Consider the following 56514-nt stretch of genomic DNA (forward strand, 5'->3'; position numbering starts at 1 on the left):
ACCGGATGCTGGGACCGCGAGGACGGCGCCGCGGCCGCCGACGTCCGTGCGGACCTCGGCGCATCCGCCGCCCCCCGTGAGGCGGGCACCGCCGACCGCGACGCGGTCGCCCGCGCCGCCGCCGAGGCCGTCGCCGAGGGGAAGTCGGGCAAGAAGGCGGCCCAGGACGTGGTCAGCCGCAGCGGCGACCGCTGGGGCACCGTCTACGACCAGGGCGAGTACGCCGCCTTCGCCGAGGGCCTCGACGGCCACTGGACCGGCGTCGGGGTCTGGGCCGGGCGCGCCCACGACGGCGTGATCAAGGTCGACAAGGTCCAGCCCGGCAGCCCCGCCGCCCGGGCCGGACTGCGCGCCGGGGACCGGCTGCTGAGCGTCGACGGGCACGCCGTGACCGGCCTGGCCGTCACCGACGTGGTCGCCCTGCTGCGCGGCACCGCCGGCACCCCCGTCGTGCTCGGCCTGAGCCGGGACGGCGCCGGCCTCACCGAGACCGTCCGCCGCGAGCAGCTGCGCACCGAGCCGGTGACCGTACGGCAGCGCCCGGACGGCGTCACCGTCATCAAGGTGACCTCCTTCACCCGCGGTTCCGGCGAGCGGGTCCAGGCCGCCGTCCGCGCGGCCCCGCCGGGCGCGGGGGTCGTGCTCGACCTGCGTGGCAATCCGGGCGGGCTGGTCGCCGAGGCGGTCACGGCCGCCTCCGCCTTCCTGGACGGCGGCCTCGTGGCGACGTACGACGTACGGGGCGATCAGCGCGTCCTGCACGCGACCCCGGGCGGGGACACGGCCCGGCCGCTGGTGGCCCTCGTGGACGGCGGCACGATGAGTGCGGCCGAGCTGGTGACGGGCGCCCTCCAGGACCGCGGACGGGCGGTGGCGGTCGGCAGCCGGACCTTCGGCAAGGGTTCGGTGCAGATGCCGACCGAGCTCCCGGACGGCTCGGTGGCCGAGCTGACGGTCGGCACGTACCGCACGCCGGCGGGCCGCAGCCTGGACGGCAGCGGCATCACGCCGGATGTGGCGGCGGGCGACCGGGTCGAGGAGCGGGCCGTCACGGTATTGGGTGGCCTCGGGGTGGGTCCATAGTGCGAAAATGACCGCACTATGGCTAAGGAAAAAGGGCGCAAGCTGATCGCCCAGAACAAGAAGGCGCGGCACGACTACACGATCCTCGACACCTACGAGTGCGGTCTCGTGCTCACGGGGACCGAGGTCAAGTCCATGCGCCAGGGCCGGGCCTCGCTGGTCGACGGCTTCGTGTCGGTGGAGGGCCGGGAAGCCTGGCTCTACAACGTGCACGTGCCGGAGTACAGCCAGGGCACCTGGACCAACCACAGCGCCCGGCGCAAGCGCAAGCTCCTCATGCACCGGGAGGAGATCGACAAGCTGGAGCGCAAGGCGGACGAGTCGGGTCACACGATCGTGCCCCTCTCGCTGTACTTCAAGGACGGCCGCGCGAAGGTCGAGATCGCGCTGGCCAAGGGCAAGAAGGAGTACGACAAGCGCCAGACGCTGCGGGAGAAGCAGGACACCCGCGAGACGAACCGGGCGATCTCGGCGGTCCGCCGCAAGCAGCGGGGTACGGTTTAATCTCCTGGCACGCAGTGGTCCACTTCGCGTACCATGGCGTCAGCACCCCCGGTCACGGGGACGCTGTTTGTTAAAAAAACATGGGGATGATCGGTTTCGACAGCGGATGTCGATGCAGGGGAAGCGAGCCGAGGAAGCGGCAATGATCTCGCTAACCACATGTCGCAAACAATAATCGCCAACTCCAAGAGCGATAACTCCCGCTTCACCCTCGCTGCCTAATAACAGTGAGCTGAAGCCTCTGTGAGGAGCGTCAGCCCGGAAGTGGTCCCGGTCCGGATCCTGGCGTCAACTAGGGATCTAAACCTCTAGCCCCGGTCACGGGGGTTGGAGGGAAATCAAACAGTGACTGAGCCCGTCGGAGACTTGTCCGTGTGATCTCCGGGGCTGAGAAAAGCGCAGCGGACTGCGCTCGGAGAAGCCCTGCTTCTGCACCGTTGGACGCGGGTTCGATTCCCGCCATCTCCACTCATCCCATGTGGGCAAAGGCCCCGCAGCCTCTCGGCTGCGGGGCCTTTGTCATGTGTCAGTAGTGGTAGCGGGCCTTGAGGACCTTCACTTCCTTGTCGTCCGCCCGGTACACGAGCCGGTGCTCGTCGTCGATCCGGCGCGACCAGTAGCCCGACAGCACGCCCTTCAGCGGCTCGGGCTTGCCGATGCCGGTGAACGGATCGCGCTGGATCTCGCCGATCAGGCGGGTGATCCGGCGGGCCATCTTCCGGTCCGCGGTGAGCCAGAACAGGAAGTCTTCCCATGCGGCGGGGTCGAAGTGAACGCTCTTCACTCCTCGCCCCCGGCCAACTCCCTCAGCTCATCCTGCGTCCTGGTGACCGTGGGGGCGCCCTCGCGGTCGCGTGCGACGGCTTCCATCAGTCGCCGGGCGTTGGCGGGGGAGCGCAGCAGGTAGACGGTCTCCTGCCAGGAGTCGTAGTCGTCGGCGGACATGAGGACGGCGTCGCCGTTCTTGGAGGTGATGCGCACCGGGGCATGGTCGGTGTTGACCCGTTCGATCAGGGGGAACAGAGTCGCCCTGGCCTCGCTGGCGCTTATGGACATGGGCTCACTCCTTCGCTGAGTCGTACGAGTTTATGGTACATGGCTGGTACCGAAACCTGGTACAGGTTTCGCGGGTCCTGCTGTCGGATGGTTGCTGCGGACCTTTGTCATGCGGACGGGCCGCCGTCGGCGGAGCGGCGCCGGGCCGTGGTCGCCAGGGCGAGCAGCGCGGCTGCGGCCGGGAGTGCGTAGGCGGCGGTGGGGCCCATGTTCTCCACCACCCAGCCGGCGGAGGCCGAGCCGGCCGCGATGCCCGCGAAGATGGCGGTGACCGCCAGCGTCATGCCCTCGTTGAGGCGGCCCTCCGGGGTGAGGGCGTGGACGCGGGACATCGCCGTCACCATCGTCGGTGCCGTGGCCATGCCGGCCAGGAGGAGGGCGCAGGCGAGGGCGGGCAGGGAGCCGGCGGCCGCCGCGGCCCAGGGGAGGGTCATGAGGGCTGCCAGGGCGAACACGCAGGCCTTGAGCGAGCGGGCGCGCAGGGTGCCGTAGAGCAGGCCGGCCGCGCAGGAGCCCGCCGCCTGGAGGGCCAGGACCAGGCCGGAGGCGGCACCCAGGCCCTGTGCGTCGAGGTGGGCGATCGAGGCGATCTCCATCGAGCCGAAGATCACGCCCGTGACGAGGAAGAGGGGCAGCAGCGGGCCGAGGGCGCGCAGCGGTGAGCCGCGGCGGGGCGCCGCCGTGACCGGGGGCTGGGTGGCGCGGCAGGAGGTGAAGACCAGCATGCCGGTGAGCAGCAGACCGGCGCCGGCGAGGGTGCCCGCCTCGGGGAAGACGGCGCTGCACAGGAAGGCCGCCAGGACCGGTCCGAGCATGAAGCACATTTCGTCGGCGGCCTGTTCGAAGGACATCGCCGTGTGGTGCGAGGCCGGGGAGTCGCGCAGCAGATGGGTCCAGCGGGCCCGGGACATGCCGCCGATGTTGGGGGTGGTGGCGGTCGCGGCGTAGGCGGCGAAGAGGGTCCACGCGGGCGCCCCGGTACGGACGCACACGATCAGGGCCAGCGAGCCGAGGACCGCGATCAGGGTGGCCGGGACGGCGATCCGGGCCTGGCCGTGGCGGTCGATCAGCCGGGCGGTCCAGGGGGCGACCAGCGCCGTGGCGGCCAGGCCGGTCGCCGTGACCGCGCCGGCGAGGGCGTACGAGCCGCGCTGGCCGGCGATCATCATCACCGCGCTGACCCCGAACATGCCCATGGGGAGCCGCGCGAGCAGATTGCCGGCGGTGAATCCGCGGGCGCCGGGCAGGGCGAACAGGCGGCGGTACGGGCCCTGGGGCGTGCGGGCCGCCCGGGAGGGACGGGAGGGACGGGAGGGACGGGCGGGCGCGGCGGCGAGGACGAGGGTGTTGCCGGTGACGGTCATGCGCGGCGTACGGGCGGCGGTCGTGGTGGTGGCGGGCATGGGAGAAGCCTCGGGCCCCGCCCCCACCCCGGTCCAACACCTGTTCGGAGGTCATTCACCTGGATCTGTTGTTAGTCTCCGGGGATGATGCCCCGCGACGTGGACCCCCGGCTGCTGCGCGGGTTCGTCGCGGCCGCCGAAGAACTGCACTTCACGCGTGCCGCCGCCCGCCTCTACGTCGCCCAGCAGGCGCTCAGTCGCGATGTCCGGCGGCTCGAACTCGCCCTGGACACCTCGCTGTTCGTACGTACGACCCGGCAGGTGGAGCTGACCGCCGACGGCCGGCGGCTGCTGCCGCTGGCCCGGCGCGTGCTGCGCGCGCACGAGGAGCTGGCAGCCGCCTTCGGCCAGAACGCCGAGCCCCGCCCGCTCCTCGTCGACCTGAACACCGACGGGCCCGGAACCGGCCGCACGGTCCTGGAGCGGGCACGCGAACTCGCTCCGGACTGCGAGCTGATGGCCCGCTTCGAGAGCGGGCTCACCTACGCCGCCGCCGAGATCGCGGCCGGGCGCCTCGACGTCTCCTTCGGGTACGCCGACGGACTGGACCCGGCGCTGCGGGCGCCGCTCGCGCGCAGCCCCGTACGGTACGAGCCGCTCGCCGTGCTGCTGCCCGAGGGGCACGCGCTGGCCGCGCGGGAGTCCGTACCGCTGGACGCACTGGCCGGGGAGACCGTGTACGTGGGCGCCGGGAACCCGCGGACGCTGGAGTGGACCGGGATGGCGCGCGAGCTGTTCGCCGGGCGGGGGATCCTCATGGCGCCTCCCGCGCCGGTCGCCGTGGGCAAGGAGGAGTTCCGCCGGGTCATGGTCAAGACCGGCAATCCGGTACTGGCGACCGTCGACTTCCTGGACATGCCGGGATGCGTGAAGCTGCCGCTGACCGACCCCGTGCCGCTGTCACCGCTGTCGATGGTGTGGCGGAAGGGTCTGCGCCACCCCGGGCTGGACGCCCTGCTCGCCGCGGCCGCCGAGCTGGCGGCCGAGCGGGGATGGCTCGAACCGCCACCCGGCAGCCGTCTCCCGGCACGGCTCACACAGGGCCCGGCCGGTGGGTGAGACCAAGGTTTCCCGGCGGTCATCCGGCGGGGACCGAGGCCGAAACGCGTCCTTCCTAAGGTCGTCACCACGGACGCGACAGCTGTGGAGGCGTGTGATGACCGGTACGACCGCACCGCGCAGGGGAGGCCGCTGGATCGAGCAGTGGGATCCCGAGGACGAGACTTTCTGGAAGGAGACGGGGGAGCGGACCGCCCGCCGCAACCTCGTCTACTCCGTGCTCTCCGAGCACATCGGCTTCTCGATCTGGACGCTCTGGTCCGTGATGGTCCTCTTCATGGGGCCCGAGTACGGCATCGACCCGGCCGGCAAGTTCGCCCTGATCGCGACGGCGACCGTCGTCGGCGCGCTGGTGCGGGTGCCGTACACCTTCGCCGTCGCCCGCTTCGGCGGCCGGAACTGGACCGTCTTCAGCGCGCTGATGCTGCTCGCACCGACGGTGGCCGCACTGGTGGTGATGGAGCCCGGGACCTCGTACGGGACGTTCCTGCTCGTCGCTGCCCTCACCGGCGTCGGCGGCGGCAACTTCGCCTCCTCGATGACCAACATCAACGCCTTCTTCCCGCTGCGCAAGAAGGGCTGGGCGCTCGGCCTGAACGCCGGCGGCGGCAACATCGGCGTGCCCGTGGTGCAGTTGGCCGGACTCCTGGTCATCGCCACCGCCGGGGCCACGCACCCGCGGCTCCTGCTCGCCGCCTACATCCCGCTGATCGTGATCGCGGCGATCCTGGCGGCCGCGCGGATGGACAACCTGGCGCCCGTGCGCAACGACACCGGCGCCGTCCGCGAGGCGCTGAAGGACGCACACACCTGGATCATGGCGTTCCTCTACATCGGGACGTTCGGCTCCTTCATCGGCTACAGCTTCGCCTTCGGGCTGGTGCTCCAGACCCAGTTCGGCCGGACCCCGTTGCAGGCCGCCTCGCTGACCTTCGTCGGACCGCTGCTCGGTTCGCTGATCCGGCCGGTGGGCGGCGCGCTCGCGGACCGGTTCGGCGGGGCGCGGATCACCCTGGGCACCTTCGTGGCGATGGCGGCGGCGACCGGAGTGGTGGTGTACGCCTCGGGGCGGTCGTCGCTGCCGGTCTTCCTCGTCGGGTTCGTGGCCCTGTTCGTCCTCAGCGGGCTCGGCAACGGGTCGACGTACAAGATGATCCCGGGCATCTTCCAGGCGAAGGCGCTGGCGCGCGGGATGAGCGGCGAGACCGCGGCGGCGTACGGGCGGCGGCTCTCCGGGGCCTCGATGGGTCTGATCGGTGCGGTCGGCGCGCTCGGCGGGCTGGGCATCAACCTGGTCTTCCGGGAGGCGTTCCTCACCTCAGGTTCGGGCACGGCGGCCTTCGTCACCTTCCTCGCCTTCTACGCCGTGTGCTGCGCGGTGACGTGGGCGGTATACCTTCGCCGGCCGGCGGCCGCGGTGATCCAGACCACAGGGGCCGAGGCGAAACCGCAGCTCACGTCGGTGTAACCGGGGCGAAATACAGGTGAACCGAGTCCGACATGCCGCCTTGGCACTCTCGGTTCACCCGTACCGCCCCCCCATGCGTCACTAGGCAGGTCACGATGGACGACACGAACACCGGCCCCCTCGCGGGCTTCACCGTCGGGGTCACCGCCGCCCGGCGGGCGGACGAGCTGATCGCGCTGCTGCGGCGGCGCGGAGCGGCGGTGCTGCACGCGCCGGCGCTGCGGATCGTGCCGCTCGCCGACGACAGCGAACTGCTGGCCGCCACCAGGGAACTGATCGACTGCGCACCGGACGTGGTCGTGGCCACCACCGCCATCGGCTTCCGGGGGTGGATCGAGGCCGCCGACGGGTGGGGGGTCGGCGTGGAACTGCTGGAGCGGCTGCGGGCCACCGAACTGCTCGCGCGCGGACCGAAGGTGAAGGGGGCCATCCGGGCCGCCGGGCTCGTCGAGACCTGGTCCCCGGAGTCGGAATCGCTCGCCGAGGTACTGGAGCGGCTCCTGTCGGCCGGGGTGGCCGGACGGCGGATCGCACTCCAGCTGCACGGGGAGCCGCTGCCCGGCTTCGTCGAGGCGCTGCGGGCCGGCGGGGCAGACGTGGTGGTCGTCCCGGTGTACCGGTGGATGGCGCCCGAAGACCTCGGGCCGCTGGACCGGCTGCTGGACGCGATGGTCGGGGGCGGCGTGGACGCCGTCAGCTTCACCTCGGCCCCGGCGGCGGCCTCGCTGCTGTCCCGGGCCGAGGAGCGGGGCGTGCTGGAGGCCGTGCTGGACGCGCTGCGCGGCACGCTGCTGACCGCGTGCGTCGGGCCGGTGACCGCACTGCCGCTGCAGGCGCACGGGGTGGGCACGGTGCAGCCGGAGCGGTTCCGGCTGGGCCCGCTGGTGCAGCTGCTCTGCCAGGAGCTGCCCGGCCGGGCCCGGGTGCTGCCGGTGGCCGGGCACCGCGTGGAGCTGCGGGGGCACGCGGTCCTGGTGGACGAGGAGCTGAGGCCGGTGCCGCCGGCCGGGATGGCCCTGCTTCGGGCGCTGGCGCGACGGCCGGGCTGGGTGGTGTCCCGCGCGGAGCTGCTGCGGACGCTGCCGGGGGCGGGGCGCGACGAGCACGCCGTGGAGACGGCGATGGCCCGGCTGAGGGCGGCGCTCGGGGCGCCGAACCTGATCCAGACGGTGGTCAAGCGGGGCTACCGGCTGTCGCTGGACGCGGGCGGCGACGCCAAGTACGGGGAGCTTCCCGTGGACGCGGTGACGGCCCGGGGTGTCCTCGGCTAACGTGCCGGGATGATCATTGACGGCGTGGAGATGAGGGGCGTCACGCTCGGCGACGCCGCCGGGCTGGCCGAGGTGTTCGCACGCAACCGGGCGTTCATGGCGCCCTTCGAGCCGGTCCGCCCGGACGCCTTCTACACGGAGCAGGGGCAACGGACCCGCCTCGAGGGCGTGCTCGCCGACCGGGACGCGGGGCGGCTCCGCTCGTACGTGTTCGTCGAGACCGCCACCGGCTCGCCCGTCGGCGCGATCAACCTCGGCTCCATCGTGCTCGGGCCGCTGTGCAGCGGCGGCTTGGGCTACTGGGTCGACCGGGCCTGGCACGGCAAGGGGCTGGCCACCGCGGCCGTGGAGGAGGTCTGCCGGATCGCCCGCGACGAGGTGGGACTGCACCGCGTGGAGGCCGGGACCCTGGTCGACAACCTGGCCTCGCAGCGGGTGCTGGCCAAGGCGGGCTTCGAGCAGTACGGGCTCGCGCCGCGCTACCTCCACATCAACGGCGCCTGGCGGGACCACCGCCTCTTCCAGCGGCTGCTGCACGACGACCCGCCGGCGCTGTAGCCGATCCGGCCCGGTCGGCGTTTGAGGCGCGGGGCCTGGGGCGGAGCCCCGGCAGCGGCGCAGTCGCCGAACACTTCGTCACCGGGTGCGGCGCCGTCGCCGGGGGCCGGCCCGCGGACCCCCGCGCCCCGAAACGCCGACGGGGCTGGATTCGGCGGCGGCCCCGCCACCGGAGGTACCGGTTCGGGGGCTTCCGCTGCGACCCGCCCGAGGGCAATCTGGTACGGCACCCCACGACGGGAGGCTGACGGCATGCGGTTCGATTCCGGGCGGATCTGCCTGGACCTGGTGGCCACCTTCACCCCCCACGAGGGGATCCGGGACGGCGACGAGCTGCGGCTGTGGCTCGCCGGGGCCGGGCTGGTGCCCGACCGGACACCGCTCGCCCGGGTGGGGCCCGACTGGGTCGCGGCCTTCCGAGCCCTGCGCGGCGACGTGGACGTCCTCGTACGGGCGGAGCTGCTCGGGAGCGATCCCGACGAGAACGCCCTCGCCCGCGTCAACGCGCTGGCCGCCGGACCACCCCCGGGCGTGTGCGCCGTACGGGACCAAGAAGGGCACCTCGTGCGGGAGTTGTGCGGCGGTGTGGAATGCGGCGCCCTGCTCGCGGCCGTGGCCCGCGACGCCGTCGAGCTGCTGACCGACCCCGGCGACCTCGCCCTGCTGCGGGCCTGCGCGGGTGACGGCTGCACCCGGGTCTACCTGGACACCTCCCGCGGACACCGGCGCCGGTGGTGCTCGAGTGAGCTGTGCGGCAACCGCGAGCGCGTCGCCCGGCATCGCCGCCGGGTCCTGGCGTCCGGATCCCGGTAGCCGGCGTATCACTGAGCGAGACCGGTTCCGGAACGGGCGTGCGGACAGGGGGCCGGTTCGCGTACGGTTGACGGTCGCCCATGCACGTCAGAAGGGGGCCTTGGTGGCCGCGCAGAATGCCGCTGTCGACAGCACGGCGGATTCCGTCCGCGATCGGGAGATCGCGGTCGAGCAGACGCATCTCGACCGGGTGTACCGACGCCTCGAGGAGAAGATCCACGAGGCGGAATTCCTCATGAACGACGCCGCCAAGCGCGGCCAGGTGGGGACGCCCGGCGCACTCGCCGAGCGCGACGCGCAGGTCTTCCGGGCGGGTATCCACCTGAACCGGCTGAACAACGAGTTCGAGGACTTCCTCTTCGGCCGCATCGACCTGGTGCTCGGCAAGGACGGCGAGCGCGGGGCGGACGGCGCGTACACCTCCGTCGAGCCCGCCGACGACGCGATCCGCGAGGACCTCACGGCCGACGTCGCGGAGACGCTGCACATCGGCCGCATCGGGGTCCTGGACTCCGACTACGCGCCGCTGGTCATCGACTGGCGCGCGCCGGCCGCCGCGCCGTTCTACCGCTCCACGCCCAAGGAGCCCGGCCGCGTCGTGCGCCGCCGCGTCATCCGGTCCAAGGGCCGCAAGGTGCTGGGCGTCGAGGATGACCTGATGCGCCCCGAGGTCACCGCCTTCCTGGACGGCCGGGAGCTGCCCGCCATCGGCGACGGCGCCCTGATGGCCGCCCTCGGGCGGGCCCGTACGCACTCCATGCGGGACATCGTCTCCTCCATCCAGGCCGAGCAGGACCTGGTCATCCGGGCCCCCGCCGCCTCCGTGGCCGAGGTCGCCGGCGGGCCGGGCACCGGCAAGACGGCCGTCGCCCTGCACCGCGCCGCCTACCTGCTCTATCAGGACCGGCGCCGCTACTCCGGCGGCATCCTGATCGTCTCCCCGACCCCGCTGCTCGTCGCGTACACCGAGGGCGTGCTGCCCTCCCTCGGCGAGGAGGGCCAGGTGGCCATCCGGGCACTCGGGTCGCTCGTCGACGGCGCGGAGGCCACCACCTACGACTCCCCGGCCGTGGCCCGCATCAAGGGCTCCTCCCGGATGCTCAAGGTGCTTCGCAAGGCCGTACGGGGCGCACTGGAGCTCGGCGGCGCCCCCGACCGGCTGCGCGTGGTGGCCTTCGGCCGCCGTCATGAGCTGGAGGCCGACGAGCTGAACCGGATCCGGCAGAACGTGCTCGGCGGCACCGCCCCCGTCAACCTGCTGCGCCCGCGCGCCCGCAAGCTGCTCCTCGACGCCCTGTACGCCAAGTCCGGAAGCGCCGGCCGGCACAGCGACCCGGAGCTGGCCGCCGAGCTGCGCTCCGCCTTCGACGAGGACATCTCCACCGAGGACGCCTTCATCGGCTTCCTGAACGCCTGGTGGCCCGAGCTGACCCCGCGCGCGGTGCTCGCCGCGCTGGCCGACGAGCGTCACCTCGGCCGCTGGTCGCGCCGGGATCTGAACCCGCGCGAGACCCGCCAGCTGGCCCGCTCGCTGCGCCGGGTGGGCCCGGACGGCAAGGGCCCGCTGTCCGTGCACGACGTGGCACTGCTCGATGAGCTCCAGCAGCTGCTCGGCGCCCCCGCGCGGCCCAGGCGGAGGCGCGAGATGGACCCGCTCGACCAGCTCAGCGGGCTGGAGGAGCTGATGCCGGCCCGCGAGGAGACCCAGTGGGAGCGGGCCGAGCGGCTCGCGGCGGAACGCACCGAGTACGCGCACGTCATCGTGGACGAGGCCCAGGACCTGACGCCGATGCAGTGGCGGATGGTGGGCCGCCGGGGCCGGCACGGCACCTGGACGGTGGTGGGCGACCCGGCGCAGTCCTCCTGGACGGACCCGGAGGAGGCGGCCGCTGCCCGCGACGAGGCCCTGGGCAGCCGGCCACGCCGGCGGTTCACGCTGACGGTCAACTACCGCAACCCGGCGGAGGTCGCCGAGGTCGCCTCCCGGGTGCTGCGCCTGGCGATGCCCGGCATGGAGCCGCCGTCGGCGGTGCGTTCCACGGGCCTGGAGCCACGCTTCACGGCTGCGCGGGGCGATCTGGGCACGGCGGTCCGCGAGGAGACCCGGCGGCTGCTGGAGCAGGTGGACGGCACCGTCGGCGTGGTCGTGGCCATGGACCGGCGCGCGGAGGCCGCGGGCTGGCTCGCCGACCTGGGCGGGCGGGCGGTGGCGCTGGGCAGCCTGGAGGCCAAGGGCCTGGAGTACGACGCCACGGTGGTCGTCTCCCCGGCGGAGATCGCGGACGAGTCCCCGGCGGGCCTGCGGGTGCTGTACGTCGCGCTGACGCGTGCGACGCAGCAGCTGACGGTGGTCTCCGCCGAGCGGGACAGGCCCGACGCGGACGGGGTGCCGGAGCTGTTGCTTCCGTAGCGGGGACGGCCCGCGCCGGCGGTTCGAGACCCGGGTTCCGCCCTGCTCAGGGCCCCGTACCGCCGTATGGTCCGCGGCCAGGAGCGTGGTGTGGCGAACCGAGTGCGAGCAGGGGGATCACATTCCGGGATCCTTTGTTAGCCTGGGTACGGCACCGACTCGATCCAAGCCCCCGGGCCCAACCTTCGTCGCTTCGAGCGACCACTTGCCGCGAGGCGAGCATGGCGGGTCGGTGTCATAGACATGTGAAGCATCAGGTCCGCGCCCTCCACCAGTGGAGGGCGCGGACCTGTTTTGTTGGGACCCCCCATTCCGCACGCCCTTGCTATCTCGTATGGTGGAAGAGTCTTTCCGAAATTTGTAGCTGGTTACCTTGTACCGGCCGGTAGGTGGGACGATCGGACAACAGGTCCTGCCACACCTGCTGTGCAGCGGGGCCCTGTGTGTTAAGCGAACCAGGGACAGAAGAGGAAACACGGCCATGGCAACGGCGCCCAGCGTCTCGTATTCGATGACGGTCCGCCTGGAAGTGCCCGCGAGCGGAACCGCGGTCTCCCAGCTCACCACGGCCGTGGAGTCCTCCGGCGGCTCGGTCACCGGCCTCGACGTGACGGCCTCCGGTCACGAGAAGCTCCGGATCGACGTCACCATCGCCGCCACCTCCACCGCCCACGCGGACGAGATCGTCGAGAAGCTGCGCGGGATCGAGGGCGTCAGCCTGGGCAAGGTCTCCGACCGCACCTTCCTGATGCACCTCGGCGGCAAGATCGAGATGGCGTCCAAGCACCCCATCCGCAACCGTGACGACCTCTCGATGATCTACACCCCGGGCGTGGCCCGCGTGTGCATGGCCATCGCCGAGAACCCCGAGGACGCGCGCCGCCTCACCATCAAGCGCAACTCCGTCGCAGTCGTGACGGACGGCTCCGCCGTGCTGGGCCTGGGCAACATCGGCCCCATGGCCGCACTGCCCGTCATGGAGGGCAAGGCCGCCCTCTTCAAGCGCTTCGCCGGCATCGACGCCTGGCCGATCTGCCTCGACACCCAGGATTCCGACGAGATCGTCGCCATCGTCAAGGCCATCGCCCCGGGCTTCGCCGGCATCAACCTCGAGGACATCTCCGCGCCGCGCTGCTTCGAGATCGAGGCCCGACTGCGCGAGGCCCTCGACATCCCCGTCTTCCACGACGACCAGCACGGCACCGCGATCGTGGTGCTCGCGGCCCTCACCAACGCACTTCGCGTGGTGGGCAAGGCAGTTGGCGACGTCAAGGTCGTCATGTCGGGCGCCGGCGCCGCCGGTACCGCCATCCTGAAGCTGCTCCTCGCGGCGGGCGTCAAGAACGCCGTCAGCGCCGACATCCACGGTGTGGTGCACGCGGACCGCCCCGACCTCGTCGACGCGGCCGCGGACTCCCCGCTGCGCTGGATCGCCGACAACACCAACCCCGAGGGGTACACGGGCACTCTGAAGGAGGCCGTGGTCGGCGCCGACGTCTTCATCGGCGTCTCGGCGCCGAACGTGCTGTCCGGCGACGACGTCGCCGCCATGGCGGAGGGCGCCATCGTGTTCGCGCTCGCGAACCCGGACCCCGAGGTGGACCCGGCCGTCGCCCGTCAGACCGCCGCCGTCGTCGCCACCGGCCGCTCCGACTTCCCGAACCAGATCAACAACGTGCTGGTCTTCCCGGGTGTCTTCCGCGGTCTGCTGGACGCACAGTCCCGCACGGTGAACACCGGCATGATGCTGGCCGCCGCGAGCGCGCTGGCGGACGTCGTCGGCGAGGACGAGCTGAACGCGAACTACATCATCCCGTCGGTGTTCAACGACAAGGTCGCGGGCGCCGTCGCCGGCGCCGTCCGCAAGGCCGCCTCCGCAGGCTGAGGGGCCCGGGGGCCGTCTGTGACGGCCCTCACGGCCTCCTCGTCCCGGCGCGTCGCGAGATGCGGCCCCGGCGGGGCGCCTCTAGGGTTGCGGGGATGCCCGCGTGGTCCGCGGTCCGCATCGGCGTGCGAGCGATGGTGCGGACGGAGTGTCACCGCGGCGTGACTGTGGCGCTTTTCGTGTGACCCCGGCGGGTGCCGGATTGGCTTTCCCGCCGCTGGTGGGGGCAGGATGCGTAACCGGGCGAGAGGGTCTGACGTTCAGACCCGGGTCCGGGGACTGTCCTAGGGCCCTGGCAGCATCGGCTTCGATCTCACGCCTCTAAGGCAAGTTGAACACGGGAGTACAACATGAACCGCAGTGAGCTGGTGGCCGCTCTGTCCGAGCGCGCCGAGGTGACCCGCAAGGACGCCGACGCCGTTCTGGCCGCGCTCGCCGAGACCGTCGGCGAGATTGTCGCCAAGGGCGACGAGAAGGTCACCATCCCCGGCTTCCTGACCTTCGAGCGCACCCACCGTGCCGCTCGCACCGCGCGCAACCCGCAGACCGGCGACCCCATCCAGATCCCGGCCGGCTACAGCGTGAAGGTCTCCGCGGGCTCCAAGCTCAAGGAAGCCGCCAAGGGCAAGTAGTCCTGCCCCCGGAGCCGAAGGCCGCAGAGGCCTTTGGAACGGCGAGTACGGCAGAAGTGCAGCAGTGATACGTAGAACGGCGAAGGGCGGCCACCCCGGGCGGGGCGGCCGCCCTTCGGCCTGTCCGGGCCCGCACGACCGGGGTGACCGGGCGTGACCCGTGCGCCCTGCAAGGCGCCGTGAGGCCCCGTCAGGGCGCGCCGACCCCGCGCAAGCCCCCGCCCGCCGCCGGGCCACGAGAAAGCCCCCCGGGCCCCTTGCGGGGCCCGGGGGGCTGTTTTCGTCCGTGCGTACGGACTCAGACGAGGTCGCCGCCCGGGAGCTCGACCTTCGCGCCGAGCTCGACGAGCTTCTCCATGAAGTTCTCGTAGCCGCGGTTGATCAGGTCGATGCCGTGGACGCGCGAGGTGCCCTCGGCGGCCAGCGCCGCGATCAGGTACGAGAACCCGCCGCGCAGGTCGGGGATGACCAGGTCGGCGCCCTGCAGCTTGGTGGGGCCGGAGACGACCGCCGAGTGCAGGAAGTTGCGCTGGCCGAAGCGGCAGGCCGAACCGCCCAGGCACTCGCGGTACAGCTGGATGTGAGCACCCATCTGGTTGAGCGCCGAGGTGAAGCCGAGCCGGGACTCGTAGACCGTCTCGTGGACGATCGAGAGGCCGGAGGCCTGCGTCAGGGCCACGACGAGCGGCTGCTGCCAGTCGGTCTGGAAACCGGGGTGGACGTCGGTCTCCAGCGCGATGGCGTTGAGCGGGCCGCCCGGGTGCCAGAAGCGGATGCCGTCGTCGTCGATCTCGAACGCCCCGCCGACCCGGCGGAAGGTGTTCAGGAAGGTCATCATCGAGCGCTGCTGGGCGCCGCGCACGTAGACGTTGCCGCCGGTGGCCAGCGCCGCGGAAGCCCAGGAGGCGGCCTCCAAGCGGTCCGGAAGGGCCTTGTGGTTGTAGCCGCCGAGGCGGTCGACACCCGTGATCCGGATGGTCCGGTCGGTGTCGACGGAGATGATCGCGCCCATCTTCTGCAGGACGCAGATGAGGTCCTCGATCTCCGGCTCCACCGCTGCGTTGCTGAGCTCGGTGACGCCCTCGGCCAGGACGGCCGTCAGCAGCACCTGCTCGGTCGAGCCGACCGACGGGTAGGGCAGGCGGATCTTGCAGCCGCGCAGGCGCTGGGGGGCCTCGAGGTACTGGCCGCCTTCGCGCTTCTCGATGGTCGCGCCGAACTGGCGGAGCACGTCGAAGTGGAAGTCGATCGGCCGGCCGCCGATGTCGCAGCCGCCGAGGCCGGGGATGAAGGCGTGGCCGAGGCGGTGCAGCAGGGGGCCGCAGAACAGGATCGGGATGCGCGACGAGCCCGCGTGGGCGTCGATGTCGGCGACGTTCGCGCTCTCGACGTGGGTGGGGTCGAGCACGAGCTCGCCCGGCTCCTCGCCGGGACGGACCGTCACCCCGTGGAGCTGGAGCAGCCCGCGCACGACACGCACGTCACGGATGTCGGGAACGTTGCGCAGCCGGCTGGGTTCGCTGCCGAGCAGAGCGGCGACCATGGCCTTGGGCACGAGGTTCTTCGCACCGCGGACACGGATCTCGCCCTCAAGCGGGGTACCGCCGTGGACAAGCAGGACATCGTCTGTGCCGGTCATGAATCTCGCGTTCCGGAGAGGGGTGGGCAGGGGGCCAGGGAAAAGGGTAAGGGCCACCACCCCCTTGTTCGTAAGGCCGACGTGGCCGTAGGACTGTCATGAATTCGGCACAACACCCTCCGTACCCACCACATGGCGGAGCGTTGCGTTCCGGCTAGGCCGTCCGTGCGCGCTCCTCGCCGCCTCCGTGCGCCCTGAGCTGCGGGCGATCCGATCTCTCCGCCCGCTCCCCGCAAAAGGCGAATGTGGGGGATCATGGCGGCATGACCGAGGTGTCCTCCCTCACAGGGCGGCTGCTCGTGGCCACCCCCGCCCTCGCGGACCCGAACTTCGACCGCGCCGTGGTGCTGCTGCTCGACCACGACGAGCAGGGCTCCCTCGGCGTGGTCCTCAACAGGCCGACCCCCGTGGGCGTCGGTGACGTCCTGCTGCCCTGGGCGCCCCTGGCCGGTGCGCCGGGCGTGGTCTTCCAGGGCGGGCCCGTGGCCCTGGACTCGGCGCTGGGGCTGGCCGTCATCCCGGGCGAGGAGGGTCCGCTCGGCTGGCGGCGGGTCCACGGGGCGATCGGTCTGGTCGACCTGGAGGCGCCGCCGGAGCTGCTGGCCGCGGCCCTGGGGGGCCTGCGCATCTTCGCCGGCTACTCGGGCTGGGGCCCGGGGCAGCTGGAGGCGGAGCTGGGTGAGGGGGCCTGGTACGTCGTGGAGTCGGAGCCCGGAGACGTGTCCTTCCCGGACCCGGAACGGCTGTGGCGGGCGGTCCTGCGCCGCCAGCGCAGCGAACTCGCGATGGTCGCCACCTATCCGGACGACCCGTCGCTCAACTGACGGGCGCGGGGTTAAGTACCCTGGTGCCATGAGCACTCTTGAGCCCGAGCGCGGGACTGGCACGGGGACCCTCGTAGAGCCGACGCCGCAGGTGTCGCACGGTGACGGCGACCACGAGCGCTTCGCCCACTACGTCCAGAAGGACAAGATCATGGCGAGCGCGCTCGACGGGACCCCCGTCGTCGCGCTCTGCGGCAAGGTCTGGGTACCGGGCAGGGACCCGAAGAAGTACCCGGTCTGCCCCATGTGCAAGGAGATCTACGAGTCCATGGGCCCCGGCGGGGACAAGGACAAGGGCGGCAAGGACAAGTAGTCCGCCCCTGGGTCTTCCCCTTCGCGGGACCGAGGCCCCCGGAGCGCTCCGGCGCGTCCGGGGGCCTTTGCCGTGCCCGGGGGCGTCGCCGTGCTCGGAGGCCTTTGCCGTGCCCGGGGGTCGTCGCCGTGCCGGGGGCATTGCCGTCCCCAGGGGCCTTTGCCGTGCCCGGAGGGCGCGTTAGGGTCGGCGGCGACGAGCACTCTGCGCAGCGGCCGTTGCGCAGAGCGCAACGCGCTGTCGCGAAGGGCTGACGCATGGACCTGATCCCCGCACCCCGGGTCGCCGCCCTCGACCAGGACGGACGCCGCTACGCGTTCGGGCCCCGGCCCCGCCTCGTCGCCGGACCGGGAACCGGGGCGGTGGCGCGCTGGCTGCGCCGGGAGCTGGGGGCGGCCACCGGCTGGGACCTGCCCGCCGCCGAGGACGGCCGGGCCGCCGATCTGCGGCTGTGCGTCGACCCCGACCGTGGCTGGGACCAGGGGCCGGAGTCGTACCGCATCGACATCGGCCCGGACGGCGTCGAGCTGACGGGGGCGAGCGAGGCCGGGCTGTTCTGGGGCGCCCAGACACTGCGTCAGCTGCTCGGGCCCGACGCCCACCGCAAGGCGCCGGCGCCGGGCCGACTGCAGCGTCTCGGAGCGTGGAGCCTGCCGCACGGCACGATCGTGGACGGCCCGCGCTTCGGCTGGCGCGGCATGATGCTCGACGTCGCCCGGCACTTCATGCCCAAGGACGGGGTGCTGCGGTACATCGACCTGCTCGCCGCGCACAAGCTCAACGTCCTGCACCTGCACCTGACGGACGACCAGGGCTGGCGGGTCGAGATCACACGCTACCCGCGCCTCACCGAGGTCGGCGCGTGGCGGGCGCGCAGCCGACGGGGGCACCGGGCCTCGCCGCTGTGGAACGAGACCCCCCACGGCGGCTACTACACGCAGGACGACCTCCGCGAGATCGTCGCGTACGCCGCCGAGCGGCACGTCCGGGTGGTCCCGGAGATCGACATACCGGGGCATTCGCAGGCCGCGATCGCCGCGTACCCGGAACTGGGCAACACGGACGTGGTCGACACCGCGGCGCTGAAGGTGTGGGACGACTGGGGGATCAGTGAGAACGTGCTCGCGCCGACCGAGGCCGTGCTGCGGTTCTTCGAGGGGGTCTTCGAGGAGCTGCTGGAACTGTTCCCGGTGGAGGTCTCACCCTTCGTGCACGTGGGCGGGGACGAATGCCCCAAGACGCAGTGGCGGGCCTCGGCCGCCGCGCAGGAGCGGATCCACGCGCTGGGGGTGGACGGGGAGGACGGGCTCCAGTCCTGGTTCATCCGCCACTTCGACGGCTGGCTCGCCGAGCGCGGGCGACGCCTGATCGGGTGGGACGAGATCCTGGAGGGCGGGCTCGCGCCGGGTGCGGCCGTGTCCTCGTGGCGTGGCTACGCGGGCGGGATCGCGGCCGCCGAGGCCGGTCACGACGTGGTCATGTGCCCCGAGCAGCAGGTGTACCTGGACCACCGTCAGGCGGGCGGCGGGGACGAGCCGATGCCCATCGGGTACGTGCGCTCCCTGGAGGACGTCTACCGGTTCGAGCCGGTGCCGCCGAAGCTGTCGCCGGAGGCGGCCGCCCACGTGCTGGGCGCGCAGGCCAACGTGTGGACCGAGGTGATGGAGAGCCAGGACAGGGTCGACTACCAGGTGTTCCCGCGGCTGGCGGCCTTCGCGGAGGTGGTCTGGTCGTGGCAGCCCGCCCCGGAGGAGCGCGACTTCGCCTGGTTCGAGGGGCGGATGGCCGCGGCGCACTATGCGCGGCTGGACGCGCTCGGGGTGGGCTACCGGCCACCGGGCGGGCCGTTGCCGTGGCAGCGGCGCCCCGGGGTGCTCGGCCGCCCGATCGAGGGCACGCCCCCGATCATGTGACGCGTGGGTGGGGGCGGGGGTGGATGCGGGTGCGTGGACCGGAGGCGAAAGGCGACGGCGGCGGAACTCTGTCTCGATTTCCTCTTATACAGGGAAAAACGGACGATCAGGGAGGAGCTGCGGCGAAGGCCGCACCGCGGGCCGTACGGGCCTTACGGGGCGCCCGCTGGAGGACGGGGGCGCCGGGCGGACCCTCGCGCCGGGCGGCCCGGAAGATGTGCCAGAGTTGCCACGTCCCGGCGGTGAGCACGTACCGTACGGCGGACAGGCGTGAGCGCCGGGACCGGGACATCGGGAAGGGGCAGCTGGGTTGACCACGCACGCACCGCACGCACTGGACTCGCCTCAGGGGCCTCCGGGCCCGCAGGCGGCGCAGTCCGTGACGCTGCCGGCCTCGCTCGACGAGGCCGTGGCGGCGCTCACCGCCATGCCCGCCGCCGTGCCCGTCGCGGGCGGCACCGACCTCATGGCCGCCGTCAACGCCGGGCTGCTGCGGCCCGCCGCGCTGGTGGGCCTGGGCCGGATCAACGAGATCCGCGGCTGGCAGTACCAGGACGGCCACGCGCTGCTCGGTGCCGGCCTCACCCATGCGCGGATGGGACGGCCGGATTTCGCCGCCCTGATCCCCGCGCTGGCGGCCGCCGCGCGCGCCGCCGGGCCCCCGCAGATCCGCAACGCCGGCACCCTCGGCGGGAACATCGCCACCGCCGCCCCCACGGGCGACGCGCTGCCCGTGCTGGCCGCGCTGGAGGCCGTACTCGTCATCGTCGGCCCGGGCGGGCAGCGGGAGATCCCGGTGTCGCACCTGCTGGCCGGCCGGGAGATGCTGCGACCCGGTGAGCTGATCGGCTTCGTGCGGGTGCCGCTGCTGCACGCGCCGCAGGTGTTCCTGAAGGCCACGGGACGTACGGGGCCGGGGCGCGCGGTGGCGTCCGTGGGGCTCGTACTGGATCCCGCGCGCCGGGGTGTGCGCTGTGCGATCGGTGCGGTGGCCCCGATGCCGCTGCGGCCGCTGGAGGCCGAGCAGTGGGTGGCCTCGCTGATCGACTGGGACGGCGGGCGGAGCCTGGCCCCCGAGGCGCTGGAGGCCTTCGGCGAGTACGTCGCGGCCGCCTGTGTGCCCGACCAGGGGGAACCGGTGGCTCCCGGTGTACTGCATCTGCGGCGGACGGTGGCCGTGCTGGCGCGCAGGGCCCTCGGAAGGGCGCTGACCTCATGAGCGAGAACGAGAACGAGAACGTGACCCAGGGGAACGGCACGGCGGGCTGGGGCTGGGAACCGGTCCCGCAGGGCGGCGAGTACGACTCGGACGCCACGGCCTTCGTGAAACTGCCGCAGGACATGCTGGACGCGCTCGGCACCGGGGAGCCGCTCGCGGCGCCCGGGCACGGCTACGTGCCGCCGCCGATGATCGTGCCGCTCGGCTCGGCCAGTGCGGATCCGGCGGCCACGGGCACCTGGACGATGCCGGTGCAGTGGCCGGAGGCGGCGGGTTCGGTTCCGGCCGAACCGGCGTCCGGGGCCGGTGCCGGGTCCGTCTCCGGAGCCGGGTCGGTGGGCGGGCCGATTCCGGCGTCGATCCCGATCCCGGCGTCGGTCGCGGCGGCGTTCGCCCAGGCGGATCCGGAGCCGGCGGCCGATCCGGGCGCGACGGCGGAGTGGCGCTTCCCCGAGGCGGGGCACGAGGCCGACGCCGCGGCTTCGACGACCGGCCAGTGGACCGTCCCGGGCTTCGCCGAGTACCCCGAACAGCAGGGTGACTACCGGACGGGCACGCTGGACGCCGACTGGAGCCAGGCCCCGGCGACGCTGCCGGGCGGCGCCCCGGCCCCGTGGGCCTACCTGACGCAGCAGCCTGCCGGGGACCAGAACCAGACCCCGGACCACAGCCAGAACCCGGACCACAGCCACCATCCGGACCACACGCAGAACCCGGACCACACGCAGAACCGCAACCAGAACCTGCACGCGGACGCGGGTGTGCTGCCGGGCACGGACGAGGCCGCGGCGGCTTCGGCCGCCGCTGCCGCCGCCACGGCCCACAGCGCCGGCCGGCTGGTCGGCGGGCCCGGAGTGGGCGCAGCCGGGCGGGGGCCGCGGGTGCTGGGCGGCCCCGGTGTGGGCACCCCGCTCCCCGACGGCGCCGAGGGCGTCGAGGGCGAGCCGGTGCATGCGGCCCCGCACGACATCGAGGCCGCGCACGGTCCGGCGGCGGAACAGGCCGACGGCGCCCGGGGCGGCGACCAGGCGGAGTTCGCCGGGCACGTGGGGCACGCCGAGCGCTTGCAGCCGGACGGCCGTGCGGGCTACGCGGAGTCGGCCGGGCACCCGGGGCACGGTGAGCACGCCGCGCACGCGCAGCACGCCCAGCACGGGGGGACCGACGGACACGGTTTCACGGTCTTCCCCGCGGCGGGGGAACCGGGCGGGGCTGCCGAGCCCGCCGCCACCGGGCAGCCGGCGGCTCCCGGCGGCCTGGATCTCTTCGGCTCCGTGCGGGCCGGGGCGGCGACCGCCGAGCCCGCGCAGCCCGGGGGCACCGACGGCCACGGCTTCTCGGCCTTCGGCCACACGTCGCAGCCCGCGCCCGTTCCCCCTGCGGTCCCCGTCTCCGTCGAGGCGCACGACGCCGCGCCCGAGGCGGAGCCGGCCGCGCCGGAGCCCGCCGACGCGGACGGGCACGGACCCGCCGAGGCCGGGCCGGCCGCGGCGCAGACGCCGACCGACCACACGCCGGGTGCGGACACCGCCGACAGCGCTTCGGAGCTCCCGGACGAGGGAACCGGCGAAGGGCTCCCGGCCGCGGTGCCGACGTACGAAGACGAAACGGACACCGGGGCCGTCGCCCATCACGAGCACCCGCAGGCGTCCTACGTCCTGCGCGTCAACGGCGCCGACCGTCCGGTCACCGGGGCCTGGATCGGCGAGTCCCTCCTGTACGTGCTGCGCGAGCGCCTCGGCCTGGCCGGCGCCAAGGACGGCTGCTCGCAGGGTGAATGCGGCGCCTGCGCCGTGCAGGTCGACGGCCGGCTCGTGGCCTCCTGCCTGGTCCCGGCCGCGACGGCCGCCGGCAGCGAGGTCCGCACGGTCGAGGGTCTCGCGACGAACGGGGAACTCTCGGACGTACAGCAGGCGTTGTGCAGGTCGGGAGCGGTGCAGTGCGGGTTCTGCGTGCCCGGCATGGCGATGACCATCCATGACCTGCTGGAGGGCAACCACGCCCCGAGCGAGCTGGAGACCCGTCAGGCGCTGTGCGGCAATCTGTGCCGCTGCTCCGGGTACGCGGGGGTCATCGACGCCGTGCGCGAGGTCGTGTCCGGGCGCGAGGCGGCTTCCGCGGAGCCCACGGCTCAGGCCCCGGCCATGACGGAGCCGCGCATTCCGCATCAGGCAGCGCCCGGCGAGGGCGGCATCCACCACGGAGGCACGGCGTGAGCGGGCAGGACGCGGCGACCGCGACGACGGCGCTGAACACGACGGTGACGGCACTGGCCGCGACGGAGGACGAGAGCGCGGAGCCGCAGGTGCCCCGCGGAATCGGCGCGTCCGTCCCCTCCGACGACACCCGTGCCAAGACCGAGGGCACCTTCCCCTACGCCGCCGACCTGTGGGCCGAAGGCCTCCTCTGGGCCGCCGTGCTGCGCTCCCCGCACGCCCACGCCCGAATCCTCTCCATCGACACCGCGGCCGCCGCCGAGATGCCCGGCGTGCGCGCCGTCGTCACCCACGCCGACGTCCCCGGCGCCACCACGCACGGCCGCCGGATCGCCGACCGGCCGGTGTTCGCGCACGACGTCGTACGCCACCACGGCGAGCCCATCGCCGCCGTCGCCGCCGACCACCCGGACACGGCGCGGCTCGCCGCGGCCGCGATCGCCGTCGAATACGAACTCCTCGACCCGGTGACGGACCCCGAGCAGTCCTTCGGCGCACCCGCCCTGCACCCCGACGGCAACCTGATCCGGCACATCCCGCTCCGCTACGGCGACCCGGAGGCGACCGGCGACGTGGTCGTCGAGGGCCTGTACCGGATCGGCCGCCAGGACCCGGCCCCCATCGGCGCCGAGGCCGGGCTGGCCGTGCCGCGCCCCGACGGCGGCGTGGAGCTCTACACCGCTTCCACCGACCCGCACACCGACCGCGACCTGGCCGCCGCCTCCTTCGGCCTGGAACCGGACCGCGTGCGCGTGGTCGTCACCGGCGTGCCGGGCGCCACGGCCGACCGCGAGGACGCCGCCTTCCAGCTGCCCCTCGGCCTCCTCGCCCTGCGCACGGGCTGCCCGGTCAAGCTGGCCGCCACCCGCGAGGAGTCCTTCCTCGGCCACACCCACCGCCACCCGACCCTGCTGCGCTACCGCCACCATGCGGACGCGGAGGGCCGGCTGGTCAAGGTCGAGGCGCAGATCCTGATGGACGCGGGTGCGTACGCCGACGCCTCCGCGGAGTCCCTGGCGGCGGCGGTGGCCTTCGCCTGCGGCCCGTACGTCGTCCCGCACGCCTTCGTCGAGGGCTGGGCGGTACGCACCAACAACCCGCCGTCGGGCCACGTCCGCGGCGAGGGCGCGATGCAGGTGTGCGCCGCGTACGAGGGCCAGATGGACAAGCTCGCGGCCGCCATCGGCATCGACGGCGCGGAACTGCGCATGCGCAACGTCCTGGCGACGGGGGACCTGCTCCCCACGGGCCAGACGGTGACCTGCCCGGCTCCGGTGGCGGAACTCCTGCGCGCGGTCCGCGACTTCGAGCTGCCCGCCCTTCCGAAGGACACCTCCGAGGACGAATGGCTGCTGCCGGGCGGCCCGGAGGGCGCGGGTGAACCGGGCGCCGTGCGGCGCGGCGTCGGCTATGGCGTCGGCATGGTGCACATGCTCGGCGCCGAGGGGACCGACGAGGTCTCCACCGCCACGGTGAAGGTGGTCAACGGCGCGGCCACGGTCATCTGCGCGGCCGTCGACACCGGCCAGGGCTTCGCCACGCTGGCCCGCCAGATCGTCCAGGAGGTCCTGGGCGTCGACGTGGTCTCGGTGGCCCCGGTGGACACCGACCAGCCGCCGGCCGGGCCGGCGGCGCACGGCCGCCACACGTGGGTGTCGGGCGGCGCGGTGGAGCGCGCGGCGAAGATGGTCCGCACCCAGCTGCTGCAGCCGATGGCCCACAAGCTGGGCATGTCCACGGAGCTCCTCCAGATCGCGGACGGCCGGATCACGTCGTACGACGGTGCGTTCTCGATGACGGTCATGGAGGCCATGGAGGGCAAGGAGCTCTGGGCGACCGCCCAGTGCCGCCCCCACCCGACGGAACCCCTGGACGCGGACGGCCAGGGTGACGCCTTCGTGGGCCTCGCCTTCTGCGCGATCCGCGCGGTGGTGGACGTGGACATCGAGCTGGGCTCGGTGCGGGTGGTGGAGCTGGCGGTGGCCCAGGACGTGGGCCGCATCCTCAACCCACGCCAGCTGGAGGCCCGTATCGAAGCGGGCGTCACCCAGGGCGTGGGCGCGGCCCTGACGGAGAACCTCCGCACGGTCTCCGGCCTGGTCCGCCACCCGGACCTGACCGGCTACGCCCTGCCGACCTCGCTGGACGCCCCGGTCGTCCGCATCGTCAAACTGGTGGAGGAACGCGACGTGGTGGCCCCGTTCGGCGCGAAGGCGGCGAGCGCGATCCCCGTGGTGACGACCCCGGCGGCGGTGGCCTCGGCGGTCCGCGCGGCGACGGGCCGCCCGGTCAACAGGCTCCCGATCAGGCCTTCGGCGGCGGTGGCGGCGCCCAACTCATGACCGTGTGACCCGCATTGCACGTGCAACCCCGGACTTGGGGCTGTCGGTGCCGGTCGCTAGAGTGATCCGTACGAGTGTGCACGCGTGCGTGGACACGGGTGCGAACGGGGACGGGGAGCGGCGCTGGCGCTGCGACCACGGGGAGTCGGGGAGTCGGGGAGGCCATCGTGGCAGAGGACAACGGGTCGGGTCTGGCCGGAATCGGCACCGCCATGGGCGCGACGAGCGCGGCGATCGCAGCGCAGGCGACCGCGCAGGCGGCCGCGGCGCTGCGGGTCCAGTACGAGGATCTGAAGGGCTACAAGAACCTGGTGGACGGCCTCCTGACGACGCTTCAGGAGTCCCCCGCGCATCACGGGAAGATCGCCGACGGCACCCTGCCGACGGGTGTACTGGGCAAGGGCTTCGCCGAGGCCGACAACCTCTACAAGGCGTACAACACCGTCCACTCGGAGCTGCAGAAGCTGTCGAAGGGTCTGGCGGCGCAGATCGAGGGCCTGGGCATCGCCATCCAGTCGGCGGACGGTGGGTACACAGCGGTGGACGAGGAAGCGAAGCGGCGCATGCTCGCCATCTCCAAGCAGGCCCATGAAGAGTACGTCCCGAAGCGCGACCCGTACGCGGAGAAGACGGCTGACGGGTCGCAGCCGACCGTGACGAAGAAGGGCGGCGGCTTCTGATGACGGATTTTGAGGGATACACACACGCCCAACTTCACGCGATGGTCGCGTCGCTCGACCCGGGCAAGGTCGAAGAGTTGGGCACGCAGCTCACCGAAGCCGCCAAGGCGATCGAGACGATCGGGAACAAGCTCAAGGATCACAAGGTCAAGGGCTGGGAGGGCGAAGCGGCCACGGCGTTCCAGAACTGGGTGAACCAGGCGGGCAGCGCCACGCTCGTGCTGTCCAAGTACAGCGCCGACGGCGGCAAGTACATGACCGACGCGGCCCAGGTCATGCGCGAGGTCAAGCCCACCGCGGACGACAAGGGGGGCATGCCCCCTTACAACGCGGGCGAGGACGCCGCGCGCAAGCAAGCACTCGAGATCGCACGCGAGCACCGCAACGAACCGGATGCGATCGCGCTCGGCCAGACGGCGTGGCATGAGCTGAACGACAACCACAATCGCGCCGTGATCGCGCTGAACAAGCTGGCCGGGGCGTACGAGCAGTCGACCTTGCAGATGAACAAGGCGGAGATCCCGACGTTCCCGCCGCCGCCAGATGTGCTTGTACCGCCGAACGTGGGCGGTTCGCAAGACGTGGCAAGGTCTGGCGGGGGTGACAGTGGAGGGGCAGGCTCGACCGGGTCCTCCTACACCACTTCGGGCTCGTCCACCAGTGTGCCTTCGAGTGATCCTGGATGGGTGCCTGGGCGCCAGCCGCAGCTGGACAGCATGGTCCCGTCGGTGTCCGTGCCGTCGATCCCGGACCGCGACGTGGACGTGGATCTCGACTCGGTTGCCACGCTCCCGGAGCGGACCGCGCCTCCGGTGACGACCGCGCCGGGCGGCCCGCTGCCCACAGGCCCCGGCGGCCCCAACCCCGGTCCCGTTCCCCCGCCTCTCACCTTCCCTGGGGTCGGCGGTGCGAAGCCGCCCAGTCTCGTCACCGGCCCGGGCGGAATCGGCCCGTTCCCGGGTCCCAGCGGTCCCGGCGTTCCTGGAGGCCGGTTCGGCGGCATGCCCCCGGGCGGGCCAGCGCGTGACTCCGGCATCATGGGCGGCCGACCCGTGACGTCCACCGGACCCAGTGCCGGCATCCCGCGCGGCACCGTCATCGGCGAAAACCCTCCAGTCGGCCGTGGCGTGGGCGGTGGCATGGGTCCTGGTGTCGGCGGTGGACACGTCGGCCAGGGTGGCTTTCCGGCGGGCCGTCGACTGGCCTCGGAGCCGGGCGGCGTCGTCGGAGGGCGTCAGCCTAGTGTGGTCGGCCGCCCGATCGCAGGCGGTCAGCCGTTCACCCAGGGCGGTTCAGGCCTCGTGCGCAACGGCGCAGGTGGTACGGGCGTCGGCGCGATGGGGCAGGCGGGAGCAGGTGCACAGACTCCGGGCAGGCGACAGGACGACCAGCGGGGCGAACGCCCCGACTACCTGGCCGAAGACGAAGAGACCTGGCAGGGCAACCGTCGTGTTGTTCCGCCGGTGATCGACTGAGCAGAACGGACATCGCACGGGATGCACATGCGTAAGGCGACCGCGGCGCTGATGGGTCTCCTGCTGGCTGGGGTCGCCGCGACCCCGGCTCATGCGGAGACCATTCGATCGCAGCAATGGCATCTCGACGCCATGAAGGCCGACGAAATTTGGAAGGTCACCACCGGTAAGGGAATCACCGTCGCGGTGATCGATACGGGCGTCAACCGAATCCCCGAACTCGAGGGGCAGGTCGTACCCGGTGCGGTCTTTCCCGTCGGTGATGCCCCTGGTGACAAAGACAACGACTACGAGGGGCACGGCACCAGCATTTCCGCGATTATCGCTGCTAGCGGGAAGCACCCAAGTGGTGACGGCGCATTCGGGCTGGCACCTGGCGTCAAGATCCTACCGATCCGGGTGCCCGACATGCTGGAAGGGGCGAGTACCCCATCGATCGTCGCGGCTATTCGATACGCGGCAGACTCGGACGCCAAGGTCATCAATATTTCCCTGGCTACTGGCGGGAAGCCAGAGGATGATCGGGATCGCGCTGAAGCGGTGAAGTATGCACTCTCCAAGGGGAAGTTGCTTTTTGCCGGCGTCGGCAATAACGGGAACTCAACGAACAGGCTTCTCTACCCGGCCGGGACTCCCGGCGTGGTGGGTGTCGGAGCAGTGGACTCCACAGGCGAGCCGACCAAAGAATCGCAGCATGGCCCTCAAGTCGACCTGGCTGCACCCGGCATGAACATCGTGACGGCTTGTAAAGGGAAGACGGGTCTCTGCACGGCCCACGGCACCAGTGACGCGACCGCCCTTGCCTCCGCCTCCGCCGCCCTTCTCTGGTCAGCCCACCCCGACTGGACGAACAACCAGGTGCTGCGCGTCCTCCTGAACACCGCAGGCAAGCCCACCGACGGCTCGCAGCGCAACGACTACATCGGGTACGGCATCGCCCGCCCCCGGGTCGCGCTGCAGACCCCCGGCGACCCCGGCCCCGCCGATGTCTACCCGCTGCCCGACCTGGCGGCGGCGGACGCGAGCAAGAAGCCCTCCAGCTCACCCGACGGCAAGGCCCCCGATGCCTCGGCCACCAAGCCCGCGCCGCAGGCCGAGAAGAAGACGAGCGGCAGCGTGCTTCCCTGGATCGGCCTCGGTCTGGGAGCCTGCGTGCTGATCGGTGGGGCCGTGACCGTGGTCGTCGTACGCCGTAACCGCTGATCCACCTGAACCCGCACAACCTGAACGTGCACGACCTGACCTGATCCGACCGGCCCTGACTGGGGAGTTCACGCGATGTCGTTCGACGAGGAATGGTCGGCGGCTCGCGCCACGGCGAAGCAGCAGAACCGGTGCGCCGGCTAGAGCCGGTGCAGGCGAAGGCCGCCCAGGGGTGCGCCTTCCCCCGGGCGGCTCGCCGCGAAGCCGTGACCGGAATCGAACCGGCGTAACTCGCTTTGCAGGCGAGTCCCTCAACCACTCGGGCACACGGCTGTGAGGTGGTGATGTCCATGACCGTACGGGGGGCTTCGGGCCCGGGGAAGGGATCCGGGGCCGCCGCAATGTGACTGCCATGCCGCGTTCACACGGGCCGGAGGACTAGGTCTCCGGGACCATGCCGGGATCCGTCGAATTGACAGGGTCGCGACAGGGGTACGCACCTTACTCTGGGGCGATGAGCGCCCTAGAGCCCCGTGTGCCCCAGAGAACCGCGCCGGTCCCGCCCCTGCCACAGGGCGGGATCCTGGGGCCCGCGTACCGGACGATCAGCATCGGGATCATCTCCGTCGTCTTCCTGATCGCCTTCGAGGCCACCGCCGTGGGCACGGCCATGCCCGTCGCCGCGCGGGAGCTGGACGGGATCGGGCTCTACGCGTTCGCCTTCTCCGCCTACTTCACGACCAGCCTCTTCGGCATGGTCCTGGCCGGGCAGTGGGCCGACCGGCAGGGGCCGCTGCGGCCGCTGACCGTCGGCATCGCGTCGTTCGCCGCGGGGCTCGTCGTCTCCGGGACCGCCGGGGCCATGTGGCTGTTCGTCCTGGGCCGGGCCGTGCAGGGCTTCGGCGGCGGGCTGGTCATCGTCGCCCTGTACGTGGTGGTCAGCCGGGCCTACGAGGAGCGCGTGCGCCCCGCCATCATGGCGGCCTTCGCCGCGTGCTGGGTGGTCCCCTCGATCGTCGGCCCGCTGGCCTCGGGCACGGTCACCGAGCACCTCGGCTGGCGGTGGGTGTTCCTCGGGACACCGGCCCTCGTCGTCGTACCGCTGATGGTGGCCCTGCCCGCGATACGGCGGACCGCGTCCGGGCCCGTCGACCCCGAGGCGCCGCCCGTGGCCTTCGACCGGCGGCGGATCCGGCTGGCCCTCGGGATCTCGCTGGGCGCGGGCCTGCTCCAGTACGCCGCCCAGGACCTGCGGTGGCTGTCGCTGGGGCCGGGCATCGCCGGCGCGGCCCTGCTGGTCCCCGCCGTGCTCGGGCTGCTGCCGCGCGGTACCTACCTGGCGCGGCGCGGACTGCCGTCCGTCGTGCTGCTGCGCGGGGTGGCCGCCGGGTCGTTCATCGCGGCGGAGAGCTTCGTACCGCTGATGCTGGTGACGCAGCGGGGGCTGAGCCCGACGATGGCCGGGTTCTCCCTCGCGCTGGGCGGGGTGACGTGGGCGGGCGGCTCGTGGGTGCAGTCGCAGGGGCGGACGGCTCCGTACCGGGAACGGCTCATGGTGATCGGGATGGTGCTGGTGGCGCTGGCCATCGCCGCGGCGCCCGCCGTGCTGATCGAGTCCGTGCCGGTGTGGACGCTGGCGCTGGCCTGGGCGGTCGGCTGCCTGGGCATGGGGCTGGTGATCGGCTCGACGAGCGTGCTGTTGCTGAAGCTGTCGGCGCCGGAGGAGGCGGGGTCGAATTCCGCCTCTCTGCAGATCTCGGACGCGCTGGCGAACGTGGTGCTGCTGGCCGGCGGGGGCGCCGCCTTCGCCGCGCTGGGGGGCGGCGCCGTGGGGGCCGCGCATGCCGTCACCGCCGGGGGGACGGTCTCGCACCCCGGCGCGTTCGTGGTGGTGTTCCTCCCTATGGCGTGCGTGGCGCTGGTCGGGGCCTGGGTCGCGACCCGGCTCGAGCCCCTCCCCACGCCTGCCGCAAAGTAGTACCACGGTGGCCCCACTGCGGTGGTACCGTTTTGGTATGGCGATGAACCTGCGTCTCCGTGACGACCAGCAAGAGGCCCTCAAGATCCGTGCTGAGCAAGAGGGCCGCAGCATGCACGCCGTAGTGCTCCAGGCGATCGACCGCTATCTCGAACAGGAAGCGGACCGCGAGACGGTCCGCCGACTGGGCGAGAAGTACGCCAAGGGTCACGCCGACCTGCTGCGCCGCCTGGGGGAGTGAGTGAAGTACCTGACCGTCCAGGAAGCCCTGGACCTGGCTGAGCTCGCGATGGCGGGACAGCAGGTCGCGGTCCGCGACCTGGGCCTGCTCAGCTCCGCCGTGCACCGGCCGCGATCCCAGATGTTCGGGGTCGAGGCGTACACGGACCTGTTCGAGAAGGCCGGCGCACTGCTCCAGTCCCTCGCCGTCAACCACCCCTTGGTGGACGGGAACAAGCGCATGGCGTGGATGTGCACCGTCGTGTTCCTTGACTTCAACGGGACCGAAATGATCGACGTCGATCAGGACGAGTCGTACAAGCTGGTGATCGAGGTGGCGACCGGCGGCCTCGAAGACGTGGCGCAGCTCGCGCGCCGGCTGCGGGCGCTGCACGAGGCGATGTGACGCTCGCCGCACCGCCCGAGGTCACGGGCCTGTCCCTCCGCGAGGGGCGGGCCCGTCCCGGTAGGGTGGCCCGGTTGTCCTACGTACGACTGCCTGCCACCCGTACCAGATACACCGAGAGCACGAACCGGAGACCGTGACTACTACCGCCTCCCACCACCTCTCACCCGCCTTCCCCGGCCGTGCTCCCTGGGGCACCGCCAGCGCGCTGCGCGCCTGGCAGCAGGGGGCGCTGGACCGCTACATCCAGACCCAGCCGCGGGACTTCCTCGCGGTCGCGACGCCCGGCGCAGGCAAGACCACCTTCGCGCTGACCCTCGCCTCCTGGCTGCTGCACCACCACGTCGTCCAGCAGGTGACCGTGGTCGCGCCGACCGAGCACCTCAAGAAGCAGTGGGCGGAGGCGGCGGCGAGGATAGGCATCCGTCTCGACCCCGAGTACTCCGCCGGACCGCTCAGCAAGGACTACCACGGGGTCGCCGTCACCTATGCCGGTGTCGGCGTGCGGCCGATGCTGCACCGCAACCGCTGCGAGCAGCGCAAGACCCTGGTGATCCTCGACGAGATCCACCACGCCGGCGACTCGAAGTCCTGGGGCGAGGCCTGCCTGGAGGCCTTCGACCCGGCGACCCGGCGCCTGGCCCTGACCGGTACGCCCTTCCGGTCCGACACCAACCCCATCCCCTTCGTGACCTATGAAGAGGGGAACGACGGGATCCGGCGGTCGTCCGCCGACTACACCTACGGCTACGGCAACGCGCTCGGCGACGGCGTCGTCCGGCCGGTCATCTTCCTCTCCTACAGCGGCAACATGCGCTGGCGGACCAAGGCAGGCGACGAGATCGCCGCCCGGCTCGGCGAGCCGATGACCAAGGACGCCATCTCGCAGGCCTGGCGCACGGCGCTGGACCCGCGCGGCGACTGGATGCCGAACGTCCTGCGCGCCGCCGACCAGCGCCTGACGGAGGTCAGGAAGGGCATCCCGGACGCGGGCGGCCTCGTCATCGCCTCCGACCAGGACTCGGCGCGCGCCTACGCCAAGCTGCTGCGGGAGATCACCGGCAGCAAGGCGACCGTGGTGCTCTCCGACGACACCGGCGCCTCGAAGCGGATCGACGAGTTCAGCGCGGACGGCAGCCGCTGGATGGTGGCGGTCCGGATGGTGTCCGAGGGCGTCGACGTACCCCGCCTCGCGGTGGGCGTGTACGCGACGACCATTTCCACCCCGCTGTTCTTCGCCCAGGCCGTCGGGCGCTTCGTGCGCTCGCGCCGGCGCGGCGAGACGGCCTCCGTGTTCCTTCCGACCATTCCCTACCTCCTCGGCTTCGCCAACGAGATGGAGGTCGAGCGTGACCACGTCCTCGACAAGCCGAAGAAGCAGGGCGAGGAGGATCCGTACGCCGAGTCCGAGAAGGAGATGGACGAGGCGAACAAGCAGGAGGACGAGGACACCGGCGAGGACGAGCAGATGTCCTTCGAGGCGCTGGAGTCCGACGCGGTCTTCGACCGGGTGCTGTACGACGGCGCCGAGTTCGGCATGCAGGCGCACCCGGGCAGCGAGGAGGAGCAGGACTACCTCGGCATTCCCGGGCTGCTGGAGCCGGACCAGGTGCAGATGCTGCTGCAGAAGCGGCAGTCGCGGCAGATCGCGCACAGCCGGCGCAAGCCCGACGCGGAGGCGGACCTGCTGGAGCTGCCGGCCGACCGGCGTCCGGTGGTCTCGCACAAGGAACTGCTGGAGCTGCGGAAGTCGCTGAACACGATGGTGGGCGCGTACGTCCACCAGAGCGGGAAGCCGCACGGGGTGATCCACACGGAGCTGCGCCGGGTGTGCGGCGGGCCGCCGAGCGCGGAGGCGACCGCGGGGCAGCTGCGCGAGCGGATCAAGAAGGTGCAGGAGTGGGCCACCCGCATGCGGTGAGTGGAGGCTGCGGCCGTGGTCGGGGCTGATGTCGTCCCCGCCGTGGTCGCCCGCGAGGGAGAAGCGGGTGGGCGGGGTGTCCTTGCCGAACTTCATCCGAAGCCTGAAGTCGAAGACCTCGTTCTTTTGAACATGCTCAGAGTCATGGGGCCGTAAAGACGTCCTGTGGCAATGGTGGTCACGAATCGACACCAGCAGCGGTCAGGAACCGGCATAAACAGGTAGCACGCGCCCGGATTCTGGACGAGCCCTTCCGCTGAGCGGACCTGCTCGCTACTGTCCCCGCATCGAACGCACCGTGGCAGCGCCGCCGCGGGAGCGCAGCCGGTGCCATGGCCGCTACCGGCGGCCTCTCCGTGCGCCGCCGCGGGACCGGCGGCGCGCCACCGCGAGAGTCACCGCCGCTCACCGAAAGAGGGAGAGGCGTCGTGACCGCGGAAACCTCCCAGACTCTCGACAGAGGGCTCAGAGTCCTCAAACTGCTCGCCGACACCGACCACGGTCTGACCGTCACCGAGCTCTCCAACCGCCTCGGTGTGAACCGCACCGTGGTCTACCGGCTCCTCGCCACCCTGGAACAGCACGCCCTGGTCCGCCGCGACCTCGGCGGCCGGGCCCGCGTCGGGCTCGGCGTGCTGCGGCTGGGCCGACAGGTGCACCCGCTCGTACGGGAGGCAGCGCTGCCCGCGCTGCGGTCGCTCGCCGAGGACATAGGTGCCACCGCGCACCTGACACTCGTCGACGGCACCGAGGCGCTCGCCGTCGCCGTCGTGGAGCCGACCTGGACGGACTACCACGTGGCCTACCGGGCCGGCTTCCGCCACCCGCTGGACCGCGGGGCCGCCGGGCGGGCCATTCTGGCCGCCCGTCAGGGCTCCCTCATCGAGCCGGGGTACACGCTGACCCACGGGGAGCTGGAAGCGGGCGCGAGCGGCGCCGCCGCGCCGCTCGTGGGGATCACCGGGCTGGAGGGCAGCGTCGGCGTCGTCATGCTGGCCGACGCGGTGCCGGAGCGGGTCGGGCCGCGGGTGGTCGACGCGGCGCGCGAGGTCGCGGACGCGTTGCGCTGAGCCGCGGGCTCGGCGGATCCCTCCCGGTACCCGTTCTCTGCCGGGTGCGGCGCCGTCGCCGGGGGCGCCGCCCCCGGACCCCCGCGCCTTACACGCCCGCGGGGCTGGAGGGGCGACTCGAGCGCCGAGAGGGCTGGACGGGCCCGGGGCTGGAGTCGCCCGGCGGGGCCGGATGGGCGCCGGGGGAGGATGGTGGCGGCGGCGGATAGATTGGGCGGGTGCTCACTCGCCTCACACGTCTGCCGCGTCCCGCCGCCCTGGCCGTCTGCGCCGCGCCCATGCTCGGGCTGTTCGCCGCCGCGGCCTTCGCGCCCCTGCCCTTCGTGGTCGCCATTCCGGGTCTGACGGCCGACGTGCTGGGCTCCGACAAGGGCAGGCAGGTCATCACCGTCACCGGAGCCCCCGTCCGGGAGACCAAGGGCCAGCTGCGCATGACCACCATCCAGGCCACCGGTCCGTCCTCGACCATGAAGCTGCACGAGCTCGTCGGGCACTGGTTCAGGACCGATCAGGCGGTCCTGCCGCGGGAGGCCGTCTACTCCTCGGGCGGAACCGACGAGGAGATCGAGAAGCACAACCTGGAAGAAATGACCAAGTCGCAGTCGGCCGCCGCCGACGCCGCCCTCGGCTATCTCCGCAAGGACCCCAAGGACGTGAAGGTCGAGCTCAACCTCGCCGACGTCGGCGGCCCGAGCGCCGGGCTCCTCTTCTCCCTCGGCATCGTCGACAAGCTCGACGGCGACGGCAGTGGCGGCGACCTCACCGGCGGGCGCAACATCGCCGGTACGGGCACCATCACCGCCGACGGCACGGTCGGCGCGGTCGGCGGGGTGGCCCTGAAGACCCAGGCCGCGCGCCGCGACGGGGCGAGCGTGTTCCTCGTACCGAAGGCCGAGTGCGCGGACGCCCAGGCGGAACTCCCCGAGGGGCTGCGGCTGGTCCCCGTCACCTCGCTGACGGATGCGGTGAACGCTCTGCGTGCGCTGAACCGGGGAGAGGCCGCCCCGTCCTGCTGACGCCCGGCTTGCGGTCCAGACCGCGCCAGGCCGGGAAGACCAGCGGGGCGAGTGTCGTCGGCAGTAGTCGGTCGGAGCTCAGGGCGGGCCGTCGTCCTCCGCCGCCTGTTCGACCAGCGGGATGATCCGCAGAGGCACCGGGTTCTCCATGACGATCGCCGTCGAAGCCCTGACGATCCCCTCGAACCCGACGACGCGGTCGATCACCCGCTGGAGGTCGGCGTTCGACCGGGCCACGAGCCGGCACAGCATGTCCCCGTGCCCGGTGGTGGTGTGCAGCTCCAGCACCTCCGGCACTCCGTCCAGGTGGGCCCGTACGTCGGCCCCCTGCCCCTGCTTGATCTCCAGGGTGGCGAAGGCGGTCACCGGATAGCCGAGGGCCGTCGGGTCCACCTGCGGGCCGAAGCCGCGGATCACCCCGTTCGACTGGAGGCGGTCCAGGCGGGCCTGGACGGTGCCGCGGGCCACTCCGAGACGGCGCGAGGCCTCCAGGACGCCGATCCGCGGTTCGCGGGCGAGCAGGACGATGAGCCGGCCGTCGAGATCGTCGATGCCCATGGGAGGCCTCCGGGTGCCCACGCATGCTCGCGGGTGGTCATAGTGCACAGATGTTTCAGCCATCCTGCGCTCATGCTGGGCAGTCTGTACAGCCAAACAGGAAACTATTGCGCAGCTTGTGGATCGGCGGGACTCTGCCCTCATGACTGAGACCCTCGACACCACCCCGCACACCGCGCGTGAGGCAGACCCCTTCCCGGTGAAGGGCATGGACGCGGTCGTCTTCGCCGTCGGCAACGCCAAGCAGGCCGCGCACTACTACTCGACCGCCTTCGGCATGAAGCTCGCGGCCTACTCCGGACCGGAGAACGGCAGCCGCGAGACGGCCAGCTACGTCCTGACCAACGGATCCGCCCGCTTCGTGCTGACCTCGGTCATCAAGCCGGCGACCGACCACGGCCGCTTCCTCGCCGAGCACGTCGCCGAGCACGGCGACGGCGTCATCGACCTCGCGATCGAGGTCCCGGACGTCCGTGCGGCGTACGCCTACGCCGTCGAGCAGGGCGCGCGCGGCCTGGAAGAGCCGTACGAGGTCAAGGACGAGCACGGCACGGTCGTGCTGGCCGCGATCGCGACGTACGGCCAGACCCGCCACACGCTGGTCGAGCGCGGCGACTACACCGGCCCGTACCTGCCCGGCTACGTGGCAGTCGAGCCGATGGTCGCGCCGCCGGCCAAGCGGACCTTCCAGGCCATCGACCACTGCGTCGGCAACGTGGAACTCGGCCGGATGAACGAGTGGGTCGCGTTCTACAACAAGGTCATGGGCTTCACGAACATGAAGGAGTTCGTGGGCGACGACATCGCGACCGAGTACTCGGCGCTGATGTCCAAGGTGGTCGCGGACGGCACCAAGAAGGTCAAGTTCCCGATCAACGAGCCGGCGATCGCGAAGAAGAAGTCGCAGATCGACGAGTACCTGGAGTTCTACAACGGCCCCGGCGTCCAGCACATCGCGCTGGCCTCGAACGACATCGTCTCGACGGTGCGCTCGATGCGCGCGGCGGGCGTCCAGTTCCTCTCCGTCCCGGACACCTACTACGACACGCTCGGCGAGTGGGTCGGCGACACCCGGGTGCCGATCGACGAGCTGCGCGAGCTGAAGATCCTGGCCGACCGCGACGAGGACGGCTACCTGCTGCAGATCTTCACCAAGCCGGTGCAGGACCGCCCGACGGTCTTCTTCGAGATCATCGAGCGCCACGGCTCGATGGGCTTCGGCAAGGGCAACTTCAAGGCGCTGTTCGAGGCGATCGAGCGGGAGCAGGAGAAGCGCGGCAACCTCTAGCCTGCGACTCCCGGACCCCCTGGCCGCCGCCGGGGGGTCCGTCCGTGCCCGGGTGCGGTGCGGCGCCGTGACCGGGGGCGCCGCCTCGAACGCCGACGGGGCTGGACACGTCCGCGGCCCCGCGAGGGGAGGGCCGCGGCCAGGTCAGCCTGTCGGCCTGTCGGCCTGTCGGCCTGCCGGGCCGTCGGTCAGTCGGTCAGCCGGTGGACGAGGACGGCGACGGCTTCGGTTCCGGTGACGGCTTCGGCGCCGCCGACGCCGCCGCGGGCGTCGGCGTCGGGCTGGGCTTCGGAAGCACCGGCTCCACCCACGGAGTGACCGGCCGCAGGTTTTCCGGTCCGCCCGCCGGCGGCTGGCCGATCGACGCCAGGGCCTGCTTGGCCCGCGGCCCGCGCAACGGCGAGAAGTGCGGGTTCGTCCGCAAAGCCTCCTGGAAGTGGCGCCGGGCCGACGCCTCGTCGCCGAGGCCGCGCTCGATCATCGCCCGGTGGTACGCGAAGTCGGCGCTGCGCAGCCCCGGCTCCGTGGCCTTCTTCGCGTACTCCAGCGCCGCAGCGTCCTCGCCCGCCTTGTGCAGCGCCCACCCCAGCGCGTCCGCGACCTGCATGCTCTTGTGCCGCGACCATTCCTCCGACAGCCGCCGCACCGCCGCCGCCGGATCGCCGTGATCCGCCTCGTACAGACCCAGGAGCACGTCGTCGTCGACGCCGTTCCTGCCGTCCCGGGTCGCCATCGCGCCCAGCATGTCGTACGGCGTGCGCGCCTCCTCCTCCCGCCCGAGCGACTCCAGCAGCTCGCCCAGTTCCCTCGCCAGCTGCGGGACCGGGGTCCGGCCCAGCGCCATCCGGTAGTCCCGTACCGCCTCCCCGTGGCGCCCCAGTGCGGCCAGCGCCCGGGCCCGGCCGCCCAGCGCCTCCGCCTGCGCCGGATCCGTCCGTAGCGCCCCCTCGTACTGCCGCAGTGCCTCCACCGCGTCGCCCCGCTCCCAGGACAGCTCGCCGAGCCGGAACAGCGCGTACGCCTTCTCCGCCGGCGCCTTCGCCGCGCCCGCCGCGTGTTCCATCGCCACCACCGCGTCCTCGCGCCAGCCGCGGTCCCGGTAGACCTGCGAGGCCCTGACGTACGCGACCAGGCCCGGCCGCAGCTCCATCAGCAGCTCCATCGCCTTCTGGGCGCCCTTGTAGTCGCCGAGCCCGGTGTACGCGTCCACCAGGACCGGGTACGCCGACCACCGCTTCGGCGCCTGCGCCCGTACGAGCTCGCCCCACTTCTTGCCGGTCCCGAAGTCCCGCCGGGCGTTGGCCAGCGCGCCCATGCCCGTCATCGCGTCGAAGTTGCCCTTCTCGGCCGGGCGGACCTCCAGCGACCGCTTCAGCGCCTTCTCCGCCTTCGGGTACCAGCCCGAGTCCGCGGTGCGCCGCGCCTGTTCGAGGTAGGCCCCGCCCAGGACCGCCCAGGAGGCGTCGTCGTCCGCGTGGGTCGCGAGCCACTTCTCCCGGTCCGCCACCAGCGCCGTCACGTCCACGGCGGCCGCGGGCGCGCCCATGCCCACCGCCGAGGCGGCACGCTCGCTCGGCCCCGGCGGGCGGGCGTCGTCACCGGTCCGGGCCGGCCGGATCAGCAGGGCCCCGGCGATCAGGACCACGGCGATTGCGGCGGCCACGAGCGTCTTGCGGCCGGTGAAGGTCACGGGCGGCGCCGGCGTCTGCGATTCCTCGTCGAAACGGTCCATGGGGTCACTGTGCGTCAATATGAAGAACATGCCGGGGTCTCCGAAGAGGGGCGCGGGCGTGTTCACACCGATGGCCCCGGGTGCCACGCTGGTCCCATGGATGACGATCTCTTCGCACGTCTGCGCAAGAGTCTGCTGGCCGGGCTCCCCGCCGAGGCGCTGCTCACCGATCCCCAGGTCACCACCTCCTACGCCACTGACATGGCCGGCTTCTGCGCCGCGGGCACCCCGGCCGCCGTCGTCCTGCCCCGCACCGTCGAACAGGTCCAGCACGTCCTGCGCACCGCCACCGATCTACGGATCCCGGTCGTCCCGCAGGGCGCCCGAACGGGCCTGTCGGGCGGAGCCAACGCCTCCGAGGGCTGCATCGTGCTGTCCCTGGTGAAGATGGACCGGATCCTGGAGATCAGCGCCGTCGACCGGATCGCCGTCGTCGAGCCGGGCGTGGTGAACGCCGTCCTCTCGCGGGCCGTCGCCGAACAGGGCCTGTACTACCCGCCCGACCCTTCCAGCTGGGAGCAGTGCACCATCGGCGGCAACATCGGCACCGCCTCGGGGGGTCTGTGCTGCGTCAAGTACGGGGTCACGGCCGAGTACGTCCTCGGCCTCGACGTGGTCCTGGCCGACGGGCGGCTGCTGCGCACGGGCCGGCGCACCGCCAAGGGCGTCGCCGGATATGACCTCACCCGGCTCTTCGTGGGCTCCGAGGGCAGTCTCGGCGTCGTCGTCCAGGCCGTGCTCGCCCTGCGGCCCGCGCCGCCCCGGCAGCTGGCGCTGGCCGCCGAGTTCCCCTCCGTCGCGGCCGCCTGCGACGCCGTCTGCGCCGTCATGGAGGCGGGCCTGACCCCCTCGCTGCTGGAACTGATGGACCGTACGACCGTCAGGGCCGTCAACGCGCTCGGCAGGATGGGCCTGCCGGAGGCCACCGAGGCCCTGCTCCTGGCCGCCTTCGACACCCCGCACGCCCCCGAGGACCTCGCGGCCGTGGGGGAGCTGTGCACGGCCGCCGGAGCCACCGCCGTCGTGCCCGCCGAGGACGAGGCGGAGTCGGAACTGCTGCTCCAGGCACGCCGGATGTCCTTCCCCGCGCTGGAGGCGCTGAGGCCCGCGACGATGATCGACGACGTGTGCGTACCGCGCTCGCGGCTCGCCGAGATGCTGGACGGGACGGCCGCCATCGCCCGCGCGCACGACCTGCTCATCGGGGTCTGCGCGCACGCGGGCGACGGCAACACCCACCCGATCGTCTGCTTCGACCCCGCCGACGAGGACGAGACGCTGCGGGCCCAGCGGTCCTTCGGCGAGATCATGGCGCTGGGTCTCTCCCTCGGCGGGACCATCACCGGCGAGCACGGGGTCGGCGTCCTGAAGAAGGAGTGGCTGGCCCGCGAACTCGGCCCGGTGGGGCTGGAGATGCAGCGCGCCGTCAAGCGGGCCTTCGACCCGCTGGGACTGCTCAACCCGGGCAAGCTCTTCTGAGACGTGCGCGGTGGGGCCGTCCGGCGTCACAGGTCACCGTCCGGCGTCACGGTTCGCCGCCCGCCATCACAGGTCCCCGTCCGCCGACTCGTCCGACGGCCACGGATCGCGCAGCCACAGGTCGTCGGCCGGGGTCGGGGTGAGCAGCTCGGCCAGCGCCGCGTCCAGGCCGAGCCGCTCGGACTCGCTGCCGGGCGGGACGACGTGCAGGGTGCGCTCCAGCCAGGCCGACACGGCGACGGCGGGGGCCTCCAGGAGGGCGTCGCCGTCGGGGGAGCTGAGCGCCATGCAGAGCACGGCCTTGTCGTCGACCTTCGTCGGCCAGATCCGGACGTCGCCGTGGCCGCACGGGCGGAACACCCCCTCGACGAGCAGCTCGCGGGCGAAGGTCCAGTTGACGGGGGTGTGGGAGCCCGTGTGGAAGGTGATGTGAACGGCGTACGGGTCGTCCGTCAGGTAGAGGAGCCGGGCGGGGACGGGGATGCTGCGCTCGGGGGACAGGACCAGCTTCAGTTCCAGCTCGCGCTCGATGACGGGGTGGTGCATGACGGCCTCACTTCGGTCGGTGCGATGGGGCCGGATGGCACCCCACACCCGCAGAGAGCGGCAGTGTGCCCGGGTATGACGCGACTTCGGGCGAGGAACCGAAGGTTGGCCTGATCCTGTCGAGTGGCCGGAAACAGTCGCAGGCTCGAGTTTCGCTCGAAGGTTGACAATCTCCCGTTACCGCACCTGTCGGGGGGCGGTTCTTGGCTATGGTCCTCCCCTGCACATGCCTCAAGCCACGATCGGAGTTGGGGACATTGACGGCTTCCCCTGGTGACGGCGAGCAAGCGGCCCGCGAGGGCTACTACCCCGATCCGTCCATCCCCGGGTACATCCGGTACTGGAACGGCGCACGCTGGGTTCCGGGTACGAGCCGCCCTGCCGCGGCAGCTCCGGCCCCTGCCGCGCAGGCGGCCCCGGCGCCGGCCCCTGTGCCCGCCCCGGTTCCGGTCGCCGCGCCCGTGTCCCCGGTCTCCCCCGTGTCCCCGGTCTCCCCGGTCTCCCCCGTCACCCCGGGCTTTCCCGCCTCCCGCGCCTCCCGCCCCGACGAGACGGGGCCCGTGTTCCTGGACGAGACCTCCATGACCGAGGCGCTGCCGGAGCCCGAATCCGCCCCGAGCCACGTTGCTTCTGCTTCTGCCGCTGCCGCTGCAAGTGCCGCTTCCGGTGCCGCCGTCGAGCCGGTCGCCGAGCCCGCGGTGTGGCAGGCCGACCCCGTGCACCAGGCCGGTTTCGGCGGGCCCCGCGACCACCGGGTGTCGTGGGGCAGCCCGCCGGAGCCCGAGGCCGACCCCGGCTCCGCTCGGCCGACCGGGATCTCCCTGGCCCGTACGGCGGCTGCCGCGGCGGCGCCCGCGAGACTCCCCGCACAGGCCCCGGCGGGGATCCTGTCGGCGCGCTCCCCGGCCGCCCAGAGCCGAGCCCAGGCCGCACAGGCCCACGCCGCACAGGCCCCGGCTTCCCAGGCCCCGGCTTCCCAGGCCGCGGCGGCCCCGGTCTCCCAGGCCCCGGCCGCCGGGGCGCCCGCCGCCCCGCCCCCGGGTCCGCAGTGGCCCGACGCCCCCGGAGCCGGCGGGTCCGGGCTCACGTCCTCCTGGCCCGAGGCGGCCGCCGCCCCCGCGCCGTCCCGGCCCGAAGCGCCGGCCGCACCGGTGAGCCGGGCGCCCCGTAGGCCCGAGGCCCTGCGGCCCGCCCCCGCCGCGACCCCCCGCCCGGCCCCCGCCGCGACTCCCCGCTCCGCCCCGGCCGCGACTACCCGCCCGGCTGCTGCCGCGACCCCCGAGCCCGCCGCGGCCCCGCGCCCCGCCGCCGTCGACGCCGCCGCCGCTTCCCGCCCCGAGGTGTGGGCACCCCGGCCCGCGGGACTCCGCCCGAAGGTGACGCAGCCCGCCGAGGCCGCCCCGGCGGAGCCCCGGACCCGGACCTGGGAGCCGCGCGGAGCCGAGGGGACCGGCCCCGGCGGCTCTGCCTCCCGCCCGGCAGGCGGCAGTACGCCGCGTGCCGTGTTCGAGCGGATGGCCGAACGAGCCGCGCGCCCCGCCGGGCTGCCCCGCCGGGCCGTGGCCCGCGCCCTGGACTCCCTCGTCTACGCCGCCGTCGCGGCGGGCGTCGCCCGGCCCCTCCTCCCCGAGGTCACCGCGCACGTACAGGCCAAGGTGGACGCCGCCCGGGCGAGCGGCCGCACCACCACCGTCTGGCTGTTCGACGGGACCATCGCGGGCTACCTGGGCATGGTCCTCGGCGCGGTCCTCGTCTTCGGGATCCTGTACGAGGCGCTGCCCACGGCCCGTTGGGGCCGCACTGTGGGCAAGAAGCTGCTCGGCGTCCGGGTGCTGTCCGCCTCCACCCAGCGCCCGCCCTCCTTCGGTGCGGCACTGGGCCGCTGGCTGGTGTACGCCTTCCTGGGCCTCCCCGGCAGCCTCTGGTGCCTCGTGGACCGCCCGCGGCGCCAGGCCTGGCACGACAAGGCGGCCAAGACGTACGTGGCCCGCTAGAGCGTCTGCGGGGGCCGCGGGCGCGCCCGCGGCCCCCGAATGGACGCGGTCCCGTTGCGGGGTTGACGGAGCCGGGTTCGACTCGGGCCATGAGTACCGACCAGCCGCCGCCGGGCCAGCCGCCCGAGGACGACCCGTTCCTCAAGAAGCCCCAGGAACCGACGCCTCCGTCGGGCGGTTCGCCGTACGGCCCGCCGCCCCCCGGAAGCGGTGGTCCGCCGCCTCCGCCTCCCGGAGGCGGAGGTGCGGGCGGAGGCGGGGGATATCCGCCCCCGCCGCCCCCGTACGGTGGCGGTGACCCGTACGGCGGAGGCGGCGGCTACGGCATGCCCGATCCGCTCGCCGGGATGCCCCCGCTCGCGGACTTCGGCAAGCGGCTGGCCGCGCGCATCATCGACGTGCTGATCGTCGCGGTCCCCCTGGCCCTCATCCAGCTGGCGTTCGGCACGAACCGGTACCGGTTCGAGACGGATCGGGGTGAGGACGTCAGCGAGCTCATCGCCAAGTCCTACAGCGGCACCGGTCTGGTGATGACTCTGATCTCGATCGTCGCGTACCTCGGCTACGACTGGTGGTTCACCCGCAAGAGCGGCCAGACGGTCGGCAAGAGGGCACTGGGCCTGCGTGTGGCGATGCTCAACGACGGCAGCGTGCCGGACTCCGGCGCCTCCCTGGGCCGCGCCGCGGTGCTCTGGCTGCCGACCCTGATCTGCTGCCCCTGCCTGTGGCCGATCGCCCTGATCGTCTCGATCCTCGTCGACAAGCCGTACAAGCAGGGTCTGCACGACAAGGTGGGCAAGACGGTGGTGGTGCAGGCCACCCGGTAGCACGTACGCAGAGCAGCGCGGGCGGCCGTCCCTCGGGACGGCCGCCCGCGCCGCGTCGCGCACCGGCTGCGCGGCGGCGGAAAGCTCAGTGGTGGACGGGGTGTTCGGCCGTGGCCGTCCGGGAGGCGGGCGCCTGGGCGGCCTGGGTCGCGTCCTCGTGGGAAGCGGAGGCCGCGGGGGCCGCCGAGGTCGCGGAGGTGCCCGCACGCGCCGCGTGGCGGCCCCGGCGCCTCGGATGGGGCACGGTCAGGGCGACGAGCAGACCCAGGGCGAGCGCGGCGGCGGAGACGACCGCGACGCCGAGTGCGGTGCTCGTCTGGGAAAGCAGCAGCATGGCGATCGTCGACACGATGACCGTGGCGGTCCCGTAGGCGAGCTGTGCGGCAGTCGGACGCGGCATGGCGATATCCGTCCTCGGGAGGGGAGGGGGAGTCGGCTCAACAGGTCGCGCGTCAAGTGACTCTATGACGGGAGATGCCCGAGAGGAACCGCCGGTAAGCGTGACCTAACACACGGTGCCGGAGCACGGGGGGCGCACGGGGTCATTTCCCGCGCCCTCGGCAGGGGGCGAAAGCGGACGGGACGGACCGGGCGAGAGGTCGGGAAGCGCCCTTCGCCCCGGAAGGCAGCGGAACGTCCGGATAGCGGAACTGCCTGACCGCATAGTGCAGTTGTAAGGGACAAGTCAAGGTCTGTCTTTTCTTGCTTCCCTCCGGTCAAATGTCGTCACTTGAGACGCGCGCCGCGCGGAACCCCCCACTCCTATGGAGAAGTTCCGACCTACGTCGCGGCCGCGGGAGGGGAACGACATCAAGTGACCAGCAATTCAGCCAGACGGCGTGCGATGCGTGCTGCCGCCGTCACCGTGACCATGGCCGCGTGCGCGACCAGCGCGACCTTCTTCAGCGTCACCGCGGCCCAGGCCGAGGACAAGGGCGCCGGCGCCCGGGCCCTCGCCCCCGCGGCCGACCGGCAGGACCCGACCGCTCCCGCCAAGGTCGTCGAGCACGACCTCAAGGGCCCGTTCAGCGAGCAGCAGGCGCAGCAGCGCGAGGCTGCCCTGGAGCAGGTCCTGACGGGCAAGAAGGACGTCGAGCAGCGCGGCGCCTCCAAGGTCGTCAAGCTCGACGACAAGAAGTACGTCGAGCTCGGCCGCGAGAAGACCGACAAGATCTTCACGATCCTCGTCGAGTTCGGCGACCAGGTCGACGACACGACCATGTTCGACCCGGACGGCCCCGGCCCCAAGCCGGCCGTTCCGAAGTTCGGCGGCACCCCCGGTCCGCTGCACAACACGATCGCCGAGCCGGACCGCGCCAAGGACAACAGCACCGCCTGGCGCAAGGACTTCAGCCGCGAGTACTTCCAGGACCTGTACTTCGCCACGGGTGAGGGCAAGGACTCGCTGAAGACCTACTACGAGAAGACCTCCTCGGGCCGTTACTCGGTCGAGGGAGAGGTCTCCGACTGGGTCAAGGTCCCGTACAACGAGGGTCGTTACGGCTCCAACTACTGCGGCCAGAGCAACTGCGCCAACGTGTGGGACACCGTCAAGGACGGCGTCGCCGCGTGGACCGAGGCCCAGAAGAAGGCCGGGAAGACCGACGCGCAGATCAAGGCGCAGCTGTCCCAGTACGACCAGTGGGACCGCTACGACTTCGACGCCGACGGCAACTTCAACGAGTCCGACGGCTACATCGACCACTTCCAGATCGTCCACGCGGGCGAGGACGAGTCGGCCGGCGGCGGCGCGCAGGGCACGCACGCCCTGTGGGCGCACCGCTGGTACGCCTACGGCACCGCGGCGGGCAAGACCGGCCCGGACAACAACAAGGCCGGCGGCACCCAGATCGGCGACACCGGCATCTGGGTCGGCGACTACACGATGCAGCCCGAGAACGGCGGCCTCGGCGTCTTCGCGCACGAGTACGGCCACGACCTCGGCCTGCCCGACCTCTACGACACCTCCGGTGGCGGCGAGAACGGCGTCGGCTTCTGGTCCCTGATGTCGGCCGGCTCCTGGCTCGGCACCGGCAAGGACTCCATAGGCGACCTCCCGGGCGACATGACCGCCTGGGACAAGCTCCAGCTGGGCTGGCTGAACTACGACACGGCCAAGGCCGCGACGAAGTCCACCCACAAGCTGGGCGTGTCGGCGTTCAACACCAAGGACAAGCAGGCGCTCGTCGTCGAGCTGCCCAAGAAGCAGGTCAAGACCGAGGTCGTCGCGCCCGCCGAGGGTTCCACCCAGTGGTGGAGCAACATGGGTGACGACCTCAAGAACACCCTGACCCGCTCGGTCGACCTGACCGGCAAGACGTCCGCCGCGCTGTCCCTCAAGGGCTGGTGGGACATCGAGGCCGACTACGACTACCTCTACACCGAGGTGTCCACGGACGGCGGCGCCAACTGGACCGCCCTCGCCGGCACCGCCGACGGCACGGCCATCCCGGCCGACGCCTCCGGCAGCCCGTCGCTCACCGGTGTCTCCGAGTCCTGGAAGTCGCTGAACTTCCCGCTCGACGCCTACGCGGGCAAGAAGATCGACCTCCGCTTCCGCTACCAGACGGACGGCGGCGCGGGCGGCAAGGGCTTCACGGCCGACGCCGTCAACGTCACCGCGGACGGCTCCACCCTGTTCACCGACGGCGCCGAGAACGGCGACAACGGCTGGACCGGCAAGGGCTTCTCCCGCATCGGCGCCAGCTTCAGCAAGGAGTACGCGCAGTACTACCTGGCCGAGAACCGCCGCTACGTCTCGTACGACAAGACCCTCAAGGTCGGCCCGTACAACTTCGGCTTCGGCAACACCCGTCCGGACTGGGTCGAGCACTACCCGTACCAGGACGGCCTGCTGATCTGGCAGTGGGACACCTCCCAGAAGGACAACAACACGAGCGCCCACCCGGGCCAGGGTCTGATCCTTCCGATCGACGCCAACGCCAAGCCCATGAAGTGGGCGGACGGCACCCTGCTCCGTAACAAGATCCAGCCGTACGATGCCGCCTTCAGTGCGTACTCGACGGATGCGTTCACCCTGCACAAGAACGGCGAGTCGCTGTTCCTGAAGCCGAAGCCCGCGAACCTGGTCTTCGACGACCACAAGGGCAAGTACTACTACGACGAGAACCCGACCGGATCGGTGAAGGTCACTGACACCAACACCAAGATCAAGATCCTGAAGGAGACCTACGACGGTGAGGTCATGACCGTCGAGGTGGGTCCCTCGAAGAAGTAATGCGGTAAAGCTGCAGGTCAAAGCATGATCGGCCGTCGCCCTCTAGCGGGCGGCGGCCGATCGCGTTTAGATGCCCGGTACGAGTTTCTTATTGACGGGGGAGATGACAGCCGTGCCAGGTGGAGGTTTCGTCAGGTTGCCGGGCGGCAGTGTAGTGGTCGCGCTCACACTGCCGAGGCCGTCCGGAGAAGGCGGAAGTGTCCGCGTGCTGGTACACGCCGCGAACCGGGCCCGCGCCCTGACCAGGCTGCGGAACCTCGGGATGCGGGCGGTGTACCTGCGGGGCAACGCGCAGCCGCCGACGCCGGACGAGGTGACGGCGGTCCTGCACCATCCGGACGGCCTGCTGTGGCGCGGGGCGCCCGACCGGGCCCAGGAGCTGTGGCACCCCATCCGGGCGCTGCTGGGCACCTAGGACACGCCCAGGACGTCCGCCGGCCGTCCTGGGGGACGGCCCCCTGGGACACGCCGCAGCCCCGAGGACGTCCGCCGCCGCCCCGGGGGTGGCCCCGGGGGCACGCCCTACGCCCCTAGGGGGTCCGCCGGCCGTCCTGGCCGCCGACGAGGACCACGCCGGCCGCACGGAGCTCCTCCAGGGCCCGTGCGGTGGTGTGCGGGGCGACGGCGGCCGTCAGGTCCAGCAGGACGCGCGTGCCGAAGCCGTCGCGGGCCGCGTCGAGGGCGGTCGCCTTCACGCAGTGGTCCGTGGCGATCCCGACGACGTCCACCTCGGTGACCTGCCGGTCGCGCAGCCACTGGCCGAGCGTCGACCCGTTCTCGTCGGTCCCCTCGAAGCCGCTGTACGCGGCCTCGTACGCGCCCTTGTCGAAGACGGCGGCGACGGCGCCCGAGGCCACGGCGGGGGCGAAGTTCGGGTGGAACCCCACCCCCTCGGTCCCGGCGACGCAGTGCACGGGCCAGGAGGTCTCGTAGTCCGGCTCGGCCGGAGGGTGCGCGAAGTGCGACCCGGGGTCGACATGGTGGTCCCGGGTGGCGACGACGTGCCGGTACGCGGGCTCGGCCTGCCCGATGTACTCGGTGACGGCGGCCGCGACGTCGGCCCCGCCGGTGACCGCGAGGCTTCCGCCTTCGCAGAAGTCGTTCTGTACGTCGACGACGATCAGTGCGCGGTGCATGGCGGTGTCCTTCGGCTCGGTGTTCTCTGTGCGGCGGCGGGGCCCCGCGGGGCCTCTTCCCCCACCCCGCCCGAATCAAGCCCCACCGGCGATCGGGGCGCCCGGTCCGGGGCGGAGCCCCGGGGGCTCGGCGCAGCCGCCCCCGCACGCGTCACACGTACTCCGTCGGGATCACGGCCTCGCCCCGCGACAGCTGCGTCGCCGACATCGGCAGGCCCGCACGCGCATCGCGGTGCCGGTCACGCGCAGCCTCCAGCGGCTCGCGGGCGACCACCTCGCCGGCCTTGACCAGCTGCGTCAGCAGCTGCGCGTCCGCCAGGCCCGAGGGAACGGGCCCCACGCCGATCACCTCCGCCTCCGCCACCCCCTCGGAGTCCCGCCGCCGCGCCGCCCACTTGCGTCCGCCGATCGAGGTCTTCCCGCCCGTGGACTTCTTCGCCACGGGCGCCAGCGCCGCCTTGGGGTCCGCCGAGACGGCCCGCGCGACCAGCTTGTAGACCATCGAGCACGTCGGGTGCCCGCTGCCCGTCACCAGCTGGGTGCCCACGCCGTAGGCGTCCACCGGAGCCGCCGCCAGCGAGGCGATGGCGTACTCGTCCAGGTCCGACGTGACCACGATCCTCGTCTCCGTCGCCCCCAGCTCGTCGAGCTGCTGCCGCACCCGGTGGGCCACCAGCAGCAGGTCCCCGGAGTCGATCCGGACCGCGCCCAGGTCGGTGCCCGCCACCTCGACGGCCGTGCGGACGGCCTCGGCGACGTCGTAGGTGTCCACCAGCAGGGTGGTGCCCCGCCCCAGCGAGGCCACCTGCGCGGTGAAGGCGTCCCGCTCGCCGTCGTGCACGAGCGTGAAGGCGTGGGCGCTCGTGCCGACGGTCGGGATGCCGTAGCGGAAACCGGCCGCCAGGTCCGAGGTCGAGGTGAAGCCGCCGACGTACGCGGCCCGCGCCGAGGCGACGGCCGCCAGCTCGTGCGTGCGCCGCGCGCCCATCTCGATCAGCGGGCGCCCCCCCGCCGCCGAGGACATCCGGGAGGCGGCCGCCGCGATCGCGGAGTCGTGGTTCAGGATCGAGAGGATCACCGTCTCCAGCAGCACGCACTCGGCGAAGCTGCCCTCCACCCGCAGGATGGGCGAGCCGGGGAAGTAGACCTCCCCCTCCGGGTAGCCCCAGATGTCGCCGGAGAAGCGGTAGGAGGCCAGCCAGTCCAGGGTCCGCATGTCGACGACGGCACGCTCGCGCAGGAACTCCAGCACGGCGCCGTCGAAGCGGAAGTTCTCCACCGCGTCGAGCACCCGGCCGGTTCCGGCCACCACGCCGTAGCGGCGTCCCTCGGGCAGCCGCCGGGTGAACACCTCGAACACCGAGCGGCGGTCGGCGGTGCCGTTGGCCAGGGCGGCCTGCAGCATCGTGAGCTCGTAATGGTCCGTGAAGAGCGCTGTCGACGGCACGTCCACCGGCAGGCCCAGGTCCGCAGGGTTCATGCCAAAGATGCTAGCGCACATTTCGTCAGAGTGACGAGATGTAGGGCCCGTTTGTGCAACGGGCCCGTCACGGTGGCAGCATGGGACGAGTGAGTGTTGCTCCCATTGAGATCGAACGCACCGAATCGGCCGAAGAGACCTTCGCGGTCCCGGAACCCGACGTCCCCTGGGTGACCCTGGTGCACAACGACCCGGTCAACCTCATGAGCTACGTGGCGTACGTGTTCCAGGCGTACTTCGGCTATTCCAAGGACGTGGCGCACAAGCTGATGCTCGACGTCCATCACAAGGGGCGGGCGGTCGTGTCCAGCGGCACCCGCGAGGAAATGGAGCGCGACGTGCAGGCCATGCACGGCTACGGCCTGTGGGCGACCCTCTCGCAGGACCGCACCTGATGGGCGGCACGTTCGAGCCGCTGAAGGGCGGCGGCGCCGCCATCGCGCTGGACGAGATCGAGATCTCCATCCTGCGCTCCCTGGCCGTCCAGCTGCTGGAGCTGATCGGCCCCGGTGCCGCGGAGCCGGCCGAGGACGCCGACCCGCTCGCCGCCCTGTTCGCTGAGGGCCCCTCCGAGCCGCCGTCCGACCCGGCGCTCGCCCGGCTCTTCCCCGACGCCTACGGAGGCCCGGACGGCCCGGGGGAGAAGGAGGACCCGGAGGAGCTGCGCGCCCGCTCGGCGGAGTTCCGCCGCTTCACCGAGACCGACCTGCGCACCCGCAAGCGCGAGGACGCGCTGGCCGTCGTACGCAGCCTGGACGGGCTCACCCCGGCCGGCGACGGCGCGGCCGTGCTGGAGCTGACCGGGGAGCTGCCGCTGCGCTGGCTCGGCGCGCTCAACGACCTGCGCCTGACCATCGCGGCCCGCCTCGACATCACCGAGGACGACGAGAGCGCGGTGCTGTTCCGGCTGCCGGACGACGACCCGCGCAAGCCGATGGTGATGGCGTACCTCTGGCTCGGCGGCCTCCAGGAAACCTTGATCGAAACCCTCTGAGAATCCTCAAGAGGGAACAGTGTTCGCTCAGCGGACGCTCAAATCCGGATAACGATCAGATCACCGCCATGCGGTGATCTGATCCTTTCCGCGATCTTTGTCCGGAAATTTTGATGCCCCGCGCCACATTTCTCCCCCTCGGACAGCCGTAAGCCCGTGATAAATCTTCACGACCGCCGAAGGGACGCCACCCATGTCCCCCGGCTCGCTTGGACCGGCTGACCGCCGGCGTGCAACTCCATCCGTATCCGGGGGGATCGAGGACCCGATCCGCAGCCAGTCGAGGCGCGGGTCGGCGTGGAGAAAGGCGCACCAGACATGACCTCTGTGCAGGTCGAGCAGCACGGCAAGACGCCCGGTGAGGGCACCGGGAACGAGGGCGGCGAGGGCTACCACCGCACGCTCGGAGCCCGTCAGATCCAGATGATCGCAATCGGCGGAGCCATCGGCACCGGCCTGTTCCTGGGCGCCGGCAAGGCGATCTCCAAGGCCGGACCGAGCCTGATCCTGGCGTACGCGATCGCGGGCCTGGTCATCTTCTTCATCATGCGGGCCCTGGGCGAGCTGCTCATGTACCGCCCCGTCTCCGGCTCCTTCTCGGACTACGCCCGCGAGTTCCTGGGCCCGTTCTGGGGATACGTGACCGGCTGGACGTACTGGCTGTTCTGGGTGGTCACCGGCATCACCGAGGTCACCGCGGCCGCGCAGTACATGTCGTACTGGACCCACGACAGCTTCCCGCAATGGGCCTACGCGCTGATCTTCACGGTCATCCTCTACGCCGCCAACCTGATCTCCGTGAAGCTCTTCGGTGAGCTGGAGTTCTGGTTCTCCATGGTCAAGGTCACCGCCATCGTCGGCATGATCCTGATCTGCGCCGGCATCCTCACCATCGGCTTCTCCGACGCCGCGGACACCGCCACCGTCAGCAACCTGTGGAACGACGGCGGCTTCTTCCCCAAGGGCATCGGCGGCACGCTGATGACCCTGCAGATCGTGATGTTCGCCTTCCTCGCGGTCGAGCTCGTCGGCGTCACCGCCGGCGAGTCCAAGGACCCCGAGAAGACCCTGCCCAAGGCCATCAACACCGTGCCGTGGCGCATCGCCGTCTTCTACGTCGGCGCGCTCATCATGATCCTGTCGGTCGTCCCGTGGACGCACTTCCAGCCGGGCGTCTCGCCCTTCGTCGCCGCCTTCGAGCGCATGGGCCTCGGCGTCGGCGCCGCCATCGTCAACTTCGTCGTGCTGACCGCCGCCCTGTCCTCCTGCAACTCGGGCATGTACTCCACCGGCCGCATGCTGCGCGACCTCGCGCTCAACGGCCAGGGCCCCGCGTTCTTCACCAAGCTCACCAAGAACGGCACCCCGCTCGTCGGCACCACCTTCTCGGCCTCGCTGATGCTGGTGGGCGTCTGGATCAACTACGTGGCCCCCGGCAAGGCCTTCGACTACGTCGTCTCCTTCGCCACCATCTCCGGCATGTGGGCCTGGATCATGATCCTGGTCTGCCAGATCCGCTACCGGGCCAAGGCCGACCGCGGCGAGCTGCCCGGGTCCGCGTTCCGGGCGCCCGGAGCCCCGTACACGAGCTGGTTCGCCCTTGCCTTCATCGGCATGGTCATCGTGATGATGGGCGCCGACAAGGACGCCCGCGTCTCGCTGTACTGCGCCCCGCTGTGGGGCCTGATCCTGGGCATCGCCTACCTCGTCCTGAAGTCCCGCGACCCGCGCGGCGCGGCCTTCACCAAGGCGTCGTGACGCCGGTTCCCGGCCGCCCGCCGCGGCCGGGAACCGCCCTCCCGTGACGTTGTCCCCAGGCGGGCGCGTCCATCATCCGGGCCCTTCCGTACCACCCCTCGGTACGGAAGGGCTCGTCTGCTTATCCTGTCGCTCATGCTGACCCTCACCCAGGCCCTGTACGACCAGATCGTCGAGCACGCCCGCCGGGACCACCCCGACGAGGCGTGCGGCGTCGTGGCCGGCCCGGCGGGCACCGACCGCCCCGAGCGGTTCATCCCCATGCTCAACGCGGCCCGCTCGCCCACGTTCTACGAGTTCGACTCGAAGGATCTGCTGAAGCTCTACCGCGAACTCGACGACCGCGACGAGGACCCGGTGATCGTCTACCACTCGCACACCGCGACCGAGGCCTACCCCTCGCGCACGGACATCACCTACGCGAACGAGCCCGGAGCGCACTACGTCCTCGTCTCCACGGCGGACAAGGACGGCCTCGGAGAGTTCCAGTTCCGGTCGTACCGGATCCTCGACGGCGTGATCACCGAGGAAGAAGTGCAGGTCGTAGAGGCCTACTGACCATCATGTGAGCAGTCTGCGTCCACGATGCGGGATCACACTCCAAACCGGGGACCGGGAATCGTTAACATGACCGCATGGTTTCCCACGACGTGAGCATCGAGACGCCCGGCAGGCTGCTGCTCGTGGCGCGGCTGCACGTCGACCTGTGCCGCCTCGCCAGCGCCATCTGTCCTGCTGCCTGAGCACCAGAGCCCTCTCGCGCGGGGACCGACGAACCGCGCGCCCGTTCCTCACGCACCCCCGCCCCCGCCCTGACGACTGGAGCCCAGCCATGGCCATCGAGGTCCGCATCCCCACCATCCTCCGCACCTACACCGAGGGCGAGAAGGCCGTCTCCGGTGAGGGTGCCACGCTCGCCGACCTCTTCAAGGACCTGGAGACGCGCCACAAGGGCATCGAGGAGCGCATCGTCGACGGCGGCCAGCTGCGCCGCTTCGTGAACGTGTACCTCAACGACGAGGACGTCCGCTTCCTCGACGGCATCTCCACCGCACTCAAGGACGGCGACAGCGTCACCATCCTCCCGGCCGTGGCCGGCGGATCGAAGTAATGCGCTACGACTCCCCCCTGGCCGCGGTCGGCAACACGCCGCTGGTCCGGCTGCCCCGGCTGTCGCCCTCGGACGACGTCCGCATCTGGGCGAAGCTCGAGGACCGCAACCCGACCGGCTCGATCAAGGACCGCCCCGCGCTCCACATGGTCGAGCAGGCCGAGAAGGACGGCCGGCTCCAGCCCGGCTGCACCATCCTGGAGCCCACGTCCGGCAACACCGGCATCTCGCTGGCGATGGCGGCCAAGCTCAAGGGCTACCGCATCGTGTGCGTGATGCCGGAGAACACCAGCCAGGAGCGGCGCGACCTGCTGGCGATGTGGGGAGCCGAGATCATCTCGTCGCCGGCCGCCGGCGGCTCGAACACCGCCGTCCGGATGGCCAAGGAACTGGCGGCGGAGCACCCCGACTGGGTGATGCTCTACCAGTACGGCAACCCCGACAACGCGGGCGCGCACTACGCCACCACGGGTCCGGAGATCCTGGCGGACCTCCCGTCGATCACCCACTTCGTGGCGGGCCTGGGCACCACCGGCACCCTCATGGGCGTCGGCCGCTACCTGCGCGAACACGTCGAGGGCATCAAGATCGTCGCAGCCGAGCCGCGCTACGACGACCTCGTGTACGGACTGCGCAACCTCGACGAGGGCTTCGTCCCGGAGCTCTACGACGCCTCCGTCCTCACCACCCGCTTCTCGGTGGGCTCGGCGGACGCCGTCACCCGCACACGGGAGCTGCTGCAGCTCGAGGGGATCTTCGCGGGCGTCTCCACCGGAGCCGCCCTGCACGCGGCGATCGGCGTCGGCCGCAAGGCGGTGGCCGCGGGCGAAACGGCGGACATCGTCTTCGTCGTGGCCGACGGCGGCTGGAAGTACCTCTCGACGGGCGTCTACACGGCTGCCACCACCGAAGAGGCCATCGAGGTCCTCCAGGGCCAGCTCTGGGCGTAGGGCATGTCCGGACGGGGCTGGATTTCGCGGAGCGCAATGTCAGCCCCGTCGGCGTGTGAGGCGCGGGCGCGGAGCGCCGTGCCGTGACCGAACGCCGGACACTCCTGCCCGTCCGGCGTTCGAGGACCGGGTCCGGGCGGAGCCCGGTCAGCCCGACAGGTGCTCCGCGAGCACGGCCGCGTGGCTGGAGGCCGGGTCCTTGACGGCCGTCAGCAGCGTGACCGGCCCCGCCGCCGCAAGCCTCCGCAGCCGCTCCAGCTCCGCCACCGCCCCCGGCTCCGCCAGCTCCGCCTCGTACCGCTCCCGGAACTCCTCGACCGACCCCCCGTCGTGGAACCACTTGCGCAGCTCCGTGGACGGGGTGACCGCCTTCGGCCACTCGTCCACCCCGGCCGCCGCCTTCGCCAGCCCTCGCGGCCAGAGCCGGTCCACCAGGACCCGCACGCCGTCGGCCGCCGGCTCCGCAGGGTCGTACACGCGCCGTACGCGGATCACCGGCTTCGCCGCCATCACCCTCCGCCTCCCAGTCCCTTGACCTCGTCCCACACCGTCGGATCCAGCACCCCCATCCGGACCCGGAACTCCCACAGCGACACCTCGGCGGGCCGGTCCGCCTCCAGGAAGCTCGCCCGGCCCTGCCCCCCCACCATCCCCGGAGGCAGCGGGATCACCCCGGCCCGCCGGTCGTCGTACTTCCCGGTGATCCACGCCACCCGCGCCCGGTGGCTCCGTACCGGCCCCACCGCAAGGACCAGGCAGGTCCGGCCGTCGGCCAGGCCCCACAGCTCGCCCGCCCGCGGGTGCGGCGCCGGACCGCTGCCGTGCGCGGGCGGAGCCCGCCGGGGGAGCCCCAGCCGCCCCCCGGCGATCAGCATCACCAATGCCAGGGCCACGACCGCGGCCACCGCGGGCCACCAGGACGTGTCCATGTTCCGACCGTAGCCGTGCGGGAAGGCCCCGGCACGGCAACGTCCGTGCCCACTGTCGCTCCCCCGGGTGACAGCACAGGTGATTCCCCCCACAACGGCCTGCCGCGGAGGAGCGACCGGACGTTTCGCGCCTTACGCTCGACGCACGCACGGCCCGCATTCCGTCCACGGACCGTCCACGGAGGTTCACGCTCCATGAAGCTCACCGTCGTCGGCTGTTCGGGGTCGTTCCCGTCCGCGGAATCGGCCTGTTCGAGCTACCTCGTCGAGGCCGACGGCTTCCGACTGCTCCTCGACATGGGCAACGGCGCCCTCGGGGACCTCCAGCGCCACTGCGGTCTCTACGACCTCGACGCGATCTTCCTGAGCCACCTGCACGCCGATCACTGCATCGACATGTGCGCGTACTTCGTCGCCCGCTTCTACCGGCACGAGGGCGGCCGCTGCGGCACCATCCCGGTCTTCGGCCCCGAGGGCACCGAGAAGCGCCTGACCACCGCCTACGACGACGTCCCCGACGAGCGCTCGATGAGCGAGGTCTTCGACTTCCGCACCCTGAAGTCCGGGACCTTCGAGATCGGCCCCTTCCAGGTCCGCACCGAGCGGGTCGCCCACCCCGTCGAGTCGTACGGCATCCGCGTCGAGCACGGCGGCCGCTCCCTCACGTATTCCGGGGACACCGGCGCCTGCCCCGAGCTGGGCCTGCTCGCCGCCGGCACCGACCTTTTCCTGTGCGAGGCCTCCTTCACGCACGGCAAGGAGGACATCCCGGACCTCCACCTGAACGGCCGGGAGGCCGGCGAGTACGCGCGCGGCGGCAACGTCGGCCGGCTCGTCCTCACCCACATCCCGCCGTGGACGGACGCCGCACAGAACCTGGCGGACGCCCGCGCGGTCTACGACGGCCGGGTCGACCTGGCGCACGCGGGCGCCGTCTACGAGGTCTGACCGGCCCGGCTCCGGCTGCCCGGCCCGACTCCCGCAGCAGCACGAAGCCCCCGCCCTACCTTTCGGGAGAGCGGGGGCTTCGCCGTGTACGGGCCTGCGGGACTGCCTACTTGGCCTCGGCCTTCAGCAGCTCGGCGAGCTCCTCGTCGGACTCGCGGCCCGGCGTGGGGAGGTTGAACTTGGTGATCGCGAAGCGGAAGACGACGTAGTAGACCGCCGCGAAGCAGAGGCCGACGCCCGCCAGCATCCACGGCTTCTCCGCGATGCCCAGGTTGAGCAGGAAGTCGACGAGCCCGGCCGAGAAGCCGAAGCCGTCGCGCATGCCCAGGGCCCAGGTGAGCGCCATGGAGACTCCGGTCAGCACGGCGTGGATCGCGTACAGCACCGGGGCGATGAACATGAAGGTGAACTCGATCGGCTCGGTCACACCGGTGACGAAGGAGGTGAGCGCGAGGGAGAACATCATGCCGCCGACGACCTTGCGGCGCTCGGGGCGGGCGCAGTGGACGATCGCGAGGCAGGCCGCCGGGAGGGCGAACATCATGATCGGGAAGAAGCCGGTCATGAACTGCCCGGCGGTCGGGTCACCGGCGAGGAAGCGGCCGATGTCGCCGTGGACGGCGCCGTCGGGGGTGTCGAACGAGCCGGCCTGGAACCACGGGAAGGAGTTCAGCAGGTGGTGCATGCCGATCGGGATGAGCGCACGGTTGGCGACACCGAAGATGCCCGCGCCGACGGCGCCGGAGCCCGTCAGCCACTCACCGAGGCCGTGCAGACCCGATCCGAGGACCGGCCAGATGAGACCGAAGACGATGCCCGTGACCAGACCCGCGAGGGCGGTCAGGATCGGGACAAGACGGCGGCCGCCGAAGAAGCCCGCCCAGTCCGGCAGCTTGGCCCGGTAGAACTTCTGGTAGAGCAGGGCCGTGATGATGCCCATCACGACACCGCCGAGCACGCCCGCGTTGACCGCGGCGTCCACCATGACGATCTTGCCGCCGACCACCTTGGCGACCTGGGGCAGGTTGCT

The 56514-nt window shown here is 72.0% G+C and carries 52 protein-coding genes, 1 tRNA gene and 1 other RNA gene (1 of these 54 only partly in view); 40 read left to right on the forward strand and 14 right to left on the reverse strand.

Translation table 11 applies throughout. The annotated features are described in order from the left end of the window. From ACWGIF_RS06960 to ssrA, 3 genes are all read left to right on the forward strand, one after another. Positions 1-1083: S41 family peptidase (locus tag ACWGIF_RS06960; protein WP_453492189.1), on the forward strand; the 1083-nt coding region annotated here is incomplete at its 5' end. 18 nt (positions 1084-1101) lie between these two features. Next, positions 1102-1587 carry an SsrA-binding protein SmpB gene (smpB, locus tag ACWGIF_RS06965; protein ID WP_393748020.1) on the forward strand — a complete coding sequence of 162 codons (486 nt, stop codon included), beginning with the start codon at positions 1102-1104 and terminating at the stop codon, positions 1585-1587. Positions 1588-1669: 82 nt separating this feature from the next. Then, positions 1670-2058, forward strand: a transfer-messenger RNA (tmRNA) gene (gene ssrA, locus ACWGIF_RS06970). A 55-nt stretch (positions 2059-2113) separates the two neighbouring features. Here ssrA and ACWGIF_RS06975 read toward each other — a convergent pair. The 3 genes from ACWGIF_RS06975 to ACWGIF_RS06985 all read right to left on the reverse strand — a co-directional run bounded on the left by ACWGIF_RS06975 (position 2114) and on the right by ACWGIF_RS06985 (position 4046). Continuing rightward, positions 2114-2371 (reverse strand): Txe/YoeB family addiction module toxin, encoded by a 258-nt coding sequence (locus tag ACWGIF_RS06975; protein WP_453492193.1) that lies wholly within the window; start codon positions 2369-2371, stop codon positions 2114-2116. After that, positions 2368-2643 (reverse strand): type II toxin-antitoxin system Phd/YefM family antitoxin, encoded by a 276-nt coding sequence (locus tag ACWGIF_RS06980; protein WP_453492196.1) that lies wholly within the window; start codon positions 2641-2643, stop codon positions 2368-2370. Before ACWGIF_RS06980 ends, ACWGIF_RS06975 begins: the two co-directional genes overlap by 4 nt. A gap of 107 nt (positions 2644-2750) precedes the next feature. Next, positions 2751-4046: an MFS transporter gene (locus ACWGIF_RS06985; protein WP_453492199.1), complete on the reverse strand. Its 1296-nt coding sequence runs from the start codon at positions 4044-4046 to the stop codon at positions 2751-2753. 84 nt (positions 4047-4130) lie between these two features. On the opposite strand from ACWGIF_RS06985, the gene ACWGIF_RS06990 reads away from it, so the two are divergent. The 8 genes from ACWGIF_RS06990 (at position 4131) to ACWGIF_RS07025 (ending at position 14142) form a co-directional block, all read left to right on the forward strand. Continuing rightward, positions 4131-5105: a LysR family transcriptional regulator gene (locus ACWGIF_RS06990; protein WP_453492202.1), complete on the forward strand. Its 975-nt coding sequence runs from the start codon at positions 4131-4133 to the stop codon at positions 5103-5105. Between the two features lie 97 nt (positions 5106-5202). Then, a complete protein-coding gene (locus ACWGIF_RS06995) occupies positions 5203-6573 on the forward strand; it encodes a nitrate/nitrite transporter (protein WP_453492205.1) in 1371 nt (456 codons plus the stop codon). 95 nt (positions 6574-6668) lie between these two features. Beyond that, on the forward strand, positions 6669-7844 hold the full coding sequence (locus tag ACWGIF_RS07000) for a uroporphyrinogen-III synthase (protein WP_453492208.1): 1176 nt from the start codon (positions 6669-6671) through the stop codon (positions 7842-7844). Between the two features lie 9 nt (positions 7845-7853). Continuing rightward, positions 7854-8402, forward strand: coding sequence for a GNAT family N-acetyltransferase (locus tag ACWGIF_RS07005; protein ID WP_453492211.1), 549 nt, complete (start codon positions 7854-7856; stop codon positions 8400-8402). A gap of 252 nt (positions 8403-8654) precedes the next feature. After that, positions 8655-9215, forward strand: coding sequence for a CGNR zinc finger domain-containing protein (locus ACWGIF_RS07010; protein WP_453492214.1), 561 nt, complete (start codon positions 8655-8657; stop codon positions 9213-9215). 103 nt (positions 9216-9318) lie between these two features. Continuing rightward, positions 9319-11625 carry a HelD family protein gene (locus ACWGIF_RS07015; RefSeq protein ID WP_453492217.1) on the forward strand — a complete coding sequence of 769 codons (2307 nt, stop codon included), beginning with the start codon at positions 9319-9321 and terminating at the stop codon, positions 11623-11625. A gap of 481 nt (positions 11626-12106) precedes the next feature. Continuing rightward, positions 12107-13510: a malic enzyme-like NAD(P)-binding protein gene (locus ACWGIF_RS07020; RefSeq protein WP_453492219.1), complete on the forward strand. Its 1404-nt coding sequence runs from the start codon at positions 12107-12109 to the stop codon at positions 13508-13510. Between the two features lie 350 nt (positions 13511-13860). Continuing rightward, positions 13861-14142, forward strand: a complete 282-nt coding sequence (locus ACWGIF_RS07025) for an HU family DNA-binding protein (protein WP_007264399.1) — start codon at positions 13861-13863, stop codon at positions 14140-14142. 298 nt (positions 14143-14440) lie between these two features. Here the strand turns inward: ACWGIF_RS07025 and murA are convergent, their stop codons facing one another. After that, positions 14441-15781 carry a UDP-N-acetylglucosamine 1-carboxyvinyltransferase gene (murA, locus tag ACWGIF_RS07030; protein WP_453492222.1) on the reverse strand — a complete coding sequence of 447 codons (1341 nt, stop codon included), beginning with the start codon at positions 15779-15781 and terminating at the stop codon, positions 14441-14443. A gap of 263 nt (positions 15782-16044) precedes the next feature. On the opposite strand from murA, the gene ACWGIF_RS07035 reads away from it, so the two are divergent. The 9 genes from ACWGIF_RS07035 to mycP all read left to right on the forward strand — a co-directional run bounded on the left by ACWGIF_RS07035 (position 16045) and on the right by mycP (position 27966). Further along, positions 16045-16605, forward strand: coding sequence for a YqgE/AlgH family protein (locus tag ACWGIF_RS07035; RefSeq protein ID WP_453492225.1), 561 nt, complete (start codon positions 16045-16047; stop codon positions 16603-16605). Positions 16606-16633: 28 nt separating this feature from the next. Then, positions 16634-16918 (forward strand): DUF3039 domain-containing protein, encoded by a 285-nt coding sequence (locus ACWGIF_RS07040; RefSeq protein WP_030010729.1) that lies wholly within the window; start codon positions 16634-16636, stop codon positions 16916-16918. A gap of 257 nt (positions 16919-17175) precedes the next feature. Continuing rightward, positions 17176-18831 (forward strand): beta-N-acetylhexosaminidase, encoded by a 1656-nt coding sequence (locus ACWGIF_RS07045; protein ID WP_453492228.1) that lies wholly within the window; start codon positions 17176-17178, stop codon positions 18829-18831. Between the two features lie 310 nt (positions 18832-19141). Beyond that, positions 19142-20050, forward strand: a complete 909-nt coding sequence (locus ACWGIF_RS07050) for an FAD binding domain-containing protein (RefSeq protein ID WP_453492231.1) — start codon at positions 19142-19144, stop codon at positions 20048-20050. Continuing rightward, on the forward strand, positions 20047-22266 hold the full coding sequence (locus ACWGIF_RS07055; protein WP_453492233.1) for a 2Fe-2S iron-sulfur cluster-binding protein: 2220 nt from the start codon (positions 20047-20049) through the stop codon (positions 22264-22266). Before ACWGIF_RS07050 ends, ACWGIF_RS07055 begins: the two co-directional genes overlap by 4 nt. Positions 22267-22310: 44 nt before the next feature. Then, positions 22311-24608, forward strand: a complete 2298-nt coding sequence (locus tag ACWGIF_RS07060) for a xanthine dehydrogenase family protein molybdopterin-binding subunit (protein WP_453492462.1) — start codon at positions 22311-22313, stop codon at positions 24606-24608. 167 nt (positions 24609-24775) lie between these two features. Next, positions 24776-25288, forward strand: a complete 513-nt coding sequence (locus ACWGIF_RS07065; protein ID WP_453492236.1) for a hypothetical protein — start codon at positions 24776-24778, stop codon at positions 25286-25288. Between the two features lie 41 nt (positions 25289-25329). Then, complete coding sequence (locus ACWGIF_RS07070; protein WP_453492239.1) at positions 25330-26763, forward strand: WXG100 family type VII secretion target; 1434 nt, start codon at positions 25330-25332, stop codon at positions 26761-26763. Between the two features lie 21 nt (positions 26764-26784). Further along, the gene (gene mycP, locus ACWGIF_RS07075; RefSeq protein ID WP_453492242.1) at positions 26785-27966 is read left to right on the forward strand and encodes a type VII secretion-associated serine protease mycosin; all 1182 of its coding nucleotides are present in this window, start codon (positions 26785-26787) and stop codon (positions 27964-27966) included. Positions 27967-28167: 201 nt separating this feature from the next. On the opposite strand, the gene ACWGIF_RS07080 is transcribed toward mycP, so the two are convergent. Beyond that, positions 28168-28239: transfer RNA gene (locus tag ACWGIF_RS07080), tRNA-Cys, on the reverse strand. 181 nt (positions 28240-28420) lie between these two features. Between ACWGIF_RS07080 and ACWGIF_RS07085 the strand changes: the two genes are divergently transcribed. The 6 genes from ACWGIF_RS07085 (at position 28421) to ACWGIF_RS07110 (ending at position 34516) form a co-directional block, all read left to right on the forward strand. Next, positions 28421-29884 carry an MFS transporter gene (locus tag ACWGIF_RS07085; protein WP_453492245.1) on the forward strand — a complete coding sequence of 488 codons (1464 nt, stop codon included), beginning with the start codon at positions 28421-28423 and terminating at the stop codon, positions 29882-29884. A 43-nt stretch (positions 29885-29927) separates the two neighbouring features. Continuing rightward, positions 29928-30125: an Arc family DNA-binding protein gene (locus ACWGIF_RS07090; RefSeq protein ID WP_453492465.1), complete on the forward strand. Its 198-nt coding sequence runs from the start codon at positions 29928-29930 to the stop codon at positions 30123-30125. Then, positions 30126-30509 (forward strand): type II toxin-antitoxin system death-on-curing family toxin, encoded by a 384-nt coding sequence (locus ACWGIF_RS07095; protein WP_453492248.1) that lies wholly within the window; start codon positions 30126-30128, stop codon positions 30507-30509. Between the two features lie 136 nt (positions 30510-30645). Next, positions 30646-32430 carry a DEAD/DEAH box helicase gene (locus ACWGIF_RS07100; protein ID WP_453492251.1) on the forward strand — a complete coding sequence of 595 codons (1785 nt, stop codon included), beginning with the start codon at positions 30646-30648 and terminating at the stop codon, positions 32428-32430. Positions 32431-32858: 428 nt separating this feature from the next. Beyond that, a complete protein-coding gene (locus tag ACWGIF_RS07105; RefSeq protein WP_007264382.1) occupies positions 32859-33500 on the forward strand; it encodes an IclR family transcriptional regulator in 642 nt (213 codons plus the stop codon). 278 nt (positions 33501-33778) lie between these two features. Further along, the gene (locus ACWGIF_RS07110) at positions 33779-34516 is read left to right on the forward strand and encodes a S16 family serine protease (RefSeq protein WP_453492468.1); all 738 of its coding nucleotides are present in this window, start codon (positions 33779-33781) and stop codon (positions 34514-34516) included. 78 nt (positions 34517-34594) lie between these two features. Here the strand turns inward: ACWGIF_RS07110 and ACWGIF_RS07115 are convergent, their stop codons facing one another. Then, positions 34595-35074 (reverse strand): Lrp/AsnC family transcriptional regulator, encoded by a 480-nt coding sequence (locus ACWGIF_RS07115; RefSeq protein WP_453492254.1) that lies wholly within the window; start codon positions 35072-35074, stop codon positions 34595-34597. Positions 35075-35216: 142 nt separating this feature from the next. On the opposite strand from ACWGIF_RS07115, the gene hppD reads away from it, so the two are divergent. Further along, entirely contained in the window at positions 35217-36362 is a 1146-nt protein-coding gene (hppD, locus tag ACWGIF_RS07120) for a 4-hydroxyphenylpyruvate dioxygenase (RefSeq protein WP_453492256.1), read from the forward strand. Positions 36363-36558: 196 nt separating this feature from the next. Here hppD and ACWGIF_RS07125 read toward each other — a convergent pair whose 3' ends face one another. Next, positions 36559-38094 (reverse strand): tetratricopeptide repeat protein, encoded by a 1536-nt coding sequence (locus ACWGIF_RS07125; protein WP_453492259.1) that lies wholly within the window; start codon positions 38092-38094, stop codon positions 36559-36561. A gap of 96 nt (positions 38095-38190) precedes the next feature. Here ACWGIF_RS07125 and ACWGIF_RS07130 point away from each other — a divergent pair, with 96 nt between their 5' ends. Then, positions 38191-39573, forward strand: a complete 1383-nt coding sequence (locus ACWGIF_RS07130) for an FAD-binding oxidoreductase (RefSeq protein ID WP_453492262.1) — start codon at positions 38191-38193, stop codon at positions 39571-39573. 66 nt (positions 39574-39639) lie between these two features. Here ACWGIF_RS07130 and ACWGIF_RS07135 read toward each other — a convergent pair whose 3' ends face one another. Then, positions 39640-40119: an SsgA family sporulation/cell division regulator gene (locus ACWGIF_RS07135; RefSeq protein ID WP_453492265.1), complete on the reverse strand. Its 480-nt coding sequence runs from the start codon at positions 40117-40119 to the stop codon at positions 39640-39642. 257 nt (positions 40120-40376) lie between these two features. Here ACWGIF_RS07135 and ACWGIF_RS07140 point away from each other — a divergent pair, with 257 nt between their 5' ends. Next, on the forward strand, positions 40377-42113 hold the full coding sequence (locus ACWGIF_RS07140) for an RDD family protein (RefSeq protein WP_453492268.1): 1737 nt from the start codon (positions 40377-40379) through the stop codon (positions 42111-42113). 89 nt (positions 42114-42202) lie between these two features. Next, positions 42203-42940 (forward strand): RDD family protein, encoded by a 738-nt coding sequence (locus ACWGIF_RS07145; RefSeq protein ID WP_453492271.1) that lies wholly within the window; start codon positions 42203-42205, stop codon positions 42938-42940. Positions 42941-43025: 85 nt separating this feature from the next. Here the strand turns inward: ACWGIF_RS07145 and ACWGIF_RS07150 are convergent, their stop codons facing one another. Further along, positions 43026-43340, reverse strand: coding sequence for a hypothetical protein (locus ACWGIF_RS07150; RefSeq protein WP_453492274.1), 315 nt, complete (start codon positions 43338-43340; stop codon positions 43026-43028). A gap of 444 nt (positions 43341-43784) precedes the next feature. On the opposite strand from ACWGIF_RS07150, the gene ACWGIF_RS07155 reads away from it, so the two are divergent. After that, on the forward strand, positions 43785-46178 hold the full coding sequence (locus ACWGIF_RS07155) for an immune inhibitor A domain-containing protein (RefSeq protein ID WP_453492277.1): 2394 nt from the start codon (positions 43785-43787) through the stop codon (positions 46176-46178). Between the two features lie 112 nt (positions 46179-46290). After that, the gene (locus ACWGIF_RS07160; RefSeq protein ID WP_453492280.1) at positions 46291-46593 is read left to right on the forward strand and encodes a hypothetical protein; all 303 of its coding nucleotides are present in this window, start codon (positions 46291-46293) and stop codon (positions 46591-46593) included. Between the two features lie 115 nt (positions 46594-46708). On the opposite strand, the gene ACWGIF_RS07165 is transcribed toward ACWGIF_RS07160, so the two are convergent. Continuing rightward, positions 46709-47314 carry an isochorismatase family protein gene (locus ACWGIF_RS07165; protein ID WP_453492283.1) on the reverse strand — a complete coding sequence of 202 codons (606 nt, stop codon included), beginning with the start codon at positions 47312-47314 and terminating at the stop codon, positions 46709-46711. A gap of 151 nt (positions 47315-47465) precedes the next feature. Beyond that, positions 47466-48794 (reverse strand): nicotinate phosphoribosyltransferase, encoded by a 1329-nt coding sequence (locus ACWGIF_RS07170; RefSeq protein WP_453492286.1) that lies wholly within the window; start codon positions 48792-48794, stop codon positions 47466-47468. 80 nt (positions 48795-48874) lie between these two features. Between ACWGIF_RS07170 and clpS the strand changes: the two genes are divergently transcribed. The 7 genes from clpS (at position 48875) to ACWGIF_RS07205 (ending at position 53607) form a co-directional block, all read left to right on the forward strand. Beyond that, the gene (gene clpS, locus ACWGIF_RS07175) at positions 48875-49189 is read left to right on the forward strand and encodes an ATP-dependent Clp protease adapter ClpS (RefSeq protein ID WP_030852121.1); all 315 of its coding nucleotides are present in this window, start codon (positions 48875-48877) and stop codon (positions 49187-49189) included. Then, positions 49189-49788, forward strand: a complete 600-nt coding sequence (locus tag ACWGIF_RS07180; RefSeq protein ID WP_453492289.1) for a DUF2017 domain-containing protein — start codon at positions 49189-49191, stop codon at positions 49786-49788. The genes clpS and ACWGIF_RS07180 overlap by 1 nt, the downstream gene beginning before the upstream one ends. 318 nt (positions 49789-50106) lie before the next feature. Then, positions 50107-51546, forward strand: a complete 1440-nt coding sequence (locus ACWGIF_RS07185; protein ID WP_453492291.1) for an amino acid permease — start codon at positions 50107-50109, stop codon at positions 51544-51546. 135 nt (positions 51547-51681) lie between these two features. Further along, the gene (locus ACWGIF_RS07190; protein ID WP_453492294.1) at positions 51682-52104 is read left to right on the forward strand and encodes a Mov34/MPN/PAD-1 family protein; all 423 of its coding nucleotides are present in this window, start codon (positions 51682-51684) and stop codon (positions 52102-52104) included. 77 nt (positions 52105-52181) lie between these two features. Beyond that, positions 52182-52289, forward strand: a complete 108-nt coding sequence (locus tag ACWGIF_RS07195; protein ID WP_311736929.1) for a putative leader peptide — start codon at positions 52182-52184, stop codon at positions 52287-52289. Positions 52290-52378: 89 nt separating this feature from the next. Continuing rightward, the gene (locus ACWGIF_RS07200) at positions 52379-52657 is read left to right on the forward strand and encodes a MoaD/ThiS family protein (protein ID WP_453492297.1); all 279 of its coding nucleotides are present in this window, start codon (positions 52379-52381) and stop codon (positions 52655-52657) included. Continuing rightward, the gene (locus ACWGIF_RS07205; protein WP_453492300.1) at positions 52657-53607 is read left to right on the forward strand and encodes a PLP-dependent cysteine synthase family protein; all 951 of its coding nucleotides are present in this window, start codon (positions 52657-52659) and stop codon (positions 53605-53607) included. The genes ACWGIF_RS07200 and ACWGIF_RS07205 overlap by 1 nt, the downstream gene beginning before the upstream one ends. 147 nt (positions 53608-53754) lie before the next feature. On the opposite strand, the gene ACWGIF_RS07210 is transcribed toward ACWGIF_RS07205, so the two are convergent. Continuing rightward, positions 53755-54117: a DUF488 domain-containing protein gene (locus ACWGIF_RS07210; protein WP_453492303.1), complete on the reverse strand. Its 363-nt coding sequence runs from the start codon at positions 54115-54117 to the stop codon at positions 53755-53757. Further along, the gene (locus ACWGIF_RS07215) at positions 54117-54536 is read right to left on the reverse strand and encodes a hypothetical protein (RefSeq protein ID WP_453492306.1); all 420 of its coding nucleotides are present in this window, start codon (positions 54534-54536) and stop codon (positions 54117-54119) included. Before ACWGIF_RS07215 ends, ACWGIF_RS07210 begins: the two co-directional genes overlap by 1 nt. Positions 54537-54731: 195 nt before the next feature. On the opposite strand from ACWGIF_RS07215, the gene ACWGIF_RS07220 reads away from it, so the two are divergent. Then, complete coding sequence (locus ACWGIF_RS07220; protein ID WP_453492309.1) at positions 54732-55484, forward strand: MBL fold metallo-hydrolase; 753 nt, start codon at positions 54732-54734, stop codon at positions 55482-55484. Positions 55485-55590: 106 nt separating this feature from the next. On the opposite strand, the gene ACWGIF_RS07225 is transcribed toward ACWGIF_RS07220, so the two are convergent. Then, positions 55591-56514, reverse strand: the 3' portion of a protein-coding gene (locus ACWGIF_RS07225; protein WP_453492471.1) for a PTS transporter subunit EIIC. Its footprint extends 303 nt past the window's final position; the window shows 924 of its 1227 coding nt (coding positions 304-1227); the start codon falls outside the window, past its right edge — the gene reads right to left on this strand; the stop codon is at positions 55591-55593.

Source organism: Streptomyces sp. NPDC054849 (assembly GCF_053610945.1).

Coding starts and splice junctions, on each gene's coding strand:
- smpB (WP_393748020.1), top strand. CDS start 1,102: ATGGCTAAGGAAAAAGGGCGCAAGCTGATCGCCCAGAACAAGAAGGCG.
- ACWGIF_RS06980 (WP_453492196.1), bottom strand. CDS start 2,643: ATGTCCATAAGCGCCAGCGAGGCCAGGGCGACTCTGTTCCCCCTGATC.
- ACWGIF_RS06985 (WP_453492199.1), bottom strand. CDS start 4,046: ATGCCCGCCACCACCACGACCGCCGCCCGTACGCCGCGCATGACCGTC.
- ACWGIF_RS06990 (WP_453492202.1), top strand. CDS start 4,131: ATGATGCCCCGCGACGTGGACCCCCGGCTGCTGCGCGGGTTCGTCGCG.
- ACWGIF_RS06995 (WP_453492205.1), top strand. CDS start 5,203: ATGACCGGTACGACCGCACCGCGCAGGGGAGGCCGCTGGATCGAGCAG.
- ACWGIF_RS07000 (WP_453492208.1), top strand. CDS start 6,669: ATGGACGACACGAACACCGGCCCCCTCGCGGGCTTCACCGTCGGGGTC.
- ACWGIF_RS07005 (WP_453492211.1), top strand. CDS start 7,854: ATGATCATTGACGGCGTGGAGATGAGGGGCGTCACGCTCGGCGACGCC.
- ACWGIF_RS07010 (WP_453492214.1), top strand. CDS start 8,655: ATGCGGTTCGATTCCGGGCGGATCTGCCTGGACCTGGTGGCCACCTTC.
- ACWGIF_RS07020 (WP_453492219.1), top strand. CDS start 12,107: ATGGCAACGGCGCCCAGCGTCTCGTATTCGATGACGGTCCGCCTGGAA.
- ACWGIF_RS07025 (WP_007264399.1), top strand. CDS start 13,861: ATGAACCGCAGTGAGCTGGTGGCCGCTCTGTCCGAGCGCGCCGAGGTG.
- murA (WP_453492222.1), bottom strand. CDS start 15,781: ATGACCGGCACAGACGATGTCCTGCTTGTCCACGGCGGTACCCCGCTT.
- ACWGIF_RS07035 (WP_453492225.1), top strand. CDS start 16,045: ATGACCGAGGTGTCCTCCCTCACAGGGCGGCTGCTCGTGGCCACCCCC.
- ACWGIF_RS07040 (WP_030010729.1), top strand. CDS start 16,634: ATGAGCACTCTTGAGCCCGAGCGCGGGACTGGCACGGGGACCCTCGTA.
- ACWGIF_RS07045 (WP_453492228.1), top strand. CDS start 17,176: ATGGACCTGATCCCCGCACCCCGGGTCGCCGCCCTCGACCAGGACGGA.
- ACWGIF_RS07055 (WP_453492233.1), top strand. CDS start 20,047: ATGAGCGAGAACGAGAACGAGAACGTGACCCAGGGGAACGGCACGGCG.
- ACWGIF_RS07070 (WP_453492239.1), top strand. CDS start 25,330: ATGGTCGCGTCGCTCGACCCGGGCAAGGTCGAAGAGTTGGGCACGCAG.
- mycP (WP_453492242.1), top strand. CDS start 26,785: ATGCACATGCGTAAGGCGACCGCGGCGCTGATGGGTCTCCTGCTGGCT.
- ACWGIF_RS07085 (WP_453492245.1), top strand. CDS start 28,421: ATGAGCGCCCTAGAGCCCCGTGTGCCCCAGAGAACCGCGCCGGTCCCG.
- ACWGIF_RS07090 (WP_453492465.1), top strand. CDS start 29,928: ATGAACCTGCGTCTCCGTGACGACCAGCAAGAGGCCCTCAAGATCCGT.
- ACWGIF_RS07110 (WP_453492468.1), top strand. CDS start 33,779: ATGCTCGGGCTGTTCGCCGCCGCGGCCTTCGCGCCCCTGCCCTTCGTG.
- ACWGIF_RS07115 (WP_453492254.1), bottom strand. CDS start 35,074: ATGGGCATCGACGATCTCGACGGCCGGCTCATCGTCCTGCTCGCCCGC.
- hppD (WP_453492256.1), top strand. CDS start 35,217: ATGACTGAGACCCTCGACACCACCCCGCACACCGCGCGTGAGGCAGAC.
- ACWGIF_RS07125 (WP_453492259.1), bottom strand. CDS start 38,094: ATGGACCGTTTCGACGAGGAATCGCAGACGCCGGCGCCGCCCGTGACC.
- ACWGIF_RS07130 (WP_453492262.1), top strand. CDS start 38,191: ATGGATGACGATCTCTTCGCACGTCTGCGCAAGAGTCTGCTGGCCGGG.
- ACWGIF_RS07135 (WP_453492265.1), bottom strand. CDS start 40,119: ATGCACCACCCCGTCATCGAGCGCGAGCTGGAACTGAAGCTGGTCCTG.
- ACWGIF_RS07145 (WP_453492271.1), top strand. CDS start 42,203: ATGAGTACCGACCAGCCGCCGCCGGGCCAGCCGCCCGAGGACGACCCG.
- ACWGIF_RS07150 (WP_453492274.1), bottom strand. CDS start 43,340: ATGCCGCGTCCGACTGCCGCACAGCTCGCCTACGGGACCGCCACGGTC.
- ACWGIF_RS07155 (WP_453492277.1), top strand. CDS start 43,785: ATGCGTGCTGCCGCCGTCACCGTGACCATGGCCGCGTGCGCGACCAGC.
- ACWGIF_RS07165 (WP_453492283.1), bottom strand. CDS start 47,314: ATGCACCGCGCACTGATCGTCGTCGACGTACAGAACGACTTCTGCGAA.
- ACWGIF_RS07170 (WP_453492286.1), bottom strand. CDS start 48,794: ATGAACCCTGCGGACCTGGGCCTGCCGGTGGACGTGCCGTCGACAGCG.
- clpS (WP_030852121.1), top strand. CDS start 48,875: ATGGGACGAGTGAGTGTTGCTCCCATTGAGATCGAACGCACCGAATCG.
- ACWGIF_RS07180 (WP_453492289.1), top strand. CDS start 49,189: ATGGGCGGCACGTTCGAGCCGCTGAAGGGCGGCGGCGCCGCCATCGCG.
- ACWGIF_RS07185 (WP_453492291.1), top strand. CDS start 50,107: ATGACCTCTGTGCAGGTCGAGCAGCACGGCAAGACGCCCGGTGAGGGC.
- ACWGIF_RS07190 (WP_453492294.1), top strand. CDS start 51,682: ATGCTGACCCTCACCCAGGCCCTGTACGACCAGATCGTCGAGCACGCC.
- ACWGIF_RS07195 (WP_311736929.1), top strand. CDS start 52,182: ATGGTTTCCCACGACGTGAGCATCGAGACGCCCGGCAGGCTGCTGCTC.
- ACWGIF_RS07200 (WP_453492297.1), top strand. CDS start 52,379: ATGGCCATCGAGGTCCGCATCCCCACCATCCTCCGCACCTACACCGAG.
- ACWGIF_RS07205 (WP_453492300.1), top strand. CDS start 52,657: ATGCGCTACGACTCCCCCCTGGCCGCGGTCGGCAACACGCCGCTGGTC.
- ACWGIF_RS07210 (WP_453492303.1), bottom strand. CDS start 54,117: ATGGCGGCGAAGCCGGTGATCCGCGTACGGCGCGTGTACGACCCTGCG.
- ACWGIF_RS07215 (WP_453492306.1), bottom strand. CDS start 54,536: ATGGACACGTCCTGGTGGCCCGCGGTGGCCGCGGTCGTGGCCCTGGCA.
- ACWGIF_RS07220 (WP_453492309.1), top strand. CDS start 54,732: ATGAAGCTCACCGTCGTCGGCTGTTCGGGGTCGTTCCCGTCCGCGGAA.